52 protein-coding genes (1 of these 52 running past the window's edge) are annotated in these 57,671 nt (G+C 64.9%); 36 read left to right on the top strand and 16 right to left on the bottom strand.

The genetic code is table 11. The annotated features are described in order from the left end of the window. The first annotated feature begins 133 nt into the window (after positions 1-133). The 4 genes from dnaA to recF all read left to right on the top strand — a co-directional run bounded on the left by dnaA (position 134) and on the right by recF (position 4,663). A complete protein-coding gene (gene dnaA / locus QUH67_RS00005) occupies positions 134-1,564 on the top strand; it encodes a chromosomal replication initiator protein DnaA (protein ID WP_300944619.1) in 1,431 nt (476 codons plus the stop codon). A gap of 302 nt (positions 1,565-1,866) precedes the next feature. Continuing rightward, the gene (dnaN, locus tag QUH67_RS00010; protein ID WP_300944620.1) at positions 1,867-2,985 is read left to right on the top strand and encodes a DNA polymerase III subunit beta; all 1,119 of its coding nucleotides are present in this window, start codon (positions 1,867-1,869) and stop codon (positions 2,983-2,985) included. A 128-nt stretch (positions 2,986-3,113) separates the two neighbouring features. Beyond that, the gene (locus QUH67_RS00015; protein ID WP_300948287.1) at positions 3,114-3,440 is read left to right on the top strand and encodes an endonuclease domain-containing protein; all 327 of its coding nucleotides are present in this window, start codon (positions 3,114-3,116) and stop codon (positions 3,438-3,440) included. Between the two features lie 83 nt (positions 3,441-3,523). Next, positions 3,524-4,663, top strand: a complete 1,140-nt coding sequence (gene recF, locus QUH67_RS00020) for a DNA replication/repair protein RecF (protein WP_300944621.1) — start codon at positions 3,524-3,526, stop codon at positions 4,661-4,663. 6 nt (positions 4,664-4,669) lie between these two features. On the opposite strand, the gene QUH67_RS00025 is transcribed toward recF, so the two are convergent. Then, positions 4,670-6,550 carry an acyltransferase family protein gene (locus tag QUH67_RS00025; RefSeq protein WP_300944622.1) on the bottom strand — a complete coding sequence of 627 codons (1,881 nt, stop codon included), beginning with the start codon at positions 6,548-6,550 and terminating at the stop codon, positions 4,670-4,672. 334 nt (positions 6,551-6,884) lie between these two features. On the opposite strand from QUH67_RS00025, the gene gyrB reads away from it, so the two are divergent. The 3 genes from gyrB to QUH67_RS00040 are packed head-to-tail and all read left to right on the top strand — an operon-like array spanning position 6,885 to position 12,089. Then, on the top strand, positions 6,885-9,323 hold the full coding sequence (gene gyrB / locus QUH67_RS00030) for a DNA topoisomerase (ATP-hydrolyzing) subunit B (RefSeq protein ID WP_300944623.1): 2,439 nt from the start codon (positions 6,885-6,887) through the stop codon (positions 9,321-9,323). A 14-nt stretch (positions 9,324-9,337) separates the two neighbouring features. After that, positions 9,338-10,642 carry a UDP-N-acetylglucosamine 1-carboxyvinyltransferase gene (gene murA, locus QUH67_RS00035; protein WP_300944624.1) on the top strand — a complete coding sequence of 435 codons (1,305 nt, stop codon included), beginning with the start codon at positions 9,338-9,340 and terminating at the stop codon, positions 10,640-10,642. A 40-nt stretch (positions 10,643-10,682) separates the two neighbouring features. Next, on the top strand, positions 10,683-12,089 hold the full coding sequence (locus tag QUH67_RS00040; protein WP_300944625.1) for an MATE family efflux transporter: 1,407 nt from the start codon (positions 10,683-10,685) through the stop codon (positions 12,087-12,089). Between the two features lie 109 nt (positions 12,090-12,198). Here QUH67_RS00040 and QUH67_RS00045 read toward each other — a convergent pair whose 3' ends face one another. From QUH67_RS00045 to QUH67_RS00065, 5 genes are all read right to left on the bottom strand, one after another. Beyond that, positions 12,199-12,498, bottom strand: coding sequence for a cysteine rich repeat-containing protein (locus QUH67_RS00045; protein ID WP_300944626.1), 300 nt, complete (start codon positions 12,496-12,498; stop codon positions 12,199-12,201). A gap of 84 nt (positions 12,499-12,582) precedes the next feature. After that, positions 12,583-13,029 (bottom strand): periplasmic heavy metal sensor, encoded by a 447-nt coding sequence (locus tag QUH67_RS00050; RefSeq protein WP_300944627.1) that lies wholly within the window; start codon positions 13,027-13,029, stop codon positions 12,583-12,585. Further along, entirely contained in the window at positions 13,026-13,448 is a 423-nt protein-coding gene (locus tag QUH67_RS00055) for a hypothetical protein (protein WP_300944628.1), read from the bottom strand. Before QUH67_RS00055 ends, QUH67_RS00050 begins: the two co-directional genes overlap by 4 nt. Beyond that, positions 13,445-14,005 carry an RNA polymerase sigma factor gene (locus QUH67_RS00060; protein WP_300944629.1) on the bottom strand — a complete coding sequence of 187 codons (561 nt, stop codon included), beginning with the start codon at positions 14,003-14,005 and terminating at the stop codon, positions 13,445-13,447. The genes QUH67_RS00055 and QUH67_RS00060 overlap by 4 nt, the downstream gene beginning before the upstream one ends. Positions 14,006-14,123: 118 nt before the next feature. Next, positions 14,124-14,843 carry an outer membrane protein gene (locus QUH67_RS00065; RefSeq protein WP_300944630.1) on the bottom strand — a complete coding sequence of 240 codons (720 nt, stop codon included), beginning with the start codon at positions 14,841-14,843 and terminating at the stop codon, positions 14,124-14,126. 197 nt (positions 14,844-15,040) lie between these two features. Here QUH67_RS00065 and QUH67_RS00070 point away from each other — a divergent pair, with 197 nt between their 5' ends. Continuing rightward, a complete protein-coding gene (locus QUH67_RS00070) occupies positions 15,041-15,514 on the top strand; it encodes a DUF2867 domain-containing protein (RefSeq protein ID WP_300944631.1) in 474 nt (157 codons plus the stop codon). A 5-nt stretch (positions 15,515-15,519) separates the two neighbouring features. Here the strand turns inward: QUH67_RS00070 and QUH67_RS00075 are convergent, their stop codons facing one another. Beyond that, entirely contained in the window at positions 15,520-16,635 is a 1,116-nt protein-coding gene (locus QUH67_RS00075; protein ID WP_300948288.1) for an FUSC family protein, read from the bottom strand. A gap of 135 nt (positions 16,636-16,770) precedes the next feature. Here QUH67_RS00075 and QUH67_RS00080 point away from each other — a divergent pair, with 135 nt between their 5' ends. Next, positions 16,771-18,141, top strand: a complete 1,371-nt coding sequence (locus QUH67_RS00080; RefSeq protein WP_300944632.1) for an MmgE/PrpD family protein — start codon at positions 16,771-16,773, stop codon at positions 18,139-18,141. 92 nt (positions 18,142-18,233) lie between these two features. Here the strand turns inward: QUH67_RS00080 and QUH67_RS00085 are convergent, their stop codons facing one another. The 3 genes from QUH67_RS00085 to QUH67_RS00095 form a co-directional block, all read right to left on the bottom strand. Continuing rightward, a complete protein-coding gene (locus tag QUH67_RS00085) occupies positions 18,234-19,664 on the bottom strand; it encodes a serine hydrolase domain-containing protein (RefSeq protein WP_300944633.1) in 1,431 nt (476 codons plus the stop codon). A 149-nt stretch (positions 19,665-19,813) separates the two neighbouring features. Beyond that, positions 19,814-20,872: an AraC family transcriptional regulator gene (locus tag QUH67_RS00090; protein ID WP_300944634.1), complete on the bottom strand. Its 1,059-nt coding sequence runs from the start codon at positions 20,870-20,872 to the stop codon at positions 19,814-19,816. Positions 20,873-20,946: 74 nt separating this feature from the next. Next, positions 20,947-21,513: a GNAT family N-acetyltransferase gene (locus QUH67_RS00095; RefSeq protein WP_300944635.1), complete on the bottom strand. Its 567-nt coding sequence runs from the start codon at positions 21,511-21,513 to the stop codon at positions 20,947-20,949. 196 nt (positions 21,514-21,709) lie between these two features. Here QUH67_RS00095 and QUH67_RS00100 point away from each other — a divergent pair, with 196 nt between their 5' ends. Together QUH67_RS00100 and QUH67_RS00105 are read left to right on the top strand one after the other, a co-directional pair. Further along, entirely contained in the window at positions 21,710-22,627 is a 918-nt protein-coding gene (locus tag QUH67_RS00100) for a pirin family protein (protein WP_300944636.1), read from the top strand. Positions 22,628-22,690: 63 nt separating this feature from the next. After that, the gene (locus tag QUH67_RS00105; RefSeq protein WP_300944637.1) at positions 22,691-23,605 is read left to right on the top strand and encodes a phosphoribosylaminoimidazolesuccinocarboxamide synthase; all 915 of its coding nucleotides are present in this window, start codon (positions 22,691-22,693) and stop codon (positions 23,603-23,605) included. Between the two features lie 151 nt (positions 23,606-23,756). Here the strand turns inward: QUH67_RS00105 and QUH67_RS00110 are convergent, their stop codons facing one another. Then, complete coding sequence (locus QUH67_RS00110; protein WP_300944638.1) at positions 23,757-25,250, bottom strand: NAD-dependent succinate-semialdehyde dehydrogenase; 1,494 nt, start codon at positions 25,248-25,250, stop codon at positions 23,757-23,759. A 236-nt stretch (positions 25,251-25,486) separates the two neighbouring features. Then, positions 25,487-25,807: a hypothetical protein gene (locus QUH67_RS00115; RefSeq protein WP_300944639.1), complete on the bottom strand. Its 321-nt coding sequence runs from the start codon at positions 25,805-25,807 to the stop codon at positions 25,487-25,489. Positions 25,808-26,151: 344 nt separating this feature from the next. Between QUH67_RS00115 and QUH67_RS00120 the strand changes: the two genes are divergently transcribed. Further along, a complete protein-coding gene (locus QUH67_RS00120) occupies positions 26,152-27,345 on the top strand; it encodes a serine hydrolase domain-containing protein (protein ID WP_300944640.1) in 1,194 nt (397 codons plus the stop codon). A gap of 115 nt (positions 27,346-27,460) precedes the next feature. Here the strand turns inward: QUH67_RS00120 and QUH67_RS00125 are convergent, their stop codons facing one another. Next, positions 27,461-28,462, bottom strand: a complete 1,002-nt coding sequence (locus QUH67_RS00125) for an adenosine kinase (protein WP_300944641.1) — start codon at positions 28,460-28,462, stop codon at positions 27,461-27,463. Between the two features lie 92 nt (positions 28,463-28,554). On the opposite strand from QUH67_RS00125, the gene murJ reads away from it, so the two are divergent. From murJ to QUH67_RS00145, 4 genes are all read left to right on the top strand, one after another. Next, the gene (murJ, locus tag QUH67_RS00130; RefSeq protein WP_300944642.1) at positions 28,555-30,099 is read left to right on the top strand and encodes a murein biosynthesis integral membrane protein MurJ; all 1,545 of its coding nucleotides are present in this window, start codon (positions 28,555-28,557) and stop codon (positions 30,097-30,099) included. A gap of 69 nt (positions 30,100-30,168) precedes the next feature. Beyond that, positions 30,169-31,221, top strand: coding sequence for a tryptophan--tRNA ligase (gene trpS / locus QUH67_RS00135; RefSeq protein WP_300944643.1), 1,053 nt, complete (start codon positions 30,169-30,171; stop codon positions 31,219-31,221). Positions 31,222-31,357: 136 nt separating this feature from the next. Next, a complete protein-coding gene (locus QUH67_RS00140; RefSeq protein ID WP_300944644.1) occupies positions 31,358-31,852 on the top strand; it encodes a universal stress protein in 495 nt (164 codons plus the stop codon). A 116-nt stretch (positions 31,853-31,968) separates the two neighbouring features. Beyond that, a complete protein-coding gene (locus QUH67_RS00145) occupies positions 31,969-32,538 on the top strand; it encodes a NifU family protein (protein ID WP_300944645.1) in 570 nt (189 codons plus the stop codon). Between the two features lie 115 nt (positions 32,539-32,653). Here QUH67_RS00145 and QUH67_RS00150 read toward each other — a convergent pair whose 3' ends face one another. After that, entirely contained in the window at positions 32,654-34,339 is a 1,686-nt protein-coding gene (locus tag QUH67_RS00150; RefSeq protein ID WP_300944646.1) for a methyl-accepting chemotaxis protein, read from the bottom strand. Between the two features lie 335 nt (positions 34,340-34,674). Between QUH67_RS00150 and tsaB the strand changes: the two genes are divergently transcribed. The 12 genes from tsaB (at position 34,675) to trmB (ending at position 45,579) form a co-directional block, all read left to right on the top strand. After that, a complete protein-coding gene (gene tsaB / locus QUH67_RS00155; RefSeq protein WP_300944647.1) occupies positions 34,675-35,379 on the top strand; it encodes a tRNA (adenosine(37)-N6)-threonylcarbamoyltransferase complex dimerization subunit type 1 TsaB in 705 nt (234 codons plus the stop codon). After that, a complete protein-coding gene (rimI, locus tag QUH67_RS00160; protein ID WP_300944648.1) occupies positions 35,376-35,858 on the top strand; it encodes a ribosomal protein S18-alanine N-acetyltransferase in 483 nt (160 codons plus the stop codon). Before tsaB ends, rimI begins: the two co-directional genes overlap by 4 nt. Before the next feature lie 51 nt (positions 35,859-35,909). Continuing rightward, positions 35,910-36,359 (top strand): Fur family transcriptional regulator, encoded by a 450-nt coding sequence (locus QUH67_RS00165; protein WP_300944649.1) that lies wholly within the window; start codon positions 35,910-35,912, stop codon positions 36,357-36,359. A 19-nt stretch (positions 36,360-36,378) separates the two neighbouring features. Next, a complete protein-coding gene (locus QUH67_RS00170) occupies positions 36,379-37,053 on the top strand; it encodes an HAD family hydrolase (RefSeq protein ID WP_300944650.1) in 675 nt (224 codons plus the stop codon). 133 nt (positions 37,054-37,186) lie between these two features. Continuing rightward, positions 37,187-38,581 carry a tRNA (N6-isopentenyl adenosine(37)-C2)-methylthiotransferase MiaB gene (gene miaB / locus QUH67_RS00175; protein WP_300944651.1) on the top strand — a complete coding sequence of 465 codons (1,395 nt, stop codon included), beginning with the start codon at positions 37,187-37,189 and terminating at the stop codon, positions 38,579-38,581. Between the two features lie 4 nt (positions 38,582-38,585). After that, positions 38,586-39,641 carry a PhoH family protein gene (locus QUH67_RS00180; RefSeq protein ID WP_300944652.1) on the top strand — a complete coding sequence of 352 codons (1,056 nt, stop codon included), beginning with the start codon at positions 38,586-38,588 and terminating at the stop codon, positions 39,639-39,641. Positions 39,642-39,727: 86 nt separating this feature from the next. After that, entirely contained in the window at positions 39,728-40,231 is a 504-nt protein-coding gene (gene ybeY / locus QUH67_RS00185; RefSeq protein ID WP_407080387.1) for an rRNA maturation RNase YbeY, read from the top strand. A gap of 2 nt (positions 40,232-40,233) precedes the next feature. Further along, positions 40,234-41,358, top strand: a complete 1,125-nt coding sequence (locus QUH67_RS00190; protein WP_300944653.1) for a hemolysin family protein — start codon at positions 40,234-40,236, stop codon at positions 41,356-41,358. Further along, positions 41,355-42,965 (top strand): apolipoprotein N-acyltransferase, encoded by a 1,611-nt coding sequence (gene lnt / locus QUH67_RS00195; protein WP_300944654.1) that lies wholly within the window; start codon positions 41,355-41,357, stop codon positions 42,963-42,965. The genes QUH67_RS00190 and lnt overlap by 4 nt, the downstream gene beginning before the upstream one ends. A 232-nt stretch (positions 42,966-43,197) precedes the next feature. After that, entirely contained in the window at positions 43,198-43,614 is a 417-nt protein-coding gene (locus QUH67_RS00200; protein ID WP_300944655.1) for a helix-turn-helix domain-containing protein, read from the top strand. Positions 43,615-43,711: 97 nt separating this feature from the next. Next, positions 43,712-44,839 carry a M20 family metallopeptidase gene (locus QUH67_RS00205; RefSeq protein WP_300944656.1) on the top strand — a complete coding sequence of 376 codons (1,128 nt, stop codon included), beginning with the start codon at positions 43,712-43,714 and terminating at the stop codon, positions 44,837-44,839. A 2-nt stretch (positions 44,840-44,841) separates the two neighbouring features. Continuing rightward, positions 44,842-45,579 carry a tRNA (guanosine(46)-N7)-methyltransferase TrmB gene (gene trmB, locus QUH67_RS00210; RefSeq protein ID WP_407080501.1) on the top strand — a complete coding sequence of 246 codons (738 nt, stop codon included), beginning with the start codon at positions 44,842-44,844 and terminating at the stop codon, positions 45,577-45,579. Between the two features lie 128 nt (positions 45,580-45,707). Here trmB and QUH67_RS00215 read toward each other — a convergent pair whose 3' ends face one another. Together QUH67_RS00215 and QUH67_RS00220 are read right to left on the bottom strand one after the other, a co-directional pair. Beyond that, entirely contained in the window at positions 45,708-46,547 is an 840-nt protein-coding gene (locus QUH67_RS00215) for a phytanoyl-CoA dioxygenase family protein (protein WP_300944658.1), read from the bottom strand. A gap of 86 nt (positions 46,548-46,633) precedes the next feature. Next, positions 46,634-47,704 (bottom strand): DUF2336 domain-containing protein, encoded by a 1,071-nt coding sequence (locus QUH67_RS00220; protein ID WP_300944659.1) that lies wholly within the window; start codon positions 47,702-47,704, stop codon positions 46,634-46,636. A gap of 339 nt (positions 47,705-48,043) precedes the next feature. Between QUH67_RS00220 and rimP the strand changes: the two genes are divergently transcribed. The 8 genes from rimP to pnp all read left to right on the top strand — a co-directional run. Then, positions 48,044-48,823, top strand: coding sequence for a ribosome maturation factor RimP (gene rimP / locus QUH67_RS00225; protein WP_300944660.1), 780 nt, complete (start codon positions 48,044-48,046; stop codon positions 48,821-48,823). A 3-nt stretch (positions 48,824-48,826) separates the two neighbouring features. After that, positions 48,827-50,437 (top strand): transcription termination factor NusA, encoded by a 1,611-nt coding sequence (nusA, locus tag QUH67_RS00230; protein ID WP_300944661.1) that lies wholly within the window; start codon positions 48,827-48,829, stop codon positions 50,435-50,437. A gap of 75 nt (positions 50,438-50,512) precedes the next feature. Continuing rightward, positions 50,513-51,193 carry an RNA-binding protein gene (locus QUH67_RS00235; RefSeq protein ID WP_300944662.1) on the top strand — a complete coding sequence of 227 codons (681 nt, stop codon included), beginning with the start codon at positions 50,513-50,515 and terminating at the stop codon, positions 51,191-51,193. A gap of 94 nt (positions 51,194-51,287) precedes the next feature. Further along, on the top strand, positions 51,288-53,945 hold the full coding sequence (gene infB / locus QUH67_RS00240; protein ID WP_300944663.1) for a translation initiation factor IF-2: 2,658 nt from the start codon (positions 51,288-51,290) through the stop codon (positions 53,943-53,945). 155 nt (positions 53,946-54,100) lie between these two features. After that, entirely contained in the window at positions 54,101-54,514 is a 414-nt protein-coding gene (gene rbfA / locus QUH67_RS00245) for a 30S ribosome-binding factor RbfA (RefSeq protein ID WP_300948290.1), read from the top strand. Then, positions 54,514-55,653, top strand: coding sequence for a tRNA pseudouridine(55) synthase TruB (truB, locus tag QUH67_RS00250; RefSeq protein WP_300944664.1), 1,140 nt, complete (start codon positions 54,514-54,516; stop codon positions 55,651-55,653). The genes rbfA and truB overlap by 1 nt, the downstream gene beginning before the upstream one ends. Positions 55,654-55,655: 2 nt before the next feature. After that, a complete protein-coding gene (gene rpsO, locus QUH67_RS00255) occupies positions 55,656-55,925 on the top strand; it encodes a 30S ribosomal protein S15 (protein WP_300944665.1) in 270 nt (89 codons plus the stop codon). Between the two features lie 316 nt (positions 55,926-56,241). Continuing rightward, on the top strand, positions 56,242-57,671 hold the 5' portion of the coding sequence (gene pnp, locus QUH67_RS00260) for a polyribonucleotide nucleotidyltransferase (protein WP_300944666.1). It continues 724 nt past the right edge of the window; 1,430 of the gene's 2,154 nt are visible here — the first part of the coding sequence; the start codon lies at positions 56,242-56,244; the stop codon falls past the right edge of the window.

The raw sequence follows: 57,671 nt of genomic DNA on the forward strand, positions 1-57,671 counted from the left end.
CCGCCGAAGGTTAGATTATTGCCTGGTGGTCATTGAAGCGCCGCGCTGAGGTCACGTCTGGCAGGAAACCTGCAGGGCAACATGCCCGGCAGTTCGTTCAATACTATTACTCATTCAGAAAAGTTCTCAGGCAATGACAAATACGGAACAGGATCGCTGGTCACGCGTGAAGGGGCGGTTGCGGACAACGGTGGGCGAGGACGTCTATACGAGCTGGTTTGCGCGCATGGATCTTGAAGGCGTACAGGACGAAAGCGTGCACCTGTCGGTTCCGACCCGGTTCCTCAAGAGCTGGATCCAGGCGCATTATGCCGACCGCGTGCTGACCTGCTGGCAGGCCGAGATGCCCGAAGTGCACCGCATCGACCTGACCGTGCGCACGGCGATGCGCAGCACCGCGCCTGCCAAGGAAGCCACCGCGCCCGCCGATCCGCGCCGCGCCGAGCCGGGCAACGCCCGCCCCGCGCCGGAATTGCGCGCGACGGCCACCGCGCCGGTTTCCGCCAGCCATGATGCGCTCGGCGGCTCGCCGCTCGACCCGCGCCTGACCTTTGCAAGCTTTGTGATCGGCCGCTCCAACACGCTGGCCCATGCGGCCGCGCGCCAGGTTGCCGAAGGACGCCGCGGCGACCCCGTGATGTTCAACCCGCTCTACATTCACGCCGGCGTCGGCCTCGGCAAGACCCACCTGCTGCAGGCGGTGACCTGGGCCGGCAATTCCGGCAGCGAGCGCAAGGTGCTCTACCTCACCGCCGAGAAATTCATGTACGGCTTTGTCGCCGCGCTGAAGAGCCAGACCGCGCTGGCGTTCAAGGAAGCGCTGCGCGGCATCGACGTGCTCGTGATCGACGACCTGCAGTTCCTGCAGGGCAAGTCGACCCAGGCCGAGTTCTGCCATACCTTGAACGCGCTGATCGACGCCGGCCGCCAGGTGGTGATCGCCGCCGACCGTCCGCCGTCGGACCTCGAAAGCCTCGACGACCGCGTTCGCTCGCGGCTGGCGGGCGGCCTCGTCGTGGAGATGGGCTCGCTCGGTGAAGAACTGCGGCTCGGCATCCTGAAATCGCGCGTGGCGGCGGCGCGCGCCCATCACTCGACCTTCGAGGTGCCGGAAGCGGTGCTGGACTATCTGGCGCGCACCATCACCCATAACGGCCGCGACCTCGAAGGCGCCATCAACCGCCTGCTCGCCCACTCCAAGCTAAACAACCAGCCGGTGACGCTGGAGATGGCCGAGCGCGAGGTGCGCGACCTGATCCGCCCGCAGGAACCGAAGCGGATCAAGATCGAGGACATCCAGCGCGTGGTCGCCCGGCAGTATAACGTCAGCCGTTCGGACCTGCTGTCGTCGCGGCGGACCGCCAACGTGGTGCGGCCGCGCCAGGTCGCGATGTATCTGGCGAAGACGCTGACGCTGCGTTCGCTACCGGAGATCGGCCGCCGGTTCGGCGGGCGCGACCACACCACGGTGCTGCACGCCGTGCGCAAGATCGAAGGGTTGGTGGCCCGGGATACCGCGCTGTCCGAAGAAGTCGAGTCGCTGAAGCGGCAGTTGCAGGAATAGGCCTCAGGCGTTTCCCCAACCTCTCCCTCACTGTCGGAGCCGGGTTTACCCGGCTCCGATCGTGATGCTGCCGGCCCGGGCAAGCCTGCCCGGATGGAACGGAGAAATTTCTTCTGCCGCCGTTTTGGGCCGCAAAAGTGGGGAACGAGGGGCTGCCTCCCTTGCACCGGCGGGCCATCCGCGCCACCTTGCGGTCCCCTCGGGGGTTTGATCAAATCCGGTCCTGATCCGGCTTTTCGGGTTTCAATGCCGCGGCGCGCCTTCCGGGTCGCCCGGCTTTTCCATCTCTGGCGGATAATGCAATGAAGGTCACCGTCGAACGCGCGCAACTGCTGAAGTCGCTGGGCCATGTCCATCGCGTGGTCGAGCGCCGCAACACCATCCCGATCCTCGGCAACGTGCTGGTCCGCGCCGAAAACGCAAGACTGTCGCTGAAGGCGACCGACCTCGACCTCGAGGTGACCGAAACGCTGCCGGCGGAAACCGGGACAGCGGGCGCGACCACCGTGCCGGCGCACATGTTCTACGACATCGTCCGCAAACTGCCCGACGGCGCGCAGATCGTGCTGGAGGCCGACGGCGACCGCGCGGTGCTGGCAATCCGCGCCGGCCGCTCGCGCTTCACGCTGCAGACTTTGCCGGAAAGCGATTTCCCGGATCTGGCCGCCGGCGAGATGACGCATTCGTTCGCGCTCGCCGCCTCCGACGTCAAGCGCCTGATCGATCGCACGCAGTTTGCGATCTCGACCGAGGAGACGCGCTACTATCTCAACGGCATCTATCTGCACACCGCCGGCACCGCCAAGGCGGCGACCCTGCGCGGCGTTGCCACAGACGGGCATCGGCTGGCGCAGATCGACCTGGTGCAGCCCGCCGGCGCCGCCGGCATGCCCGGCGTGATCGTGCCGCGCAAGACGGTCGGCGAAGTGCAGCGGCTGATCGAGGACCAGGAAGCCGAGATCAAGATCGAACTGTCGCAGGGCAAGATCCGCTTCGCGCTCGGCAATGTCGTGCTGACCTCGAAACTGATCGACGGAACTTTTCCGGATTACGGTCGCGTCATTCCGCAGAACAACGACAAGGAACTGATCGTCGACAAGAAGGACTTCGAGGCCGCGGTCGACCGCGTCTCGACCATTTCCAGCGAGCGCGGGCGGGCCGTGAAGCTCGCCTTGTCGCCGGGCAAGCTGGTGCTGTCGGTGACCAACCCGGATTCCGGCAGCGCCACCGAGGAACTCGAGGTCGAATACGCCTCCGACGCCCTCGATATCGGCTTCAACTCGCGCTATTTGCTCGACATCGCCGCGCAGATCGAAGGCGAAGTCGCCGTACTCCGCCTCGCCGACCCCGGCTCGCCGACGCTGGTGCAGGACAAGGAAAACAAGGGCGCGCTGTATGTGCTGATGCCGATGCGGGTGTGAGCAAGATTGGCGACACAGACGCGAACCTACCCTCTCCCCTTGTGGGAGAGGGTGGCGCCGAACGAAGTTCGGCGACGGGTGAGGGGTTCGCGCCGCCACCACCAAGCCATCGGCCTGTCGCCAAACGCATCCGCGGCTTCGCAAAAAATATGCGCCGAGAACCTACCGACGCTGAAGCGGCGATGTGGCGATTGCTCCGTGATCGACGCCTCTTACAATATAAGTTCCGACGCCAGGTCCCCCTTCAAAACTACATTCTCGACTTTGTGTGCTTCGAGAAGCGTGTTGTCATCGAAATAGATGGTAGCCAGCACGCCGAGACTTCGCGTGATACAATGAGGGATTCCATCCTGATGGCGGAGGGATTTCGTATCGAGCGGTACTGGAACAACGACGTACTCCAACGGCCATCCGCCGTTCTGGAGGATATTTTTGTAAAGCTTGCCGGGCGGTAAGATACCCCTCACCCGTCGCCTCACTTCGTGATGCGCCACCCTCTCCCACAAGGGGAGAGGGGAAGAGAAGACCGACGCTCCTAATGACCCCCTCCCGCATCCACCGCCTTTCCCTCACGCATTTCCGCAATTATCGCGCGGCGACCGTGCAGGCGCGGGGGGATGTGGTGGCGCTGGTGGGGCCGAACGGCGCGGGCAAGACCAATTGCCTGGAGGCGATCTCGTTTCTGTCGCCGGGGCGCGGGCTGCGGCGTGCGACGCTGGAGGATGTCGCCGACAACCAGGGCGACGGCTCCTGGGCGGTGTCGGCCGAGGTCGAGGGCGCGCTGGGCCTTGCCACGCTCGGCACCGGCATCGATGCGCCCGCCGCGGAAGGCGCCTCGACCAGCCGGCGTTGCCGGATCGATCGCGAGCCTGTCAGCTCGGCAAACGCATTCGGCGATCATCTGCGCATGGTGTGGCTGACGCCGGCCATGGACGGGCTGTTTCTCGGTGCAGCTTCCGAACGGCGGCGCTTCTTCGACCGGCTGGTGCTCGCGATCGACAGCGAGCATTCCAGCCGCGTCTCGGCGCTGGAGCGTTCGCTGCGCTCGCGCAACCGCCTGCTCGAAGTGCGCAATTACGACGACCATTGGTGCGACGCGATCGAGCGCGAAACCGCCGAGCTTGCGGTCGCGGTCGCCGCTACGCGCGGCCAGACGGTGACGCGGCTGGCCGCAATGCTGCGCGAGCGCGGGCAGGCTTCGGCTTTTCCATCGGCGCAGATCATGCTCGACGGCTGGATGGAGAATGCGCTCGTCAACGAATCCGCGACCGCTGTCGAGGATCGCTATCGCGAAATCCTGCGCGCCAGCCGCGCCCGCGACGCGGCGGCCGGCCGGACGCTGGACGGGCCGCATCTGACCGACCTGCAGGTGGTCTACGCGCCAAAAAACATGCCGGCGCGTGATGCCTCGACCGGCGAACAGAAAGCGCTCTTGATCGGACTGGTGCTGGCGCATGCGACGCTGGTCGCAGAGATGACCGGCATCGTGCCGCTGCTGCTGCTCGACGAAGTCGTTGCGCATCTCGATCCCAACCGGCGCAAGGCGCTGTTCGATGAACTCGCCAAGCTCGGCGCGCAGGTCTGGATGACCGGCGCCGACCCCGCGGCATTCGTCGATATCGGGGACGGTGGCGAGATTTTCGATGTTGAAGCCGGCAAGGTATGCCGCCGGGATTAGCACACCTCAGCGCGGTGGCTCGGCAGTCTTCTCGCCGAGCACGCGGTCGATGATCGCATCGATCAGATAAACCGAACCCTTTTCGGTCAGATGCAGCTGATCGCTCGCGGTCAGGTTGGCCGCGGCATCGCCGACGCGGGTCAGGCATCCCTGCGCATTGCAGAGCGCATCCGACGCCGAGATGAATTCGGCGCCGAGCGGCTCGAGCCTCGCGCGCATGACAGCGTCATAGGCCGTGGGCGTGCTGGCGGGCCAACGCTCCGAGATCGGCACACGATGGAGCATGAAATGCCGCATGACTTCCGAGGGTAGACCGCGCCGCCACCACGGCACGCCGCCGAGAACGACGACACGGGCATCGGTCTCCTTCTTCAGCGCCGCCACGGTCTGCGCAACGTTGTCGAGATGTTTCTCCCAGGTGCCGTGCAGCAGAACGATGTCGGGATTGATCTGCCGGACGAGCGCAAAAACCTTGTCGTTGATCTCCCGGCACTTGGGAACGCCTGGAATGTCGGCACCAAGTGCCGGAATGCAGGAGCTGGAGGTCAGCTGCGCGATGGCGAAGTTGCGCGTCTCCTGCGCCTTGCGCAGTCCAGGCAGCAGGGCGCCGGCGGTCGAATCGCCCCAGACCAGAACCAGCGGGCGCCGGTCGCGCTCAACGCAGGTGTCGGCAAAACTGGTTTCCCTGCCAAGATCGAGCAGGCATTCATGAAAGCGCCACTTCAAGCTCTCCGTCGGCACGCTCGCCATGGCGCGGATTTCCGGCGGCAGCCGGAACTCGACCCCGCGCCCGCACACGACGGCAATGCCGGCAAGCGCGACCGTCGCCATGCCGGCACTCAGCGCGAACATCTTGCGCCCGCTCGGGCGGCCGAACCGAAACGGTATTTCGACAAATCGATAAGTCGCCCAGGCCAGCAGCCCACTGGCGAGCAGGATCAGTTCGCGCTCCAGCAGTGTCAACGGCTGGAACTTGATCGTCTCTCCAAACACCAGGAGCGGCCAGTGCCAGAGATAGAGCGGGTAGCTGATCAGGCCGATCCATACCATCGGCCGGCTCGCCAGAACGACTTGATTGACCCACGCCGACGGCGCCGACAGCAGCAGCACGCTGCCGGCGACCGGCAGCACCGCCCACCAGCCCGGAAAGGCGCGGTGGCTATCGAGCAAGGCGACCGACGCGGCGATCAGCCCCATCCCGATCCAGGCTCGCCAGTTGCTCGCCGCGCCGGACTGGCCGACCTTGATCCAGCCGCAGGCCAGTACCGCGCCGGCCAGCAATTCGAACGCACGCGTGAACGGCAGATAGAAGGTCGCGACCGGATTTGAGCCGATCAACGCCACGTTGAGCAGGAAAGACGCGATGCCGAGCACCGCGGCCATCGCGATGATGCTGATGCGTAGCCGCGCCGCGAGCATCAGGAGCAGCGGCCAGAACAGATAGAACTGTTCCTCGATGCCGAGCGACCATAAATGCAGCAACGGCTTTTTGGCGGAGTCGACATCGAAATAGCCGGACTGCAGCAGCAGCGCGATATTGGCCAGGAACGTCGCGCTGGCAAAACTGTCGCTGCCGAGCCGTGCGAAGGCCTCAGGCAGCATCCAGAACCAGCCCAGCGCCAGGGTCGCCGCGAGCGCCACGATCAGCGCCGGGAAGATGCGGCGGATCCGCCGGTTGTAGAAACCGACGAGGTTGAAGCGGCCGGCTTCCAGTTCGCGTGTGATGATGCCGGTGATCAGAAAACCCGAGATCACGAAGAACACGTCGACGCCAACGAAGCCGCCCGGCACAGCGTCAGGGAACGCGTGGAAGTTCAGCACCAGCAGCACGGCGATGGCGCGAAGGCCATCGACATCGGACCGATATTTTGGGGAAGGCTGGAACAAGGGAAGCGCTGACCCGGGACTTGCGGTGGACGGCAGCAGCGTCTGCAGGCGGCCGTGCCATCTCTCTAGCAGGTCCGCGGCAAGCTGCCATTTGCCGCCGCAAGGGAGGCCAAAAACCGGCGGTCGGAAGCGCAGAATCAGCCGTCGAATCGCGCTTTTCGAAGTCTCCGGAATCGACCTTCGGAGGCCTTGAAAAAGGGTAAAAAATCGCTATTTATTCAACGACTTGCCGGCAGATAGATTGCGCTAGGCGCGCCCTCTCTTTCATGGCACAAATAGATCAATCAGCGCCTCATTTTGCGCAGCTGATTCGGGACACCCGCGAAGGCCTCACATGACAGAACCTGCCCGGCAGACACCTGCCGATACTGAGCATCCCATTCCGGTCGAGTATGGCGCGGAATCGATCCGGGTGCTGAAGGGGCTCGATGCCGTGCGCAAGCGGCCGGGCATGTATATCGGTGACACCGACGACGGCTCCGGCCTGCACCACATGGTCTACGAGGTCGTCGACAACGCCATCGACGAAGCGCTCGCGGGCCACGCCACCGCCGTCGAGGTCGTTCTCAACGCCGACAATTCGGTGACGGTGCGTGACGACGGCCGCGGCATTCCGGTCGACATCCACAAGGGCGAAGGCATCTCGGCGGCCGAGGTCATCATGACCCAGCTGCATGCCGGCGGAAAATTCGACCAGAATTCCTACAAGGTTTCCGGCGGCCTGCACGGCGTCGGCGTCTCCGTGGTCAACGCGCTGTCCAGCAAGCTGCAGCTTCGCGTCTGGCGCGACGGCAAGGAACATTACATCGAATTCGCGCATGGCGATGCGGTCGCCCCGCTGAAAGTGGTTGGCGAAGCCAACGGCAAGCGCGGCACCGAGGTGACGTTCCTGGCCTCCTCCGAGACCTTCACCAACGTCGAATATGATTTCCCGACGCTGGAGCATCGCCTGCGCGAGCTCGCGTTCCTGAACTCCGGCGTCAATATCGTGCTGTCCGACATGCGCCACGCGGTCGAAAAGCGCGAGGCGATGCAGTATGCCGGCGGCGTCGAGGAATTCGTCAAATACCTCGACCGCAACAAGAAGGCGATCGTCCCGGCCCCGATCATGGTGCGGGCCGAGATGAACGACATCGGCGTCGAGGCGGCATTGTGGTGGAACGACAGCTACCACGAGAACGTGCTGTGCTTCACCAACAACATCCCGCAGCGTGACGGCGGCACCCATCTGGCCGGTTTCCGCGGCGCGCTGACGCGCCAGGTCAACGGCTATGCCGAGGCCCATGCCAAGAAGGAAAAGATCGCGCTGACCGGCGACGATTGCCGCGAGGGCCTCACCGCCGTGCTCTCGGTGAAGGTGCCGGACCCGAAATTCTCCTCGCAGACCAAGGACAAGCTGGTGTCCTCTGAGGTGCGCCCGGTGGTCGAGAATGTCCTCAACGAGGCGCTGGCCGCATGGTTCGAGGAACATCCGGGCGAGGCAAAAGTCATCGTCGGCAAGGTGATCCAGGCGGCGGCCGCGCGCGAAGCCGCCCGCAAGGCGCGCGAACTGACCCGCAAGAGCCCGCTCAGCGTCTCCTCGCTGCCCGGCAAGCTCGCCGATTGCCAGGAGAAAGACCCGGCCAAGTCGGAATTGTTCATCGTCGAGGGCGACTCGGCCGGCGGCAGCGCCAAGCAGGGCCGCAACCGCGAATTCCAGGCGGTGCTGCCGCTGCGCGGCAAGATCCTCAACGTCGAGCGCGTCCGCACCGACAAGATGCTGTCGAGCGAGCAGATCGGCACGCTGATCACCGCACTCGGCACCGGTATCAGCGACGATTTCTCGTGCGACAAGCTGCGCTACCACAAGATCATCGTGATGACGGACGCCGACGTCGACGGCGCCCATATCCGCACGCTGCTGCTGACCTTCTTCTACCGGCAGATGCGCGAGCTGATCGACCGCGGCCACCTCTACATCGCGCAGCCGCCGCTCTACAAGGTGACACGCGGCAAGTCCGAGCAGTACCTGAAGGACGAGCGCGCGCTGGAAGATTATCTGATCTCGACCGGCCTCGACGACTGCGTGTTCATTCCGTCGACGGGGGCGGAGCGTGCGGGCCGGGACCTGCTGGCGCTTGTGGAAGATGCGCGCCTCATTCGCGGCATCCTGAACAATCTGCACAGCCGCTATAACCGCAAGGTGGTGGAGCAGGCGGCGATCGCGGGCGTGTTAAGCCCGAAGATCACCAGCGACATCGCCACCGCCAATGCCGCTGCCGATTACATCGCCAAGCGTCTCGATGCGCTGGCCGACGAGGTCGAGCGCGGCTGGGTCGGCCGTTTCACCGAGGGCGAAGGATTCAGCTTCGAGCGCACCATCCGGGGCGTCAAGGAAGTGGCCATCATCGACGATGCCCTGCTCGGCTCGGCTGACGCACGCAAGCTCGACGATTACGCCTTGAAGCTCCAGGAGTCCTATCCGAGGATGGGCGGCGTGCTGCGGCGAAAAGATGCCGAAACCGCGATCCACGGGCCGGTCAGCCTGTTCGAGGCCGTGACCGACGCTGGCCGCAAGGGCGTGGCGCTGCAGCGCTACAAAGGCCTTGGCGAGATGAACCCTGAGCAGCTCTGGGAAACCACGCTCGACACCAACGAGCGCTCGCTGCTGCAGGTCAGGATCAAGGAAGTCGACGAGGCGGACGACATCTTCACCAAGCTGATGGGTGACGTGGTCGAGCCGCGCCGCGAATTCATCCAGGACAATTCGCTCAGCGCCAATGTCGACGTGTGAGGCAGGACGCAGCCGTGCCGCCCATCCAGTATATCGTTGAAGGCGGCCACCGGCTTTCGGGAACGATCGAGCCGTCCGGCAACAAGAACGCCGCGCTGCCGATCATCGCCGCCGCCTTGCTTACCGAGCATCCGGTCACGCTGGAAAACGTACCGCGCATCCGCGACACGGAGACGCTGGTCGAATTGATCCGATCGGTCGGCGCATCCGCGGAGTGGAGGGCGCGCAATACGCTTTCGATCCACGCCCGGGACGTCCGCGCCGCCGACCTCGATCCCGAGCTCTGCGCGCGGATCCGCGCCTCGATCCTGCTGGCCGGACCGCTGCTCGCCCGGTGCGGCGAGGTGGCGCTGCCGCCGCCCGGCGGCGACGTCATCGGCCGGCGCCGTCTGGACACGCATTTCCTCGCCTTCGAGCAGTTGGGCGCCACCGTCACGGCAACGCACCGGCTGGAATTCCGCGCGAGCAAGTTGCGGGGCGCGGACGTGTTCCTCGACGAGCCCAGCGTCACCGCCACCGAGAATGCACTGGTTGCGGCCGTCGCCGCCCACGGCACCACCTATCTGCGCAACGCCGCCTCCGAGCCGCATGTGCAGGATCTCGCGCATTTCCTGGTCGCGCTGGGCGCCCAGATCGAAGGCATCGGCACCAACACCATCACGGTGCACGGCCCGGCGACACTCGGTGGCACGAGCTATTCGATCCAGCCCGACCATATCGAGGTCGGCTCGCTGATTGGCCTGGCCGCGGTGACGCGCTCGCCGCTGCGCATCGCCAAAGCCGGCATCGAGCACCTGCGCTCGATCCGGATGGGCTTTGAGCGGCTCGGAATCGTCTGCGGCGTCGAGGGCGACGATCTCATCGTGCCGTCCGGCCAGACCATGAAGATCCACGACGATTTCGGCGGCCACGTGCCGAAGCTGGAGGACCAGCCCTGGCCGGCCTTCCCGGCCGACCTGATGTCGATTGCGATCGTCACGGCCACGCAGTGCGACGGCGTGATCCTGATGTTCGAAAAGATGTTCGAGTCGCGGATGTTCTTCGTCGACAAGCTGATCGCGATGGGCGGCAGGATCGTGCTGTGCGACCCGCACCGCGCGATCGTAGCCGGCCCGAGCCGGCTGCGCGGCTCGACGATGACCTCGCCCGACATCCGCGCCGGCATGGCGATGCTGCTGGCGGCGGTGGCTGCGGAAGGCACGTCCACCATCAACAACGCCGACCAGATCGAGCGCGGCTATGAGCGCATCGAGGAGCGGCTGAACGCGCTGGGCGCGAAGATCACGCGCGTGCCGGCGCGAGACGGGCCAGGCGCGTAAGCCGTCGCCTTTTCGGTCCGTGGCGTGGTAGTCCCCTGCCATGACCTCACTCGACAAGATTGAACGCGCCTCCGCGGCGACGCCTGGCCCTGCAGCGGTGCCCGGCCGTCATCTCGCGATCGAACTCGCCGAGACGCTGAAGCTCGGCGTGCCGATCGCGCTGACGCAACTCGGCCAGATCGCGATGATGACCACCGACCTCGCCATGATCGGCCGCCTCGGCGCCGAGGCGGTGGCCGCCGCCGCGCTGGCGCACACCGTGTTGTTTGTCAGCTTCACCTTCGGCATGGGACTGGTTTCCGCCGTCGCGCCGCTGGCCGCGCAGGCATTCGGCGCGCGCGACCCGCACGTCATCCGCCGCGCGCTGCGCGTCGGCCTGTGGGCTGCGCTGATGGTCTCGATGCCGCTGATGGCGCTTCGCTTCTGGGCCGAGCAGATCCTGCTGACGCTCGGACAGACGCCCGCGACGGCGCATCACGCCCAGGAATATCTCGCCGGCCTGGTCTGGACCATCCTGCCGGCGCTGTGGTTCATGGCGATCCGCGGCTTCATGAGCGCGATCAACCGCCCGGAGCCGGTGCTCTGGATCACGCTGGCTGCGATCCCGGCCAACGCGCTGCTGGTCTATCTGCTGCTGTTCGGCGCGTTCGGCCTGCCGGCGCTCGGCCTGTTCGGCGCGGGGCTCGGGACTTCCATCGTCAATGCCGGCATGTTCCTCGCCGTCGTGTGGTTCGCCATCTATCGCCGGCCGTTCCGGAAGTATCACGTGTTCGGCCATTTCTGGCGCATGGACTGGCCGCTGATGCGGCGGCTGATCGTCATCGGCGCACCGATCTCGTTTTCCTTCCTGCTCGAGTATGGGTTGTTCGGCGCCGCCGGTCTGCTGATGGGCCTGATCAGCACCAGCGCGCTGGCGGCGCACCAGATCGCGCTGCAGGTCGCCGCCATCCTGTACATGGTGCCGTTCGGCATCAGCATGGCCGCCACGGTGCGGGTCGGCCACGCCGTCGGCCGCGGCGACGCCGGCGCGATCCGGCGCGCGGGCCACGTCGCGACCTGGCTCGGCATCGTGCTCGCGGCCGTCCTGACGCTTGCCGTGATCCTTGGCCGCTTCGGCATCGCCGAGCTTTTTCTCGGTGAGCGCACCGATGCGACCGCCGAACTCGCGGCGACGCTGCTGCTGGTCGGGTCGACCTTCTTCATCGCCGACGCGATCCAGACCGTTGCAGCCGGCGCGCTGCGCGGCATGAACGACACCCGCGTGCCGCTGCTGCTGGCGATCCTCAGCTACTGGCTGATCGGCTTCGCCTGCGCGTGCTGGCTCGGCTTCTGGACGGGGTGGGGGGCGACCGGAGTCTGGGTTGGGCTGTCGATCGGCACCGCCGTTTATGCCGCGCTATTGCTGTGGCGCTTCCACCGAATGGCAGGCCGCTTTCGAACGCCATGACGACGCCTCAAGCGCGATGAGACTGGGAAGAGCGATCATCGCGCTTGAGGTCAACTATTCGAGCATGATCCTTTCGGAATCGCTTCACAATGTTCCGGATCGCCTCGGCCTATTTGCCGGCCGTCGCGCTTACAATCCGCTTACAGGGCTCCGACAGGACGTCGAGATTGTCATTGAGGCATTTGCGAATGCGGCCGCCGCCGGGACTGACCCCGGCGCAAAGCCGCGAGTAGTCGGCCTTGCAGGCTTGCCGGGCTTCGCCCCGCGCGTCCTGCGCGGAAACCCGCGACAGCAGCAGCGCCAGCGTGCCGATCAGGCAAGCGGCGGCAAGCGCCGACCGTACGAAGGTGACGCCCGGTCTCGAGAACGCTGGTGGGCGCCTGTCTCCGAAGCCTATTCCCTGCAGCATGGTTCATCTATCTCCTTCAACTCTCCGATGTCGATGTAGATGATACGCTCGAGCGGACGAAATCCTTCGCGCTGCCTGCGGTACTCAGCGAAGAAACCCGCCGACGAGTTGACGTCGTCCTTTCGGAGAAATCTGTTCCAGCATTTCGACGAACGTCTCGATGGTGACGTCACCGATCTTCAACCGCTTGTCACGCGTATCCTTCACCGCCGATCGCAGCGCACCTCGGTCCAGCTCGGGCTGCGCGGCTAATTGCATGGTTTTCAGCAGCGATCGCACATACTCGGCCTGCATTGGCTGGAGTTCCTGCTCCTTGCCGCGATAGATCCGCCACAGGATATCCGCGTCGTCTTTCGGCAGGCGTTCAGCGACCCGCTCGATCATGCGAAGCGGCGCGCCGGCCGCGGCAGGCGGCCAGCCGGGCGACCTCAACCATTGCACCGAAATATAGGTCGCGAGCGCCATATTGCAGCATAGCGAGGCCAGCAAAAGCCAGCGGGTCGTGGAAAGCGACGTTGGCCGGAGCTTCATTGCAGGCCTCCAAGGAAAAGGGTGGAGCTATCGAAGACCATGCTCACCACAGACAGGGCATCGGGCGGCTCGTGACGGTAGGGCAGCGCTCCCGCGAGCCAGAGACCCACCAGCGCGGAGCAAACCAGGCTGGTCGCAGGAAACAGCGAGGACGGGCGCCAGCTCCAGCGAAACCAGCGCCGCTTACCGTCCTTTTCCGCCATCCGCTGCAACACCGCAAAGCCGGCGCGTCCGGCACGGTCTTCGTCCACAACGGGGGCGAACGACAACAGGCGATCCAGGTGTCGGTGTTCATCGAGAATGCGCCCGGCCTGCTTGCCCGCCGCCATCTCGCGGGCCGCGTCTTGCACAGCCGTCGGCCAACGATCGATATCGCCACCCCAGGTCTCGGCCAGCTGCGTGAATTGTTCGGGTGTCATGCGCACCTCCCGGTGTCCTGGATTTTCTTGACGTTTTCCTTCAGCGCGGCGCGGGCCCTGCCAAGCAGGGACTCGAACGCCTTGGCGCTGAGATTCATGGCGTCAGCGGAGTCCTCGCCGCTGAGGCCTTCCATGTGAAACAAGGCAATGGCGCCGCGCTGCCGCTCCGGAAGGCCGGCCATCGCCTGCTCCAGGATTCGACGCTCCTCGTCGGCGATCACGCGCTCGACCGGCCCGGGATCATCGGACCGCACGTCGGCCGCTTCGTCGATCGGCGCGTGTTGCCGGCGCGGCGTCCGGTCGAACGCAAGATTGAGCACGATCCGATACAGCCATGTCGTGAACTTGGCGATCTCGGGATTGAACGAAGCTGCATGGCTCCACACCCGCAAAAATGCTTCCTGACCAATATCGTCGGCTTCGCCGGGATCTCGAACGATGCGCTGCGCGACGCGGATGGCGCGCGGCATGTGGCGCCCCATCAGGATGCGGAAAGCGCGGTGCTGGCGTTCGGAGACCGCCGCCATCAACGCCTCGTCCGATGGGTCTTCCAGCATTCCGGTCCGTATCCCGCCTGCCCGGCCCACGCTGCGGCGCACGCCGGCATTCGACGATCCATACCCTATCAGCGGGAGCCTTCGATGCGACATGACGCATGGCCGCCTGGGTATCGGCTCAGAAATGCCAGTGAACGCCGGCGCGCAAGGTGTGGCTATCCAGCTTCGATTCCCGCGACGGAAAGGTGGTGGCGCCTAAGGTCTGCGTTGCAAGCGTCCGGGTACCGTAATTGTCGTACAGATATTCCAGCCGCACGCTCGCCTGTGGCGCGACGCGGTATTCCACGCCGCCTCCGATCGTCCAGCCGATTCGCGTGTCGTTCCACGTAGCCATCGTACCCGCGCCGTTGTCGAACGCCCTGTTTTCCACGCCCGCGATCGCAAGACCGCCGGCCGCAAAAATCAAGGTGCGATCGAACGCGTAACCGACGCGCGCCCGCCAATGACTATTCCAGTCGATCGTGGACTGCAGCTGTGTGATCGACGGATCCGGGGCAAACCCGGTGTCGATGGTCGCCTTGGCGCCGACGAAATTCAGATCGCCTTCGAGACCGCCGACGAAGCGCCCCCATTGCATCGAATAGCCGGCCGAAAAGCCGGTCGAAAAGCCCTTCGGATCGACAGAGTGGAGTTCGCCCGTTCCGGAAAACGACGTTTCGCTGCGGCCGGATAGATATCCCGCCTGCGCGCCGATATACGGCCCGGCCCAGCTCGGGAACGCCGTCGCGGCTGGCTGCCGCTGTGGCGCCGGTGCCGATGACAACCTGAGATCGGCCGCCCGCCCTTGCGCCATACAGGCCAGACTTGCCGCCAACGCCATCGCAATCCCGCTTTTCATATCGACTTCCCCAAATGACCGGCGGCGCCGAATGCGCCTGATATGGGGAATACGGCCGGGCGGCGCATTTCCTTCGCGGCTCTCATCTCTTTTCTGAATCGCGCGATTGGGCCGCGAACCGGCCACCAGCAGGGCAGCGGTCGAAGCCATTGCCCGGCCCTTGCGCTTTCCCAGGCTCCCGCGCAAGCTGGCTTCCGATGACCGTTCACGAGATTGCTCCCACCGTCGACGCCGAGACGCTGCTGGCCGGCGCGCAGTTCGCCGACGCCTTTTGCGTCGACGTCGCCGACCGCGACCTCAATGCCCGCCGCGCAGCAGAGCGGATGATGGCGCGGCAGCCGCGATGGGCCGAGGCGCTGCTGTCGCTGCGCAATCTGCTGGTCACGCCGCTCGGGCTGAAAACGTCGGGCGCTAGCCCGGGCGCGATGCGCGACATGATCGGTATCTTCCCGGTCGTCAGCGAAACGCCTGAACGCCTCGTCGCCGGCTTCAACGACAGCCATCTCGATTTCCGGATCGTGGTGGATGTAACCGCACCCGGCGGCGTCAGGCAGGTTACCGCGACGACGCTGGTCAAGACCCACAACTGGCTGGGGCGGACCTATCTTGCGACCATCATGCCGTTTCACCGGCTGATCGTGCCGGCCTTGCTGCGGCAGGTGACGGATTGATTTGGCTATACCTTTGCACTAGCCGGCTTCCCGGCCGGCCTCTCACACCACTCGGCGTGGCAACGGTCGAGATCGTTCAGGTTCTGGCGCATCTGCTCCAGCGAAAATCCCAAGGCAAAAAACCGCTCCGCGACATCGACAGGCACACCTCGGATCAAGCCTTCGCTTCGCAATGCGGCGACCTCGGCGGTATAGGCCTGCAAGGCCGCATCGACGGACTGAATATCCGCGTTGCCGCCGCCGTCCCGCAGGGATGCGGCTACCGCCCGCATATAGCCGACGATCGCGTTGCTGACATCGGACAGCGGGCGCGCCAGCCGCGCCTGCACATTGGACGGCAGCGGCACCACGCTGGCGCGCCCGATCATTACGACGTCGTGGCGCAAGCGCTGGATGGTACGCAACAAGGGGCCGGTATCCGGGCCTTTCGACAGGTGCGCCGCGCGCTCGCGCTCCGCTTCCAGGCCAGTCGCATGAAGGTCCGTCATCGCCGTACCGATGCCGTCCTGGATGCGATGCAGGGCATCGTTGTCGAGGCCGCGCGTTAGTCCTGCCAGCAGTTCGGCGAAAGCGGCAGCCTCCAGCTCCAGAAGCTGCGCCGCGTTGATGCGGATCTGGCTGACCGCCCGTGACGGCAGCACCAGGAACGACACCACCAGCCCGGTGAGGCCGCCGACGCTGACCTCGAACAGCCGGTCGATGGTGGAATCCAGCGGATTGGCATGGTTCATCGCCGGCACCAGCAGCACGATCACGGCCGTTACCGTCGCGGCGCTCAGGCTCGGGTTGACGGCGCCGATGAACGCCATTGGCCCCACCGTCAGCACCAGCAGCGCCAGCAATCCGCCCTCCCCGGAATGCGGGATCAGCATGGCGATGGCGCCGCCGTAGGCCGCGCCCCCGACCGTCCCGAGCATGTAATCCCGGGTCGCCTTCAGCGAGCGGCCGACGCTCATCTGGGTGACGATGAGCGATGTCAGCACCGCCCATAAGGGCAGCATCAGATGCAGCGCCCTGGCGATCGCGTAGGCCGCGACCGCCGCAACGGCAAGGCGGACCGCAAGCGACAATTCCGTCTTGTGGCCGTGAAGCGATCCAAGCATGCGTTTTCCGAAGGCCATCATGCGCCGCATTCCCGAATCCGCCTGCCCTGCCTATGATAGACCACGTCAGGCATGGCTGATGCCAGCGACAACGATGCGGCTTGAAAGGTCATGTCCGGCCGCCTAGCCTGCCCGGCAACACGAGGAAACACGATGGCCAACGAAACCGCAACGCTCGCCGCCTACGTCGCCGACCTGAAATTCGAAGACATCCCGCCGGAGGTGCTGGAGCGCGCAAAAGTGCTGACGCTGGATTTCCTCGGCAGCACGATCCGGGCGCGGCGCGACGCGGAATCCACGGCGTCGCTGCTCAAGATGCTGGAAGCGCTGGCACTGGACGGCAAGGGCGACTCCACCGTGTTCGGCGACGTCAAGACCTGGACACCGGCGGTCGCCGCATTGCTCAACGGTGCGCTCGGCCATTCCCTCGATTTCGACGACACCCATGCCGATTCCTCGCTGCATCCAAGTGCGCCCGTGGTGCCGGCGGCGTTCGCGGTCGGCGAAATGGTCGGCGCCTCGGGGCGCGACGTGCTCACTGCGATCGTGGCCGGATATGAGGTGTGCTGCCGGCTTGGCAACGCGCTCGACCCGACCTCGCATTATGCGCGCGGCTTTCACCCGACCGCGACGGCAGGCACCTATGGCGCAGCCGCGGCGGCCGGCAAGCTGTTCGGCCTGTCGAAGGACCAGATCATCTCCGCGTTCGGCGTGTCCGGCAGCCAGGCCGCGGGCTCGCTGCAATTCCTCGTCAACGGCGCCTGGAACAAGCGCTACCAGGTCGGCGCCGCGGCGATGAACGGTGTGATCGCCGCAACGCTGGCGCGCAACGATTTCGTCGGCTCGACTGAATCCGTCGAGGGCAAGCACGGCCTGCTCGTCGGCTACAGCGACGACGCGCACCCCGAAAAGGCCACCGCCGGCCTTGGCAAGACCTATGAGACGCTGAAGATCGGCGTAAAACCGTATCCGAGCTGCCGCTACACCCATGCCGCACTGGATGCGCTGATCGCGATGCGGCGGGAGCACAATCTGACGCCGGACCAGATCAAGCGCGTCGAGATCGGCCTGCATCGCAACGGCATCACGCTGACCGGCGACGCCGCCACCAAGCGGCATCCGACCTCGATCGTCGGCGGGCAGTTCTCGATGTTCTTCACCGGCGCGCTGGCGCTCGACCAGGGCAGTTTCGGCTGGGACGATTACAACCGGCTCGGCGACGCCGCCGTCAATGCGCTCGCCGACAAGTTCGACGTGGTGCAGGACGACCGCCTCGAAATCGGCCGCACCCACCCCTTCGGCGCGCGCGTCTCCATCACCACCGATGACGGCGTGCATGAGCGACTCTACGCCGATCCCTCCGGCGAACCGAACTCGTTCCCCGACGCGCAGGCGATGCAGCAGAAATTCCTGACGCTGGCCCGCCCCGTGCTGAATGGCCGTGCCGATCAGCTCGCGGATGCGATTCTTTCTCTCGAACGATTCGACCGCGTTGCCAAGGCCACGCAGTTGGGGCGGCAGTAGCATAACGGAAACCGCATCGGCGTTCTAAGAGACGGCGGCCATAGGCCGCCTACGCCACCTTCTCCCACAAGGGGAGAAAGGAAGATCGCGCGTCAATTCGCACCCGCCAGCTTCGCCTTGTCGCTGGTGGCCGCAACCACATCGCGCACGAGATCGAACACGCCGTCGGCTTCCGGCGGCCGGTTCGGCGAGCGGCCTAACCTCACAATCACCAGCCGCGCAGACGGCACGATGATCACATACTGCCCGATCGTACCCTTGGCGAAAAACGTGTCGCGCGGCCAGCCGCGTTCGGTGCGGTAGGTCGCGCCAAAACTGTCGCCGTGATTGGTCCAGAAACCAGCGCCCTGCCCGACCCACGCGTTTGGCGTCGGCGACGCGGAATATTTCACCCAGCCTTCCGGCAGGATGCGCTTGCTGCCGGCGACGCCGTCATTGAGGTAGAGCTGGCCGAAGCGCGCCCAGTCGCGCGCGCTGGCCAGCATCTGGCTCGATCCCTCCGCATTGCCGGACGCATCGAATTCGAGCGCGACGTGGCGCATGCCGAGCGGATCGAACAATTCCTGCCGCGCGAAGCGCATCATCCTTGACGCGCTGCCGCCCGAGGCCTGCCGGATCACGTGGCCCAGGATGACGGTGTTGCCGTCGTGATAATTCCACGCGGCGCCCGGCGCCGTCTCCAGCGGCATGCTCTCCGCATAGGCCGCCATGTCCGCTTCCAGAAATTTCATCCGGTTGACCGGCTCGAGCGCGGACGCCAGCGACGCCTGCAGGGAACTGCCGAGCTTGAGGCCTGCGGTGTGCCGGATCAGATGATCGAGGGTGATGGCGCGCCTTGGATCGTCGACGCCTTGCCACGCGGCAATCGGCACCGGCTCGTGCAGTTTCAGCGCGCCTTTGCGCACGAGGACGCCGGCAAGCGCCGACATCACCGATTTGGTCGCGGAGAAGCCGAGCAGCGGCGTATCGATGCCGATGCCATCGGCATAGCGCTCGGCGACGACGCGGCCATCCTTCATGACGACGATCGCCCGCGTGTTGCGCGGCGTCGATTTGTCCGGCTCGGCAAAGGCGCGATCGAGCGCGGCGGCCAGTTGCGGCGTCTGCGGCGCGACGATGGAGGGACCGGCGATCTCGGGCAGCAACGCCGCCTTTGCATCGGGCGACGGCACCGCGATGTCGGCGACCGCCCCACCATGATCGAGACGGCAGCCGAGGCCTTCGCCGCGGTAGACGGCGTGGCTCCGGCCCAGGCCGAACAGCGTCACCGAGACATCCTTGCGCACGCGATCGACACGATAGTCGAGCGCCCAGGCGATCAGTCCGGCGCCGGGCATCGCCGACGTCGTCTCGGCAAATGCGCGCGCGGGATCGAGGCCGGAGACGAAGGTTTCGGTGCAGACGACATTGGCGACGAAGCCGGTCGCGACTTTCGGCACGTCGCGGGCGCGAGCGGCCGTCAGGGTGAGCGCGCAAAGCGCCGTGGCGCCAGCGAGGATGAAGATCAGATTTCGTCGTTTCATGGGGGCTCCGGCATGACGCAGCAGTGCGTTGCCAGACAGGATGGCGCAGGCATTCATCGCCGCTCGCCGGATTTCGAAATCGCCCTGGCCGTAATCCTCAGCCGGCTCGCCGATTCCGGAATTCGCTAGTTTTATGAATATGATACCGGTCAGGCCGCGCTGGCCTTGAGCCGGCGATATTCGGTCGGCGTAACGCCCGTGGTGGCCTTGAAGGCGCGGTTGAAAGGCCCCAGCGACTGGAAGCCGGCGTCCATCGCAATCGTGATGACGGGGACCTCGGCCTGGCTCGGATCGGCCAGCGCCGCCTTGGCCTCCGCGATCCGGTGCTCATTGAGGAACACATTGAAATTGCGGTAGCCGAGCCGCTGGTTGATCAGCCGCCGCAGCCGGTATTCGGGGATCTTGAGTTTTGTGGCGAGCGTCCCGATGGTGACGTTGTCGTGGCGGTAAATGCGTTCGTCGGCCATCAGCCGCATCAGCGCATCGACGAGCTTCTGGTCGGCGGCGGGTTCGACCGCAGCCGCTTCGCTTGTTTCGGTCGTAACCGCTGGCGTTACCGGGAACAGGTCGGCGCCGTCGACGCGCATCATCGCCATCGATATCGATGCCACCACGGCGGCCAGCGCGGCGGAATTGACGGCGTTGGCGAACTCCGCCGGACCGCCGCCGGCCATCGATATCTGCAGCAGCGCATTCAATCCGCCATACAGCGCCGCCGCGCTGACGATGAAGACGCGGACGCGACGCCGGCCCTCGACGAGATCCGAAGACCAGGAGGCGATGGTCTGCACAACCGCCAGCACGATGAAGCCGAGCGCCAGCAGGTTGACGGCAATGATCGAGAGCCGCGCCCCGGAGGCCGGCGCCAGCCACATGCAGTTGACGAAGCTGAAGGCAGCGACCGCCGCCCAAACCAGCGCATGCCACGCGCGGAGCCTGAATGCCTCGTCGAACAGCGCCCGCGTGAACAGCCAGAACACCACGACATTACCGGTCGAGATCGCGATCAGCGGTGCATGGGTCGCGGATATCGGCCCGGTCGCGCCGATCGATGCGGTCACGGCATGCGCCGCCGAACCGACCGCAAAAGCCGCGGCCAATCGCCCGGCAAGCACCGTGCCAAAGCCGCGAAACAGCGATGTCGCCAGCAACAGCAGCAGCGCCACGGTGGCGCCGCGCAGGGCGATATCGATGGTGGAAAGCAGCATTGGACAGATCCGCTGCGCGGTCTTCGCGCTTGGTCAATCTAGTGCGAATTCGCGACTCGTTCAAATTGCGCCGGTCAGCCTTTCCATGTGGCCCGCACGGTAACCCAGCGCTCGTTGGGCTTGCCGTGCATGTCGACCTCGCCGTCATGCTTTGCGCCAAGGCGCCGCGCGACGCGCTTGGAGGGTTCGTTGTCGGCATCGATGCAATGGATGATCTCGTCGATCTGGAAGGTTGCGAATGTCCATGCGATCGACGCCCTCGCCGCTTCCACCGCATAACCCTTGCCGCGACAGGCGCGGTCGATGCCCCAGCCGACCTCGAAGCCCGGCCATCCCGGCGGGCACCACGGCCCGACGCGGCCGATATAGCGGCGGCTCGATTTCTCCTCGACGGCGAACATGCCGAAGCCGTGCAGCGCCCAATGCCCTGATATCACCGCAGCGTTGCGCCAGCCGCCGATTTCGGTGGTGATTGCGACGCCGTCGGACGTGATGTAGCGCGCGGTGCCGGGATCGGACAGCATCGCGGTATTGGCGGCAATGTCGCTCGCGCGCCACGGCCGCAAGATCAGGCGCGCGGTCTCGATGACGGGACCGTCGGCCTTCAGGAGCTTTGCGCCGGGCTTGAGCGGAGGGATCATCGGCTTCCTGCCATTTTTCTGTTCTCATGTGCTTACCGCCGTCATTGCGAGGAGCGCAAGCGACGAAGCAATCCATTTATCGGCACGTGGCGCGATGGATTGCTTCGCTTCGCTCGCAATGACGCGGAGAGGTCATGGCCCATAGTCCATCCCGCATTTGCTGTTATAATCGCCGCAAACATCAAGGAGTCCTTTCATGAGCTGGCAGCCATCCAACGATCCCGTGCTCGGCGATCCCAAGACCTGCGACGCACTCGACCTGATCATCGTGCCGCGCACCCGCGATCTCGGCGACGGCTTTGCCGTGCGCCGCGCACTGCCGCATGGCAAGCGACAGATGGTCGGGCCTTTCATCTTCTTCGATCATTTCGGGCCGGTGCAGTTCATGGCCGGCAAGGGCATGGACGTGCGGCCGCATCCGCATATCGGGCTGGCCACCGTCACCTATCTGTTCGACGGCTCGATCATGCACCGTGACAGCGAGGGCAACATCCAGGAGATCCAGCCCGGCGCGATGAACCTGATGACGGCCGGGCGCGGCATCGCGCATTCCGAACGTACGCCGGACGTGCAACGCCGTGACGGCCAGAAGATGCTCGGACTACAAAGCTGGATCGCGCTGCCGGCCGGATCGGAAGAGATCGCGCCGTCGTTCCAGCACTATGCCGCCGACGCACTGCCGACCGTGAAGGAAAACGGGTTCACCGCGCGCATCATCGCAGGCAGCGGCTTTGGCGTGAAATCGCCGGTCAGCATGGTGTCGCCGTGGTTCTACTCGGAAGTGACGGCGCAGGCCGGCATCAGCGTGCCGCTCGATCCGGATCACGAGGAGCGGGCGATCTACCTGGTCGATGGCGAGGTCGAGATTGCGAATGAACGTCACGAGGGACCGAGCCTGCTGATCTTCCGCCCCGGCGATCGCATCACGGTGAAGACGATCAAGCCGACGCGCATGATGTTTCTGGGCGGCGACGCGCTGGAGGGCCCGCGCCACATCTGGTGGAATTTCGTCTCCTCCAGCAAGGAGCGGATCGAGCAGGCCAAACAGGACTGGAAAACCGGCCGTTTTGCCGCCGTTCCGCAGGAACATGAGTTCATTCCGCTGCCGGAGTGAGCTAATGCTGCGCCTTCTCATTGACGCGCCGGCACCGGCGCGCCGCCTCGAAAGTCTGACCTGATGAACGCGATGCTCGCCAGCGACCTGCCCCTGCCGCGGATCGGCCGCGGCAAGGTGCGCGATATCTATGCCGTCGGCGACGACCGCGTGCTGCTGCTCACCACCGACCGCATCAGTGCGTTCGACGTCGTGATGGCCGAAACCATTCCGATGAAGGGCGCGGTGCTGACCCAGATCAGCGCGTGGTGGTTCCGCCAGCTCGAAGGCGTGGTGCCGCATCACATGATCAGCGCCGACGCCGACGAGATCATCCGCGAGGTGCCCGCGCTCAGAGATCTTCGCGCCGATATTCTCGGCCGCGCGATGCTGTGCCGGCGCACCACGGTCTTCCCGGTCGAATGCGTGATCCGCGGCTATATTTCGGGCTCGGCGTGGAAGGAATATGCCGCGTCCGGCACCCTCGCCGGCGAGCGGCTGAAGGAAGGCCTGGTCGAAAGCGAGAAGCTCGACGCGCCGATCTTCAGCCCGGCCACCAAGGCCGAGACCGGTCACGACGAGAACATCACGATCGCCCGCGTGCGCGAGATCCTGGGCAGCGACGTCGCCGAGAAACTCGAGAGCATGGCGCGCACGGTGTATAATTTCGGCGAACGCATCGCCCGCCACCAGGGCATCATTATCGCCGACACCAAGTTCGAGTTCGGCCGCGCGGCGGACGGCCGCATCATCCTGATCGACGAGGTGATGACGCCGGACAGTTCGCGGTTCTGGGCAGCGGATGTCTACAAGCCCGGCCGGCCGCAGCCCTCCTTCGACAAGCAGCCGCTGCGCGACTATCTCGACGCCGAACGAAAGGCCGGCCGCTGGAACGGCGATGCGCCGCCCCCACCATTGCCCGACAGCGTGGTGGACGCGACGAGCAAGCGCTATCTCGAAGCGTACCGCCGGGTGACGGGAAGCGAGTTGAAGGTCTGACTCCGTCGTCGCGGAGGCCGCTGTCCTCTCCGCGTTTTTGCCTGCGCGGCTGAAACGCGATGGCTGACACCTTGCAAGACAATTGCCGCCACTGCGTATGGGTCCCGGCCCGCCGTGCGCAATTGCGCACTAGGCCGGGACCACGAGAGTGCTACACCCCCGCCATCATCACGTATTTTATCTCGACATATTCTTCCATGCCGTGATGCGAGCCTTCGCGGCCGAGGCCTGACTCCTTGACGCCGCCGAAGGGCGCGACCTCGGTGGTGATCAGTCCGGTGTTGACGCCGACCATCCCCGACTCCAGCGCTTCGGCGACGCGCCAGACGCGGCCGAGATCGCGGGAATAGAAATACGACGCGAGGCCGAACGGCGAGTTGTTGCACATCGCGATCACCTCCGCCTCGTCCTTGAAGCGGAACACCGGCGCCAAGGGACCGAAGGTTTCTTCATGCGCAACGAGTGCGTCCGGCTTCACGTTCGAAAGCACCGTCGGCTCGAAGAAGCTGCCGCCGAGCGCATGACGCTTGCCGCCGGTGACGATTTTCGCGCCGCCCTTCACCGCGTCGGCAATGTGCTTCTCGACCTTGTCGATCGCTTCCATGTTGATCAGCGGACCCTGCACCACGCCTTCCTCGGTACCGTCGCCGATCTTCATCGCCGCGACCTTCTTGGACAGTTTTTCGACGAACTGGTCGTAGATCTTGTCCTGGGCATAGAGACGGTTGGCGCAGACGCAGGTCTGGCCCATGTTGCGATACTTCGAGACCATGGCGCCTTCGACCGCCGCGTCAATGTCGGCGTCGTCGAACACCACGAACGGCGCATTGCCGCCGAGTTCGAGGCCGAGCTTTTTCACGCCGACGGCGGCCTGCTGATAGAGGATCTTTCCAACCTCGGTCGAGCCGGTGAAGCCGACAAAGCGGACGGCCGGATGCTCGCACAGCACCTTGCCGATCGCGGACGAATTGCCGGTAAGGATGTTGAAGACGCCCTTCGGCACGCCGGCCTTTTCGGCCAGCGCGACCAGCGCCAGCGCGGTCAGCGGCGTTTCATTGGCGGGCTTGAGCACGACGGTGCAGCCCGCGGCGAGCGCCGGCGAGACTTTGCGGGTGATCATCGAGCACGGGAAGTTCCACGGCGTGATGGCGCCGCAGACGCCGATCGGCTGCTTGATCGCGAGCAGCCGCGCATCCGGCCGCTGCGTCGGGATGGTCTCGCCATAGACGCGGCGGGCTTCCTCGGCGAAAAATTCGACGTAGGCGCCGCCGATATCGACCTCGCCGAGCGCTTCAGTGAGCGGCTTGCCCTGCTCGGAGGTCAGGATCAGCGCGAGATCCTCGCGGTTGGCGATGATCAGGTCGAACCATTTGCGCAAAATGTTGGAACGCTGTTTGGCGGTGAGCTTGGCCCAGGCCGGGAACGCGCGCTCGGCGGCTTCGACCGCTTGGGTTGCTTCCGCGGTGCCAAGCGCCGGCACCTTGGCCAGTTCCACGCCGTTGACTGGGTTGGTGACGGGGCGCGACGGCGCGCCGACCCAGGCGCCATCGATGTAGCAGCGGTCGCGCAGCAGCGAGGGATCCTTCAGGCGGTCGTGCAGCGAAGGGGTGGAGGCTGAAGCGCGAGCGGCGACGGGCGGGTTCATGGCGTACTCCTCGGACTTTCTGGGATGTTGGTCCGAGTATAGGCCGGTTGCGCCGACAATGCACCGGCGGCAGACGCGGGTCTGCTTCAAGCTATGTTGAGGGGCGAGGCCGTCATTCCGGGGCGCGAAGCGAACCCGGAACCCCATCTTTCAACAACTGCTGTCGTGATCGTGGATGCTTGGATTCCGGGTTCGCGCCAAGGGGCGCGCCCCGGAATGACGAAGGAACCAATCAATCAGGCCGCGCCGCTCATATAGGTCTCGCGGCGGCCGATCATGCCTTCGGCGGCGGCCTTGGCGTCGGCTTTTGAGGAGGTGGCGCAGGTGCGGTATTCGAGGTCGGGCGACTTGGCCGGGTCGCGGCGACCGAACCAGGATTTGGAGCCGACCGACAGCTGCGCCAGCGCCTGGGCGACGTTGTCGACGGCCTCGAAGCAGTACAGCGCGCCGGTTCCGGCGATACGGACTTCATAAATCCCGGGTGTAATCGGCGCCTCGATGTTTTCGCCACGGCCAGGGCGGGGATATCGCTTCCATTCACTCCAGGTCGAAATCATTGCGTGAGCCTCGCCACGTTGGAAATACGGCTATTTCTGGTTAAGGGGTCCAGCCAACGCGCAACGTTTCTGCTGGGATTAGAACGCTTTACTGAAAAAATTCGGTCTCGGGAATCATGGCGAAATCACGATATCGTGGATGGTTAAGCCGGTCACGGGTTGCGCCGGGATCCGCTGCCAATTGTATGGGGGTGTTGCAGTTTTGTGCCGCCGCCCGACCGCGCCGCTCCGCCTTGCCCATCGCGAGCGCGCGACATTGCGCCACCTGCGGCTGCCGCTTGCCGGATCGCAGAAGCGGGAGGAAGATCGCGCCACTCCATAAAAATCAAAACGGGAGGTGACCCATGCAGAGCAAGGCCCAGATCGATCAGAGTCTACGTACGAGATGCGAGGCGAAGGATATTCCGGGCGTGGTCGCGATGGCGGCGACCGGAAGCGAAGTGATTTACGAGGGCGCGTTCGGCAAGCGCGATCTCGGCAAGGACGATCCGATGACCACCGACAGCGTGTTCTGGATCGCCTCGATGACCAAGGCGATCACCTGCGCCGCCGGCATGCAACTGGTCGAGCAGGGCAAGCTCGCGCTGGACGAGCCGATCGGCAAGCTGCTGCCCGATCTCGCGTCACCGCAGGTGCTGGAGGGTTTTGACGCCAGCGGCGAGCCGAAACTGCGGCCGGCGAAAAAGCCGATCACGCTGCGTCATCTGATGACGCACACCGCGGGCTTTGCCTACGACATGTGGAACGGCGACATCGGCAAATATCTGGAGAAGACCGGCACCCCCGGCATCATCTCCTGCCAGAACGCCGCGCTGAAGACGCCGATCATGACCGATCCCGGCACGCGCTGGGAATACGGCACCAATATCGACTTCGTCGGCAAGGCGGTGGAGGCGGCGAGCGGCAAGAAGCTCGATGCGTATCTGCGCGACAACCTGTTCACGCCGCTCGGCATGAACGACACAGGATTCAAGATCACGGATTCGATGCGACAGCGGCTGGTCGGCATGCATGCGCGTGGGCCGGACGGCGCGCTGACGCCGATGCCCTTCGAGCTGGAACAGGCGCCGGAGTTTCACATGGGTGGCGGCGGCCTCTACGGCACGGCGGCGGACTACATCAAGTTCACCCAGATGATCCTCAACAAGGGCCGCGGCAACGGCAACCAGGTGCTGAAGCCGGAAACAATCGCGCTGATGGGCCAGAACAGCATCGGCGATCTCACCATGGGCAAGATGCCCACGATGCTGCCGGCCTACACCAACGATGTCGATCTCTATCCTGATATCGTCAAGAAATGGGGCTTGTCCTTCATGATCAACACCGCCAAGACGCCGGAAGGCCGCAGCGCCGGCAGCCTCGCCTGGGCCGGCCTCGCCAACACCTATTTCTGGATCGACCCCGCGCGCAACGTCAGCGGCGTCATCCTGATGCAGCTGTTGCCGTTCGCGGATGGCAAGGCGCTGGAGACGTTTGCGGGATTCGAGCGCGGGGTCTATGCCGGGCTCGATGCGGGCAGCGGGCAACGCGCGGCGTGAAGCACAGCGAGGGCGGCGCGTGTCGCGTGTGGCGCCGCCCTCGCCCCACCCACACCTGTCATCCTCCGCGCAGGCGGGGGACGACAGCTGGGTATGACGGCGATAAAAATCGCCCCTACACCGCCAACCCGTTCTGCCCTGCCAGTTCCTTCAGCGACACCTGCGGCCGCGCGCCGATATGCTGGATCACTTCCGCCGCCGCGAGTGCGCCGAGTCGGCCGCACATCTCATGGCTGGCATCGCGCACGAGTCCGAACAGGAAGCCGGCGGCAAAGAGATCGCCGGCGCCTGTCGTGTCGACCAGCTTTTCAATCGGGAACGCCGGCGCCGACACCACGCCATCCTTCGCCGCGACAACACAGCCCTTTTCGCTGCGGGTGACGACGCCCAACTTCGTATCCGCGCGCAACTGCTTCAGCGCACCGTCGAAATCCGAGGTCTGGTACAGCGAATGCAGCTCAGCCTCGTTGGCGAACACGAGGTCCACCGTGCCCTTGCGCATCAGGTCGAGAAACTCGTCCCTATAACGATCCACGCAGAACGAATCCGACAGCGTCAGCGCGACCTGGCGGCCGGCCTTGTGCGCGATGGTGGCGGCCTTGACGAAGGCTTGCTTGGCGTTCGCGGGATCCCACAGATAGCCTTCGAGATAGACGATGCGGGCGGCGGCGATCTGGGCTTCGTCGATATCGGCGGGCGACAGATCCTGCGCGGCGCCGAGATAGGTGTTCATGGTGCGCTCGCCGTCCGGCGTCACGAGGATGTAGGAGCAGCCGGTGGCGGGGCCGGCTTCCGCCGCCCTGGTCTCGAAGGCGACGCCGGCGGCGCGGATGTCGTGGGTATAGAGCGTGCCGATCTGGTCGGACTTCACCTTGCCGATGAAGGCGGCGCGCGCGCCGAAGCCGGCGAGGCCGACGATGGTGTTGGCACCGGAGCCGCCGCTCATTTCGGTCGCCGGGCCCATATCCCTGTAGATGGCGGCGGCGCGGGCCTCGTCGATCAGCGCCATGCCGCCCTTGGTCATGCCGTGGTCGGCCAGGAATTTCTCGTCGGTCTGCACCAGCACGTCGAAGATCGCGTTGCCGATCCCGAGAACGTCGTATTTTGCATCGGTCATGTGAGGCGTCCTGTTTACGGCGTTGCGCGAAAGGCAGCGGCCTACCAGATCGGCCCCGCGCCAGCAAGGGAAGCGGCTGCTATAGAGTGCGGATGATCCGCGCTTTCCTCACCGTCTCGACCGGCACGCTGGCCTCGCGCCTGCTCGGCTTCGTGCGCGATTCGGCGCTGGCCGCGCTGCTCGGCGCGGGGCCGGTGGCGGATGCGTTCCTGGCGGCGTTTCAGCTGGTCAATGTCGTCAGACGGCTGTTGACCGAAGGCGGGCTGAACGCCGCGCTGGTGCCGGCGTGGCTGCGCGTGCGCGAGAGCGAGGGGCCCACGGCCGCCGCGGCGTTCGCGGGGCGCGTGCTCGGCACCATCACGCTGGCGCTGATCGCAGCCACGGCGCTGCTCGCGCTGCTGATGCCGCTGGTGATCGCGGCAATCGCGCCGGGGTTTGCCGGGCGTGAGACGCTGCAGCTCGCCACCGACAATGCGCGGCTGATGCTGCCCTACCTCGCCTTCGCCGGGCCGGTGACCGTGATGATGGCGCTGCTGAACGCGCAGGGGCGATTTGCGCTGACGGCGTTTTCGCCGCTGCTGTTCAACATCGCGCTGATCGCGGTGATGGCTGTGCTGATGCTGTTTCCGCAAAGCGCCGCCCGCGCCGCGCAGATCGTCGCCGCTACCGTCGGCATTGCCGGGCTGCTGCAGCTCTCCATTCTGGTTCTGCGCCGTGGCGAACGCATCGCAACTCCATTGCGAATTTCGTTCGACAGGGAAATCCGCGGCTTTCTCGCCAGGGCCGCGCCCGGCATGATGGCGTCGAGCGCGCCGCAATTGCTGATGGTCGCCGGCGCGATCATCGCTTCATCCTCACCGTCGGCGGTGTCGTGGCTCTATTTCGCAGGCCGGCTGGTCGAGCTGCCGCTCGGCATCGTCGGCGTCGCGATGGGCACGGTGCTGATTCCGGAGCTGACGCGCGCGGTGCGCGGTGAGGATCGCGCGGCCATCGCGCATGCGGAATCCCGCGGGCTGGAGCTTGCGGTGGGACTGGCGTTGCCGGCGACGCTCGGGCTGATCGTGCTGGCTGAACCGATCGTGCGGCTGCTGTTCGAGCACGGCGCCTTCACCGCCGACGACGCAAAAGCCACCGCGCGCGCGCTGATGTGGCTGGCGGTGGCGCTGCCGGCGCATGTGCTGGTGAAGGCGCTGTCGCCGGCATTTTTTGCGCGCGAGGATACGATGACGCCGCTGCTGTCCGCACTGAAGGGCGTGGTGCTGGCGGTGGCTTTGGCCTTCCTGCTGAGCCGCTGGTATGGCGCCGACGGTATCGCTGCCGCGATCGCGCTCGGCGCGTGGAGCATGGCGTTCAGCCTGATCCGCCGCGGTGCGGCGACCTTCGGCTTCTCGATCGATGCGGCAGCGAAGCGGCGGCTGCCGCGCATCGCGCTTTCGGCGCTGGCGATGGGCGCGCTGCTGTGGTTCTGCGCGCGGTCACTGCCGGCCGCCGCCTCGGGCGCACACGGGTTGCTGCAGGCCATTCTGCTGCTGGCGGCGATCGCGGCGGCAATGGCGGCTTACGGCCTGCTTTTGCAGGTTTTCGGCGTTGTCGGCTGGCGCGCGACGGTTAACGCGATCAGGCAGACAAAGCGCTAGCGCGCTTGCACTGGGTGCCCCTGCGTGGCAAACGACAGCGCGAAACAGGCATCTTCTGGGAAGCTGACCATGGCTTTTGTTGAAAAGGTTTTTTCCGGCGTCCAGCCGACCGGCAATCTGCATCTCGGCAATTACCTCGGCGCGATCGTCAACTTCGTGAAGATGCAGCAAACCCATGACTGCATCTATTGCGTCGTCGACATGCACGCGATCACGCAAGGGGTGGATGTCTGGGGCGGCCCGGCCGAGCTCGCGCGCAACACCCGCGAAGTGACGGCGGCCTTCATCGCCGCCGGCATCGATCCGAAGAAGCACATCGTGTTCAACCAGAGCCAGGTCTCGGGCCATGCGGAGCTCGCCTGGATTTTCAACTGCGTCGCGCGCGTCGGCTGGCTCAGCCGCATGACCCAGTTCAAGGAGAAGGCCGGCAAGGATCGCGAAAACGCGTCGGTGGGACTGTATGACTATCCCGTGCTGATGGCGGCGGACATCCTGCTGTACCGCGCCACCCATGTGCCGGTCGGTGAGGACCAGAAGCAGCATCTCGAACTGTCGCGCGACATCGCGCAGAAGTTCAACAACGATTTTGCCGACTCGATCCGCAGCCGCGGCGCCAATGACGGGCTGTTCTTTCCGCTGCCGGAACCGTTGATCACGGGGCCGGCGACGCGCGTGATGAGCCTGCGCGACGGCACCAAGAAGATGTCGAAGTCGGACGCCTCGGACAATTCGCGCATCAACCTGACAGACGATGCCGACACCATCGCGCAGAAGGTTCGGAAAGCGAAAACCGATCCGGAGCCGCTGCCGTCGGAGGAAAAGGGGCTGGAGGGCCGGCCCGAGGCCGACAATCTCGTCGGCATCTACGCGGCGCTGTCCGAGCGCACCAAGGCCGACGTGCTGAGCGAATTCGGCGGCGGACAGTTCTCCAGCTTCAAGAACGCGCTGGTGGAACTCTGCGTGACAAAACTCTCGCCGATCGCCTCCGAGATGAAGCGGCTGGTCGCCGATCCAGGCCATGTCGACGCGATCCTGGTCGACGGCGCCGAGCGAGCGCGCGTCATCGCCGACGAAACCATGCGCGCGACCAAGGATATCGTCGGTTTCATCCGGAAGAGCTAGAACGCAACTGAGATTCGCCCTCCCCTGGAGGAGGGTAATATTCCATCGCCGCAACATCGAGGAACCGCGACGCCGCTTGTCGAAAGCGGCTGCGCCGTGGCAGCATGCGGCGGTTTGGCGCAGCACCGGGACATGCATGACCACCCAGCGACGAAGCTACGAGACGGGCCACAAGCCAAAATGCCTTGTCATCGTTGACGAGACCGCGGAATGGGATCGCGCGGTCTACTACGCCAGCCGCTGGGCGATCCGCGTCGGCGGCGGGGTGGTGATGTTGCGCATCATCGAAATCGAGGACCAGAACCAGCAATGGCTGGGGGTCGCCGACATCATGCGCGCCGAGGCCGAGGAGGCCGCCAACGAAGCGCTCGACCGCGCCTCGGGGCGCGCCAACGGCATCGCCGCCATCACGCCGGAACGGGTGATTCGCGAGGGCGAGCCGACCGCCCAGATCCTCGACGTGATCGACAAGGACGTCGATATCTCGATGCTGGTGCTGGCCGCCAATCCGGGCCCCGAAGGTCCCGGCCCGCTGGTCAGCATGATGGCGCAGGTCACCGGTTCGTTCCCGATTCCGGTGGTCATCGTGCCCGGCGATCTCAGCGATCCGGACATCGACGCGCTGTCTTAAGGACTGATTTTGCTGCTGAATTGCAGGGTTGCGCCCCTTGATCGTGCACTGGCGGTCGCCATCTGCTAACGTACAGCCACGCGCCGGCCTTGAACCGGCGACGCCGGAGAAAAAACATGTTCATTCAGACCGAAGCCACGCCCAATCCCGCCACGCTGAAATTCATTCCGGGCCGCACCGTGCTCGACACCGGCACGATGGAATTCGCAAACCGCGATGCCGCCGCGCGCTCGCCGCTGGCCGAGCGCCTGTTCGGCGTGCCCGGCGTTTCCAGCGTATTCTACGGCTATGATTTCGTCACCGTTACCAAGGCGGAGGGCGACTGGCAGCACCTCAAGCCCGCGATCCTCGGCGCCATCATGGAACACTATATGTCCGGCGCGCCGCTGCTCGCCGACGGTTCTGCAGGGAATGACGAGGCCTCCGACGAGGAAGACGAGTTCTTCAACGAGGCCGATGCCGATACGGTCGCGACCATCAAGGATCTGATCGAGACGCGCGTGCGCCCGGCGGTCGCCAATGACGGCGGCGACATCACCTTCCGCGGCTTCAAGGACGGTGTCGTCTACCTCAACATGAAGGGCGCCTGCGCCGGGTGCCCGTCATCGACGGCGACATTGCAGCACGGCATCCAGAACCTGCTGAAGCACTTCGTGCCCGACGTGGTTGAAGTCCGGCCGATGTGAGGTGATGCCGTAGGGTGGGCAAAGGCGCGATTGCGCCGTGCCCACCATCATGCATCCGCACCACCGAATGGTGGGCACGCTTCGCTTTGCCCACCCTACACGATAACGATCTGACCTACGCCGCCATTCCGATGCTGGCCGCTTCCGCCGCAGCCCGCTGCATCCCGTTGGACATCTCGCTGGTGACGGTGCTCTGCTCCTCGACCGCGGCCGCGGTCGACGTGACGTATTCGCTGACTTCCTGGATCGCCTTCTTGATCGAATTCAGCGCTCCGACCACGTCGCCGGAAATGCCGTTGAGGTTGCCGATTTCCTGCTCGATCTTGTCGGTGGCCTGCTTGGCCTGGTTGGCGAGATTCTTGACCTCGGAGGCAACCACGGCAAAGCCGCGGCCGGCTTCGCCGGCTCGGGCGGATTCGATGGTGGCATTGAGCGCCAGCAAGTTGATCTGTCCGGTGATGTCGCCGATCAACTGCACGATGCTGCTCATCGACTCCGCCGCCAGCGCCAGACGCTGCGCCTGCTGATCGGCGGCCTCGACCCGATCGACCGCGGTCAGCGCCGTGTCCCTGGACTTCGACATTGCCGCCGAGATTTCACGGACCGAGGCGTTCAGCTCCTCGGCGCCGGCCGCGACCGACTCCATCATGCCGCGCACCCTTTCGCTCCGCATCCGCGCCAACACCTGCGCGGTGGTGTCGGAGGCGTATTTAACCACCTTGAACGGCTTGCCGTTGAGGTCGCGGATCGGATTGTAGGACGCCTGGATCCAGACCTGCTTGCCGCCCTTGCCGACCCGCTCATATTCTCCCGACTGAAACTCGCCACGGTTCAGGCCGGCCCAGAATGCGCGATAGGCTTCGCCGTCGCGCTGGCCAGCCGGCACGAACATGCTGTGATGCTTGCCCTGGATCTCGGCCAGCGAATAGCCGAGCGCGCCGAGGAAATTCGCGTTGGCCGTCAGCACATGGCCGTCCATCGTGAACTCGATCACCGCCTGCGACTTGCCGATCGCCTCGATCTGGCCGGCGAAATTCGCCGTTTTCAGTTTGTCCGCGGTGATGTCGGAGGCGAATTTCACCACCTTGAACGGCTTGCCGGTATCGTCGAGGATCGGATTGTAGGAGGCGAGGATCCACACCTCTTTGCCGCCCTTGCCGAATCGCTTGTATTCGCCCGACTGCAGTTCACCGCGGCCCAGCCTGGCCCAGAACTCCCGATAGGCGGCGCTTTCGCGCTCCGCCGGCGCCACGAACATCTGGTGATGCTTGCCCTGGATTTCCTCCAGGCTGTAGCCCACCGTGGCGAGGAAGTTCTCGTTGGCGGTGATGATGGTGCCGTCGAGATTGAACTCGATCACCGCCTGCGCGCGGCCGATCGCGGAAATCTTGCCGGCATCCTCCATGTTGCGGATCTTCCTTGCCGTGATGTCGGTGGCGAACTTGATGACCTTCACGGGCTTGCCGGCATTGTCCATGATCGGATTATAGGACGCCTGGACCCAGACCTCGCGACCGCCCTTGCCGAGACGCTTGTATTCGCCGGCCTGGAATTCACCGCGATTGAGGCTGGCCCAGAACGCCTTGTAGGCCTCGCTGCCGCGCAGCTCCGGCGGCGCGAACATCTGATGATGCTGGCCCCGGATTTCATCGAGACGGTAACCCATCGCGTCGAGGAAATTCTGGTTGGCGGTGACGATCGTGCCGTCCATCCTGAACTCGATCACGGCCTGCGAGCGGCTGATCGCAGCGGCCTGCGCCAATGCATCGCGAGCCGACGAACTGCTTTTCCACAAAGGCATAAAAATCCCCTCCCCAATGCTGGCACGGGCGCGGCTTGAAATTCCGAATGCAGCCCCGTCCGGATCCCCCTTGATCCGTATTTCCTCGGGAGTCAGGCTCTCACCGGCTGGTGAAGAAACACTTAATACCTTACAATTTCAATAGCTTAGCATCGTACGGTTGCATGATGATGCACGCGCATCAAAAATGGGGCGCGAGCTTTTTTGCCGCAGATTCCCACAGGTAGCGGTCACCCAAGGTAGAGCGATGGCGCGGCTGCTTCGCCATGGATGCAAACGCGGAAATAACGCGGCAACGCATTCAACCGGAACCAAAAAACCTTTACGCTGGGAGCATGCTCATTCTCGCCATCGATACCGCGCTCGATGCCTGCGCCGCGGCCGTGCTCGACACCAGCGCAGGCGGCGTCGTCGCCCACGAATCTCAGGCGATGAAGCGCGGTCATGCCGAGGCCCTGATGCCGCTGATCGCGCGCGTCATGAAGGCGTCCGGCATTGCGTTTGCCGCGCTCGACCGTATCGCCGCGACCACCGGTCCCGGCAGCTTTACCGGATTGCGCGTCGGCCTTTCCGCCGCGCGCGGCATTGCGCTCGCCGCCGGCAAGCCGGTCGTCGGCGTGACGACACTGACGGCCTTTGCCGCGCCCATCGTCAGTGAAAGTGACGACCTGCACCCCGTGATCGCTGCGATCGATGCGCGGCATGATCATATCTACTTCCAGGCGGTCGGCGGCGACGGCAGTCCGCTGATCAAGCCGCAGGTCGCGCCGATCGCCGAAGCGCTCGGCGCGGCGCGTTTCGGCGCGCCCTATCTGGTCGGAAATGCGGCGCAGATTCTCGCCGAGCGCTGGCCGGCCGACGCCGCGCCGCCATTGCGGATCCACCAGCAACCCGCGCCCGATATCGCGTGGGTGGCGTGGCTGGGCGCCGCCATCGATCCCGAAAGCTCCCCGGCACGCCCCTATTATCTGCGCGCGCCCGACGCCAAGCCGCCGAAGGACCCGTTGTCCGGCGCTGCCGAGAAGCCGGAAGCGCAATGACCTGGCTCTCCGACTGGTGGCGCGGCGGCGCCGCCGTGATCGAGCCGGCAAGTCAGCGCGACGCGGCGCGGCTGGCGCAGCTGCATGGCGCATCGTTTCACCGCGGCTGGGGCGAAGGCGAATTCGAGGTAATGCTGACCGAGCGCAACACGCTCGTTCATCGCCTCCGGCAAGGACGCAGGATCATCGGCTTTGCGGTGTCGCGCATGGCCGCGGACGAGGCGGAATTGCTGTCGATCGCGATCGACGCCGGCCAACGCGGCCGCGGCCTGTCGCGCAACCTGCTGCTGACGCACCTCGGTCATCTCGCCGGCCGCGGCGTGCGCAAGATCTTCCTCGAAGTCGAAGAAAACAATCAGCCGGCGCGGCGCCTGTATGAATGGGCCGGATTTGAGGTAATCGGCCGTCGGGAGCGCTATTATCAGCAGCCGGGCGGCGAACAATTGAATGCGCTTCTGATGCGGCGTGACTTGTCGTAATATGCAGGCGGTGGCAAAAGACCCCCGATCGCGTCCGGAGGCCCCGAGATCATGCCCGCACTGAAATCCCCGTCTGCGCACGAGAACACCGGTATCGAGGCGCGCTGTGCCGCGACCGGCATGCGCATGACCGAGCAGCGCCGGGTGATCGCGCGCGTGCTGGCCGATTCGGTCGATCATCCCGATGTGGAGGAACTCTATCGTCGCTGCGTCGCGGTCGACGACAAGATCTCGATCTCGACGGTGTATCGCACCGTCAAACTGTTCGAGGACGCCGGGATCATCGAGCGCCACGATTTTCGCGAAGGCCGGGCGCGCTATGAGCAGATGCCCGACAGCCACCACGATCACCTGATCAACCTGCGCGACGGCAAGGTGATCGAGTTCACCTCGGAAGAGATCGAGAAGCTGCAGGCCGAAATCGCCCGCAAGCTCGGCTACAAACTGGTCGATCATCGGCTGGAATTGTATTGCGTCCCGCTCGACGAAGACAAAACCTAATTCTCGCGAATCATTCTTCGTGAATTTCGATCTCATCATCTTCGATTGCGACGGCGTGCTGGTCGACAGCGAGGTCATCTCCTGTCGCGCGCATGCCGATGTACTCAGCCGTCACGGCTATCCGATCACCTCCGAGCAGGTATTCAACCGTTTCCTCGGCCGCTCGACGAAGCAGGCGAACGCGGAAGTGGAGTCGGAGCTCGGGCGCGCGCTGCCCGACGATTTTCACGGGCAGTTGCAGGACGAGTTATTCCTCGCATTCGAAACGGATCTGGAAGCCGTTCCGCACATTCACGCGGCGCTCGACGACATCACGCAGGCGGTCTGCGTCGCATCAAGCGGATCGCATCAGCGCATGCGCGTGACGCTCGGACGGACCGGGCTCTACGATCGCCTTTCACCTCACATCTTCTCCGCCTCGCAGGTCGCCAACGGCAAGCCCGCGCCCGACCTGTTCCTGTTTGCCGCAGAACAAATGAACGTCGCGCCCGAGCGTTGCCTCGTGGTCGAGGATAGCATTCCCGGCATTGCCGGCGCCCGCGCCGCCGGGATGGCCGTGCTGGGGTTCTATGGCGCCAGCCATTGCCGCGAAGGATATGGCACGAAATTGCGGGATGCCGGCGCGACGATGATCTTCGACGATATGCGACAGCTTCCCGAGCTGATTGCGCGCGTCGGTGGAAATCCCGGCTAATTCGGCACCGTATGGCCGAGGTCTGCGGAATCGAACCGAATTGATCGGCTCAAGCGCTGGCTTTTTGGCTATTTAGGCTATATTTGAGCCTCAGCCGCCGCCAGGGCGCCATTCCACCAGCACTCAAGGTTCCATGAAGCCGCCGCGCAAGCTGCATATCAAGTCCTATGGCTGCCAGATGAACGTCTACGATGCCCAGCGCATGGCGGACACGCTGGCTGGCGAGGGCTATGTGGAGACTGCGAGCGCCGAGGAAGCCGATCTGGTGATCCTCAACACCTGCCACATCCGCGAGAAGGCGTCCGAAAAGGTCTACTCCGAGCTCGGCCGGCTGCGCGTCGCCAAGGACGAGGCGGCACGGAATGGGCGCGACATGCGGATCGCGGTGGCGGGCTGCGTCGCGCAGGCCGAGGGCGCCGAGATCATCCGCCGCGCGCCCACCGTCGATGTCGTGGTGGGACCGCAGAGCTATCATCATCTGCCGCAGCTATTGGCGCGTGCGAAGAGCGAAGGCCGCGCGCTGGAGACCGAATTCCCGGTCGAGGACAAGTTCGGCTTCCTCCCCGCCCCCCGACCGGATGCGATCCGCGCGCGCGGCATTTCGGCGTTCGTCACCGTTCAGGAAGGTTGCGACAAGTTCTGCACCTTCTGCGTGGTGCCCTATACGCGCGGCGCGGAGGTGTCGCGCCCGGTCGCGAAAATCGTCGATGACGTGAAGCGGCTGGCCGACAATGGCGTGCGCGAGATCACGCTGATCGGCCAGAACGTCAACGCCTATCACGGCGAGGGCCCGGACGGAAAAAACTGGCCGCTCGGCAGGCTGCTGCACCGGCTGGCCGACATCGACGGCATCGTGCGGCTGCGCTACTCCACCAGCCACCCCCGCGACGTCGATGATTCGCTGATCGCGGCGCATCGCGATCTCGCCGCGCTGATGCCGTTCGTGCATCTTCCGGTGCAGTCCGGCTCCGACCGGATTCTCGCGGCCATGAACCGCAAGCATACCGCCGATGATTACCGCAGGGTTATCGACCGTTTCCGCGACGTCCGCCAAGACATTGCTTTTTCATCGGATTTTATCGTCGGCTTCCCCGGCGAAACCGAGGGAGAATTCGCCGCGACCCTCGCGCTGGTCGCGCAAATCGGATACGCTGGCGCCTATTCGTTCAAGTACTCGCCGCGGCCGGGCACGCCGGCGGCGGACCTGCAGGAGACGGTGTCAGCGGCTGAAATGGACGAGCGATTGGTGCGGCTTCAGGAATTGATCGACAGCCAGCAATCGGCCTTCAACAGGGCGATGATTGGCAGCACCGTCGATGTGCTGTTCGAACGTGCTGCCCGCAATCCCGGCCAGATCGTCGGCCGCACCGCATATCTTCAGCCGGCGCACGTCTTTGCCTCGCCCGACATCATCGGACGGGTGCTGCCGGTGTCGATCGGCAGCCTGGAGCGCTACAGCCTGCTCGGCGAACTCGCCGGCGCGGACGCTACGCCGGCGCCGCCTTCATCCATGATGACGGGAGCCTGAACCCTTGCCAAAAAGTGCATCGGATTCGCCTTCACTCGCTCCCAGCCGCAAACTTGACCGCGACATGCAAATTCCGCCCGAGACCCAGGTCGTCATCGATTTCGACGACAACCGCGCCGCTTCCGCGCTGGTCGGCCCGTACGGTCAAAACCTGGCGCTGATCGAACGGCGACTCAATATCGTCGTCGATTCCCGCGGCAACCACATCACCATCGCCGGCTCGCGCGACGGCTGCGATGCCGCGCGGCGCGTGCTGGAGACGCTATATTCACAGGCGGTGCAGGGCCACGACCTTTCGCAAGGTGAAGTCGAGGGCGCAATCCGCGCCGTGCTGGCGCAGGGCTCGCTGTTCGAATTCGACGCCAAGACGGCAAAGTCCCAGTTCGAGACCATCAATTTGCGCAAGCGTCCGGTGCGCGCCCGCACGGCGGCGCAGGATTCCTACATCCGCGCGCTGAAACGCCATGAGCTGGTGTTTGGCGTCGGTCCCGCCGGCACCGGCAAGACATGGCTTGCCGTGGCGCATGCCGCGCAACTGTTCGAGCGCAAGGAAGTCGACCGCATCATCCTGTCGCGGCCGGCGGTCGAGGCTGGCGAACGGCTCGGCTTCCTGCCCGGCGATCTGCGCGAAAAGGTCGATCCTTATTTGAGGCCGATCTACGACGCGCTGTACGATCTGATGGATTCGCGGATCGTCGAGCGCGCGCTGCAGGCCGGCGAGATCGAGATCGCGCCGCTCGCCTTCATGCGCGGCCGTACGCTGACCAATGCCGCCATCATCCTGGATGAAGCGCAGAACACCACTTCAATGCAGATGAAGATGTTTTTGACCCGGCTCGGCGAGAACAGCCGCATGATCATCACCGGCGATCCGTCGCAGGTCGACCTGCCGAACGGCCAGGCCTCCGGGCTTGCCGAAGCCGTCAAGCTGCTCGACGGCGTCGAGGGCATCGCGCAGGTGAAATTTACCGCGGAAGACGTCATCCGCCATGAACTGGTGGCGCGGATCGTCGCCGCCTATGAGGGATTGCCGCAAAAACCGGCGACCAAGAAATCTTGACCCAGGAAACGTCGGTGCCGGACTTGCCGCGGGCGGCAGGCCCGGCCCGCAACCCGAACATGGCAATACAAGGCGCTGGAACGCTCGTGTCGTCCGTCCTTCCCCTCACCGAAGTCCTCGTCGTCGCCGATTGCTGGCAGAGCGAGCCCGAGGCCGAGGCCGTGATCCATCGCGCCATCCATGCGGCGGCCGAAATCGCTGACGCCGACGTCGGCGAGGCCGAACTCGCGGTCATGCTGACCGACGATGCCGGAATCCGCACGCTCAACAACAACTGGCGCGGCATCGACAAGCCGACCAACGTGCTGTCGTTCCCGGCGCTGCAGCCGACCGCGGGCGCACCCGCCGACGCGCCGCGCATGCTCGGCGATATCGCCATCGCCTACGAGACCACGCGCAAGGAGGCTGACGACGAGGAAAAGCCGTTCGATCATCACCTCAGCCATCTGGCGGTGCACGGGTTCCTGCATCTGATCGGGTACGATCACGAAAAGGACGACGACGCCGAAGCCATGGAGAATCTCGAACGGGAGATCCTCGCCCAGCTCGGCATTCCAGATCCGTATGCAGACCGGGAGCGGATGGACTGAAAATGCCGGACTCCGACCCTGTCCAGGATAATCCACGCGACACGCCCAACCTGCCGGCGGTGGTGAAAGAGGGCGAGGTGTTGCGCCCGGCCGCCGACAACTGGCTGCTGCGCGCGATCCGCACACTGTTCGGCTGGAAGGCAGGCTCGGTCCGCGCCGACCTTCAGGTCGTGCTCGATACCTCGACCCCCGATGACGTCGGCTTTTCCGCCATCGAGCGCACCATGCTGCGCAACATCCTCAGCCTCAACGAGCGGCGGATCGCCGACGTCATGGTGCATCGCGCCGACATCGTCGCGGTCAAGCAGGATATCCAGCTCGGCGAACTCATGGGCCTGTTCGAAAGCGCAGCGCATTCGCGGCTGGTGGTCTATGACGAGACGCTCGACGACCCCGTCGGCATCGTCCACATCCGCGACCTCCTGGCATTCATGACCGCGAAGGCGCGAGTCGGCGATACCGCCAAACCCAAGCGCAAAAAGCCGTTCCCGGCCGGACTCGACCTGCGTGCGGTCGATCTCGCCTTGCCGCTGACGGAAGCCAACATCATCCGCAAGCTGTTGTATGTGCCGCCATCGATGCGGGCGATCGACCTGCTGGCGCAGATGCAGGCCTCGCGCATCCATCTGGCGCTGGTGGTGGACGAATATGGCGGCACCGACGGGCTGGTGTCGATCGAGGACATCGTCGAGCAGATCGTCGGCGAGATCGACGACGAGCACGACAGCGACGAGCCGCCGGCCATTGTCCGCCAGGCGGACGGCTCCTTCTTCGCGGACGCCCGCGCCAGCCTCGAGGACGCCCGCACCGTCATCGGCGAGGAATTCGTCACCGGTGAAGCCGGCGAGGAGGTGGCCACCCTGGGCGGCTATCTGGTGGCGCAGGTCGGCCGGTTGCCGGTGCGCGGCGAGGTCATTGCGGGCCCGGGCAATTTCGAGATCGAGGTGCTCGACGCCGATCCGCGCCGCGTCAAGCGGCTGCGAATCGGAATCCGGAAGGAACGCCCGGCGGCACGTCCGCCGCGCGAGCGAACCCGCCGCGATTCGGCACAAGAGACAAATGTGCCGCCAACCAACGACAATACCCCGCCGGGTCCGACGTCGGGCGATGGAGCCGGCACGCCGTGATCTCATCCAGCAAACTACGCTTGGCCGGGCTTTCGATCATTCTGGCCTGGGGCTGGAAGCGTGCGGCCATCGCACTGGCCGCAGGCGCCCTTTCGGCGCTGGCGATGGCGCCGTTCAATGCCTGGCCGATATTGTTTGTGACGTTTCCGGTCACAGTCTGGTTGATCGACGGCGCCGCCGCCGGGAAATGGCGCGGCGTACCGGCGGCGGCGATGTCGGGCTTCTGGTTCGGGCTCGGCTATTTCGTGCCCGGGCTATACTGGACCGGCAACGCCTTCCTGGTCGATGCGCAGACGTTTGCCTGGCTGATGCCGTTCGCGGTGCTCGGCCTGCCGACCTACCTTGCCCTGTTCCCGGCGCTCGGCTTCGCCCTGGCGCGCCTGATCTGGACGCGGGATGCGTCGCGGGTGCTGGCGCTGGCGGTCGCGCTCACCGCCAGCGAATGGCTGCGCGGCCATGTGCTGACAGGATTCCCTTGGAACGCCTTCGGCTACGCGCTGTCGGAACCGCTGGTGCTGGCGCAGACCGCCTCCCTGATCGGGCTCTGGGGCATGACCTTGCTCAGCATCGCGATCTTCGCGAGTCCGGCCGTGCTGATCGACGGGTCTTCGCGCGGCCGGAAGCCCTGGATCGCGCCCGTGATGGCGCTCACACTGCTGGTCGCGATGGGCATTTATGGGGCCGTGCGGCTGTCGCTGCAGCCCACCGTGCTGACCGGCGTCAAGCTGCGTATCATGCAGCCGAACCTTCAACAGGACGTCAAATTCAACTACGCCGCCAAGGCGGAGGTGATGCAGAAATATCTGGCGCTTTCGGACCGCGCCTCGGGACCGCAATCCACCGGCGTGCGCGATACGCAGATCCTGATCTGGCCGGAATCCGCATTCCCGTTCTTTCTGACCCGCGAAGCCGACGCGATGGCGCAGATCGCCGAGCTGTTGCCCAAGGGCACGGTGCTGATGACCGGCTCGGTGCGCGCCCCGGACGGCCCGCCCGGCGCCCGCGTCAGTCGCGCCTTCAATTCGATATATCTGATCGACCATGACGGCGGCGTGCTGTCGGTCTACGACAAGCTGCACCTGGTGCCGTTCGGCGAATATCTGCCGTTCCAGGCGTGGATGGAAAAGCTCGGATTCGTGCAGCTGACCAGGGTACATGGCGGCTTCATTCCCGGAACGCGGCGCCGCGCCATGGAAGTCCCGCAGGCGCCCCCCGCGCTGCCCCTGATCTGCTATGAGGCGATTTTTCCCGGCGATATCGCGGCCTCCGGCGAGCGCCCGGGCTGGATCATCAACCTGACCAATGACGGCTGGTTTGGAAATTCGACGGGTCCCTACCAGCATCTGCAACAGGCGCGGCTGCGTGCCATCGAAGAAGGCCTGCCGATGGTCCGCGCCGCCAACACCGGCATCTCGGCGGTCATCGATCCCTCCGGGCGGATCGTCGCACGCCTCGGACTTGGTATTGAAGGCGTACTGGATTCCGCTTTGCCCAGCCCCCTGCCGCCGACCCTTTATGCTCGACTTAGAGATATTCCAGTTGTCATCCTCGTGGCCGCTGCGCTTTTGTTCATCTTCAGACGCCGCTTGATGAAGCGCGCTGCCTGAGATTTGCACATCACGACAGACACGGTCCGTCAAAAAACGCACCATGGGTAGTTCCACCAGTTGACAGACAGCTCGCGATTCGCTTTCTGCGGTTGCAACCAAAAACAAACAACCAGTTAGTTGTTTGCGCAGAATGTCTGTAAATCCGTTCGGCCTGCCGATCGGGTTTGCGGTACCGGCGCCTGAGGTTCTTCGATGCCTCATTCCCGGCGCGCAACCAGGAGCGATGCAGATGTCTACCAAAGCGCCCAATCCGGTTGACAAATATGTCGGCAGCCGCGTCCGGATGCGCCGTATCATGCTGGGAATGAGCCAAGAAAAACTTGGCGAAGCGCTCGGCCTCACATTCCAGCAGGTTCAGAAATACGAAAAAGGCACCAATCGGGTCGGCGCCAGCCGCCTTCAGCAAATTTCAGAAATATTGCAGGTCCCGGTGTCGTTCCTGTTCGATGGCGGCCCGAGCGGCGCGGTGAACGGCAGCGCCTTTGCCGAAGGCGCCTCGCCGGCATATGTGTCCGATTTCCTCGCCACATCGGAAGGTCTTGCGCTGACGCGCGCGTTCACGCGCATCCCCGATTCCAAGATGCGGCGCTCGATCGTCGAACTGGTCGAGCAGATCGCCGCGCGTGACGGTCCGGACCAGCGCTGATTCTCCAAACTCGGCTTGAGAATTTCGTATACTGGAATATGCCATCATGCCCGGTGCGAAATTGCGCATCGGGACTTGAAGCCGTATCAGATACGACATGACGACAACCAATCCTTTTGATGACCGAACGATCCTCGAGGGCATCCGCCGCTGGGTCGAGATCGAGACCCCGACCGACGTCCCCGCGCAGGTCAACGCGCTCGCCGACCTCGTCGCCGAGGGTTATCTTGGCCTGCCTGCGACCGTCGAGCGGATCGCCGGGCATTCCGGCTGCGGCGATCATCTGGTGGCGCGCTCGGCATGGGGACAGGACGCGCCGGGAATTCTGGTACTGAGCCATCTCGATACGGTGCACCCTCTTGGGTTCATCGAGCGCCTGCCGTTTCGGATCGACGGCGACAGCGTGTTCGGCCCCGGCATCTACGACATGAAGGGCGGCGCCTATCTCGCCTATCATGCGTTCCGGCAGGTTTGCACCGATGCCGCATCGCCGCCGCTCGGTATCACCCAGCTCTATGTCTCGGACGAGGAGATCGGCAGCCCGACCTCGCGGGCGCTGATTGAGAGCGAGGGACGGAAGGCGAAATATGTGTTGGTCACCGAGCCGGCGCGCGACGGCGGCAAGATCGTAACCGGGCGCAAGGGCGTCGGCCGCTTCGAGGTGTTCATCAAGGGCGTGCCCTCGCATGCCGGCACCCGGCCCGAGGACGGCCGCAGCGCCATCCACGAACTCGGCAACGTCATCCAGACGCTGGCTGCGATGAACGATTCGTCGCGCGGCATCAGCGTCAATGTCGGCGTGATCAGAGGCGGCACGCGGCCGAACGTGATTGCCGAAGAGGCCTATGCGGAGGTCGATCTACGCGTGCCGACAATGTCGGACTCCGAAGAGCTCACGGCAAAAATCCTCGGTCTCAAATCGCGCACCGAGGGCGTCACCGTCAAGGTGGTCGGCGAGCTGAACCGGCCGCCCTATGAAAAGAGCAACGCCGGCGCCGCGCTCTACGAGCATGCCAGGACGATCGCGGCCGAAATCGGCTTCGATCTGGTCGATACCTCGACCGGCGGCGGCTCCGACGGCAATTTCACCGCGCCGCATACCGCCACGCTGGACGGGCTCGGCGTCGATGGTCAGGGCGCGCATACCCATTACGAGCAGATGTACATCTCCTCGATCGAGCCGCGGGCGCGGCTGTTGTACCGGCTGTACCAGACGCTGCGATGATGATGGCCCCCAGCGATGCCGGCGACCGCGACGCGCCGCCGGATGACGGCGCGTCGGCGCATGCGCGCGGCTCGTTCTTCGGTCGCCGCAAGGGCCACAAGCTCCGCATCCATCAGGCCGATCTGATCGACAATCTGCTGCCGCATCTGGCGCTCGACATTGCAACGCCTGCGCCGGAGCGGCTGGCCGAGCTGTTCGATGGCGACATCGCCGATGTCAGGCTCGAAATCGGCTTCGGCGGCGGCGAGCATCTGATCGCGGAGGCACAGGCCTTTCCCGACACCGGGTTCATCGGCTGCGAGCCCTATGTCAACGGCATGGCGAAAATCCTGACCCAGATCGAGGCCAACAATATCGGCAACATCCGGCTCTATGCCGGCGATGCCGCGGAATTGCTGGCCTGGGCGCCGGCGCGATCGCTTTCGCGGATCGACCTGATCCATCCCGATCCCTGGCCGAAGCGGCGGCACTGGAAGCGGCGCTTCGTGCAGGACGCAACGATTGCCGCGATGGCGCGGATTCTCAAGGACGGCGGCGAATTTCGCTTCGTCAGCGACATCGACGATTACTGCGCCTGGACACTGGCGCATCTGATGCGCAGTCCCGACTTCGCCTGGACCGCGGAGCGCGCCGTCGACTGGCACCAGCCATGGGCCGGCTACACCATGACGCGCTACGGCAGGAAGGCCGAACGCGAGGGGCGGGCGGCAGCATATTTGCGGTTTCGGCGGGTGGGGTAACTCTCTCCGTCGTCATTCCGGGGCGTGCGCAGCACCCGGAATCCATCGTGCCGCACCACAAGCCGATAGTTGGATTCCGGGTTCGCCGCTTCGCGTCGCCCCGGAATGACGAGAAAGAGAGAGAGAGATCAACGCTCCGCCATCCGCGCTTTGCGTACATCCGTCGCTTCCCACACCATCCGTTTACCGCGTTCGCGGCCGAGCAGTTCAATCGGATCGTGGTTGTCGATGTGGCCGAATTGTCCCTTGTAGACGCTATAGCCGCACAGCTCCTGCAGCCGCCGCGGAAAACGCTTTGCGGTTTCCTGCGGAATGCCGAGCTGCAAATTCTCCTGTTGCCGCATCCAGCCCCAGCAATAGGCGCAGGAAAACGCGAAACGCCGCTCATCGGAATGGTTGGCGCCGCCGCCATGCCATAGCGCGCTGTCGAACAGCATCACGCTCCCGGCCTTCATCGTCGCGGTGACCGCGTCGTAGTCGCGGCCATATTCCGGCGAGGAATCAAATTTGTGGCTGCCCGGTATGATCCGCGTCGCGCCATTGTCCGCGCGAAAGTCCGACAGCGCCCAGATCGCGTTGAGCGTGATCGGAATGTGCGGACGCGGCAGCGGAATCAGCTGCGTGTCCTCGTGGATCGGCTGCGCCTCCTGCCCCGGTCCCAGCACCAGCGAGCAGAACGACGACAGCAGGCATTCCCTGTCCAGCACCCGCTCCACCACCGGCAGCACATTCTCGTGCAGCGGCACTTCCCAGAACAGATCGTCATAGGTGAGCAGGTTGTTGATGCGAACGGTCTTGAAGCCTTCGAACGAGGTCTTGGCCGGACCGAGCCGATGCTCGCACTCGACGCGCTGCAGTGCTGCGATCAGACCTTCGACCAGGCGAGAGTCCGCCGCGCCTTCGATCACGACATATCCGTCGTCGCGGATCCTGTCGGCATGGGCCTGAACTTCCGATTCCGTCAGCATGGCGTGCTCCCCAGTATGACGCTGTATCGCGTCTTGGTCGGGAGGATAGCCCGCGGGTCCGCTGTTGGGGAAGCGCTTTGGAGAAGTTACCGCGTCTTCCAGAACGCGACGACGCGCTGGGCGGTAGCGGGCATCAGGCGCGCAAAATTCACCCGCGCGGTTTCGATGTCGGCGGGGGATGCCGACCGGTTCGGGCCTGCTCGAAGCAGGATCAGCGCGCGCACGGTCGCCCATTCGGCATCGATGGCTTTCCCGGCGATCAGGAGCGGATCGTCGCGGTCACCGCTGATCAGACGGTCGAGGGTTTCGATCTTGACACCGGTCATTGCCGACAATGCGGCGACCGCCTCCTCATATTTGAAAGCGCGCGCGAAATTGAGCAAGGCGCCTTCACCGAGCATGCCTTCGCGATGAAGCTTCATCACGGTGCGCTGCGCCGGCAGGAAGTCGCGCCGTTCCTCGCGTTCCGACGCGCCGTTCATGACGGCCATCACCTGCTTGATGGCGGCCTGCCGTTCGGGCTTGACGACCGTGACCAGGCGGCGGCGGACGATGTCGATGGAGCCGGAGAGCAGGTCCTTCAAATGCGCAGGCGACAGGTCGTCGCGCTGGCCGAGCCGGATCGTCAGAACGCCATCCTGGCTGGCGCGCTCGACCAGTGTCGAGTAGCCGGTCTCCGAAAAGGCTGCGCCGGCGTTGCCGGCAGCGCGCCGGACGACGGCGCGGTCGCCGCGGGCGATCATGACGTCGGTGAGATCGGTCGAAAGCGTGGGCCGTTCCGCCATTGCCAGCAGATGATCCTGGCCCTTCATCGACGCGATCTCGAGCAGCATCTTTTCGTCGATGACCGGGGATTGTCGCAGCAGCGGGCCCGCGATGGCAATTTCATCGTCATGGGCAAGCTGGCCGATCAGGCCGCGCGGCGCATTTGAAAGCGACGACAGCCGCTCGGCCAGTTCGGCGCGCTCGGCGATCTCGGCATGCGGCACAAGACTGGTCAGGACGCCGTCGAACAGATCGACATGATCGGGGCGGAAGCTCGCCGCCCCCTGCAAAAAAAGCTGGCTGACGCGGCGCGCGGCATCGGCCCGGCGCTTCGGGTCGCCGCGGCTGACAATGTCGTCGAGTTCCGGAATCAACGATGGTGAAACGATCATAAACCCATCCAAACCGGGGAGTTTGCCGGCTTTCGGGAAATCTAGGCAGCCTTGATGAATGAAGGGTTAGATTGTCTCCGTAGTCGCAGGCTTGGCAAAATCAGACTTAACGGGGCCCTCGGGCCTTGTCGAATTGCGCAAAAACCGCTATATCCGCGCCAACTTATGGTTCTCATACGATCGCGTATTGAGAGTGGGCCCCCCGGGACCCGCTCTTTTTTATTACCTGAACGCGCCCGGCCCAGAAGGGCATGCAAAGGCGCGGTTCGGGGAACCGGCCGGACCGCCGGTTAAGGCCCGGCCTAAACCCATGCAAGTAAGACGCTTTTGACCCTGGACATGACCGATCCGATCGCTGGTTCCGTGGATGCCGACCTCTTGGCCGAGCCCCGTCTCGTCGTCGAGCCGGGTGCGGCCGCGCGGGTCTCGGCGGTCGCCGGACCCGTGCTGCAGGGAATGGGCTACCGGCTGGTCCGGATCAAGATTTCCGGCGAAGCCGGCTGCACCGTGCAAATCATGGCCGAACGGCCCGACGGGTCGATGCAGATCGAGGATTGCGAGGCGATCTCGCGGGCGCTGTCGCCGGTTCTCGATGTCGCCGATCCGATCGACCGCGCCTACCGGCTCGAAATATCCTCGCCGGGCATCGACCGCCCGCTGGTGCGCCGCTCCGATTTCGAGCGCTTCGCCGGCCATCTGGTAAAGGTCGAAATGGCGGTCGCCCATCAGGGCCGCAAGCGTTTCCGGGGGCACCTGGCCGGCGTCGAAGGCGACGCCGTGCGGCTACATCGGGATGACATACGCGCAGGCGAAGATGTCGACGTGCTGCTGGTGATGGAAGACATCGCCGATGCACGGCTGGTTTTGACGGACGAATTGATTGCGGAATCGATGCGGCGCGGCAAGCAGGCCGAGCGCGAATTGAAGCAAAATCTCGGATTGGCGTCCCCCCCTCCGCCGCATGCCAAGAAGAGCGATCCGGCCAGGAGCAACAAACCGAAGCCGAAGCCCGGCAAGATGCCCGAGCCCAAAAAGCCGGAGCCGACCAATACGAAGAAACACCGCCTCGCCGCAGAAAGACTGCGCAGGGGCGACCTCGATCCTACTGAAGGAGACTAGGCCATGGCCGTCAGCGCCAACAAACTCGAACTGCTGCAGATCGCAGACGCGGTTGCCCGCGAAAAGTCGATCGACCGCGGCATCGTGATCGCCGCGATGGAAGACGCCATCGCGAAAGCGGCCCGCGCCCGTTACGGCAGCGAGACCGACGTTCACGCCGAGATCGACGCCAAGAAGGGCGAGCTGCGGCTGTCGCGCCACATGCTGGTGGTCGAGCAGGTGGAAAACTCTTCGAACCAGATTTCGCTGGCCGACGCGCAGCGCGCCAACCCGGGCGCCCAGGTCGGCGACACCATCGCCGATACCCTGCCGCCGCTGGAATATGGCCGCATCGCCGCCCAATCCGCCAAGCAGGTGATCGTGCAGAAGGTGCGCGAGGCCGAGCGCGACCGGCAGTACCAGGAATTCAAGGACCGCATCGGCGATATCGTCAACGGCGTCGTCAAGCGCGTCGAATATGGCAGCGTGATCGTCGATCTCGGCCGCGGTGAGGCCATCATCCGCCGCGACGAAATGCTGCCGCGCGAGGTGTTCCGCAACGGCGACCGCGTCCGCGCCTACATCTTCGACGTCCGCCGCGAAACCCGCGGCCCGCAGATCTTCCTGTCCCGCACCCATCCGCAATTCATGGCAAAACTGTTCGCGCAGGAAGTACCTGAAATCTATGACGGAATCGTCGAAATCAAGGCGGTGGCCCGCGATCCCGGCTCGCGCGCGAAAATCGGCGTGATTTCGCGGGATTCCTCGGTCGATCCGGTCGGCGCCTGCGTCGGCATGCGCGGCTCGCGCGTGCAGGCCGTGGTGAACGAACTGCAGGGCGAGAAGATCGACATCATTCCGTGGTCGCCCGATATCGCGACCTTCGTGGTCAACGCGCTGGCGCCGGCCGAAGTCGCCAAGGTCGTGATCGACGAGGACCGCGAGCGCATCGAGGTCGTGGTGCCCGACACCAACAACCAGCTCTCGCTGGCGATCGGCCGCCGCGGCCAGAACGTCCGCCTCGCCTCGCAGCTGACCGGCTGGGACATCGACATCCTGACCGAACAGGAAGAATCCGAGCGCCGCCAAGCCGATTTCGAGAACTCGACCCGCGTCTTCATGGAAGCGCTGAACGTCGACGAAGTCGTCGGGCAGTTGCTGGCCTCGGAAGGCTTTACCTCGGTCGAGGAGCTGGCACTGGTCGACGCCAAGGAACTGGCCGGGATCGAGGGGTTTGACGAGGAGACCGCCAACGAGCTGCAGAGCCGGGCGAAAGAATATCTGGAACAGCTCGAGACCGAGCTGGAAAACAAGCGCAAGGAACTCGGTGTGGATGATGCTTTGAAGACGGTGCCGGGCGTGACCTCGAAGATGCTGGTCAAGTTCGGCGAGAACGACATCAAGTCCGTCGAGGACCTGGCGGGCTGTGCGACCGACGATCTGGTCGGCTGGACCGAGCGCAAGGAAGGCGGCGAGCCGACCAAATTTCCTGGCATCCTCGATGCCAACGAGATCTCGCGCGACGATGCGGAACGCATGATCATGCAGGCCCGCGTCATTGCCGGCTGGATCACCGAGGAAGACCTCGCCAAGCAGACGGCGGCGGCCGAAGCCGCCGAAGACCAGACGGCGTAGTGCGGGTGTTCCGCAGTACCGAAAAGCCTTTCTGCGCGCAGACCGTGCGCAGATGAACGGAGCTACACAACAGGCATGCTCGCTTTGGCTGACCCCGATCTTGACCATGGGCCGCGGACCGACAGGTCCGCGACCATGCGGATGTGCGCGGTCAGCCGCGAGGTGCGCCCGATCGACGAACTGATCCGGTTCGTGGTCGCCCCGTCGGGCGACGTCATCCCCGATTTGAAGCGCAAACTGCCCGGCCGCGGCCTGTGGGTCGAGGCTTCGCGCCGGACCGTTGCAGAAGCGGTGCGCCGTAACCAATTTAGCAGGGGGTTCAAGCGCAACGTCCGCGCCGCTGCGACCCTCCCCGCCGACACCGAGGCCTTGCTGGAACGAAGCTGCACCGAGGCATTGGCCATGGCGGCCAAGGCCGGCCAGGTCGTTTCAGGCTTTGCCAAGGTCGAGGGCCTGCTCGACCAGGGCAGGGCCGGAGCTCTGATTCACGCTTCCGACGGCGCGGCCGACGGAATCCGCAAATTGGACGCTATCGCCGGGCAAAGGACCGGAAATGTCGGTGAATCGCGCGGTTTGCCGATTGTCACGGCTTTAACCTCGGCACAATTGGATTTGGCACTGGGCCGGTCAAATGTGATACATGCTGCCCTGCTTGCGGGCCCGGCGAGCAAAACGTTCCTGTCGCGCTGCCATATCCTGGTTCGATACCGGATGGACGACGACGACAAGACCGGGGATGGCGGCCAGAAATTCTGACGGACGACGATTGGTTCCGAAGCTTTGCTTCAGTGCAAGAACTGCTTCAATGAATGTGCGAACGCGCACGATGTAACGAGATTAGGACTGCTGAATGGTTGATACCAAATCGCCTGGCGACAAGACTCTGAGTGTTCCGACCAAGACCTTGACGCTGAAGCCGCGGGTCGAGACGGGCACCGTGCGCCAGAGCTTCAGCCACGGCCGGACCAAGCAGGTCGTGGTCGAGAAACGCGGCAAGCGCCGCGTCGGCGGCGACGCGCCCGGCGAAACGCAAGCGCCCGAGCCGGTCGCCGCCAAGCCGGCGCCGGTCGCAAAGGCTCCCCTCTCTCGCCCGGCATCGCCGGCCGCGTCACGCGGCGGCTCGGGCGTGGTGTTGCGCACGCTGACGGAAGACGAGCGCTCCGCGCGCGCCAGCGCGCTGGCCGACGCCAAGGTGCGTGAAGTCGAGGAACGGCGGCTGGCCGAGGAAGAAGCCAAGCGCCGCGCCAGCCGCGAAGGCATCGAACAGGCCGAACGCGAGGCCGCCGAAGCCCGCCGCAAGGCCGAGGAAGAACGGCACCGGGTCGAAGAGGAAGCCAAGCGCAAGGCCGAGGTCGAGGCCAAGAAGCGGTTTGGCGAGACGGAGGCCAAACCCGCCGCGACGACGGCAACGGCGACGCCCGCTGCGACGCGGCCCGCAGCGGCCCGCCCGGCGACCGGAGCCCGTACCGCCGTCGTTCCGCCTGCGCGCGCCCCCGGCGTTGCCGCCGACGCTTCCGATGAGGACGAAGGTCCGCGCCAGATTCGCCGCGGCCCCGGCGGCGCCATGCGCCCCGTCACGCCCCCCAAGACCACGCACAAGCCGGCTCCGGCGAAGGAACGCGGCCGCCTGACGCTGGTCACCGCGCTCAATGCCGACGACGTGCGCGAGCGTTCGATCGCCTCGTTCCGCCGCCGCACCCAGCGCCTGAAGGGCCACGCCGCGAACGAGCCGAAGGAGAAGCTGATCCGCGAGGTGACGATCCCGGAAGCGATCACGATCCAGGAACTCGCCAACCGCATGTCGGAACGCGCGGTCGATGTCATCCGCATGCTGATGAAGCAGGGCGCGATGCACAAGATCACCGACGTGATCGACGCCGACACCGCGCAGCTGATCGCCGAAGAGTTGGGCCACTCCGTCAAGCGCGTCGCCGCGTCCGACGTCGAAGAAGGCCTGTTCGACGTCGTCGACGATTCCAGCGATACCGAGCCGCGTTCGCCCGTGGTGACCGTGATGGGTCACGTCGACCACGGCAAGACCTCGCTGCTCGACGCGCTTCGCCACGCCAACGTGGTGTCCGGCGAAGCCGGCGGCATCACCCAGCATATCGGCGCCTATCAGGTAACCTCGCCCGAAAGCGGCAAGAAGATCACCTTCATCGATACGCCCGGCCACGCCGCGTTCACCGCGATGCGCGCCCGCGGCGCCAAGGTCACCGATATCGTGATCCTGGTGGTGGCGGCCGATGACGGCGTCATGCCGCAGACGATCGAGGCGATCAACCACGCCAAGGCGGCGAAGGTGCCGATGATCGTGGCGATCAACAAGATCGACAAGCCCGACGCCAAGCCGGAGCGCGTGCGCACCGAGCTGCTGCAGCACGAGGTCCAGGTCGAATCGTTCGGCGGCGAAGTCGTCGACGTCGAGGTCTCCGCCAAGAACAAGACCAATCTCGACAAGCTCTTGGAGATGATCGCGCTGCAGGCCGAACTGCTCGACCTCAAGACCAATTCGGAACGCCCGGCAGAAGGCACCGTGATCGAAGCCAAGCTCGATCGCGGCCGCGGTCCGGTCGCCACCGTGCTGGTGCAGCGGGGCACGCTCAAGGTCGGCGACATCATCGTGGCCGGCGCCGAAATGGGCCGCGTCCGCGCGCTGATTTCGGACCAGGGCGAGAACCTCGACGAGGCCGGTCCCTCGGTGCCGGTCGAAGTGCTCGGCTTCAACGGCCCGCCGGAAGCCGGCGATCGCCTTGCCGTGGTCGAGAACGAAGCCCGCGCCCGCCAGGTCACGAGCTACCGCGCCCACCAGAAGCGCGAGAACGCCGCCGCCTCGATCTCCGGCATGCGCGGCTCGCTCGAGCAGATGATGTCGCAACTCAAGACCGCGGGCCGCAAGGAATTCCCGCTGATCGTGAAGGCCGACGTGCAGGGCTCGCTCGAAGCGATTCTGGGATCGCTGGAGAAGCTCGGCACCGACGAAGTCGCAGCCCGCATCCTGCATGCGGGTGTCGGTGGCATCTCGGAATCCGACGTGACGCTGGCGGAAGGCTTCAATGCGGCAATCATCGGCTTCTCGGTGCGCGCCAACAAGGAAGCCGCCGCCGCCGCCAAGCGCAACGGCATCGAGATCCGCTACTACAACATCATCTACGATCTCGTCGACGACATCAAAAAGGCGATGTCCGGCCTGCTCGCGCCGACGCTGCGCGAAACCATGCTGGGCAATGCGCAGATCCTGGAAGTGTTCAACATCTCCAAGGTCGGCAAGGTCGCCGGCTGCCGCGTCACGGACGGCACCGTCGAACGCGGCGCCAATGTGCGCCTGATCCGCGACAACGTCGTGGTGCACGAAGGCAAGCTCTCAACGCTGAAGCGCTTCAAGGACGAAGTGAAGGAAGTGCAGTCCGGCCAGGAATGCGGCATGGCGTTCGAGAACTACGGCGACATGCGCCCCGGCGACGTCATCGAGTGTTATCGCGTGGAGACCATCCAGCGCAGCCTGTAAGTCGGAACCTTACGGCTTCGTCAGGAGGATATTGAAGCAGTTCGACGTCATGCTCGGAGTTAGCCGGGCATCCGCGTCTTGAGAATTCAGCAGCAAGTAGGGCGTTGATGGCCGGCATGAAGCCGGCCATCACGGCTTATTTCCGAAGGACCACAATGCCTCGCCATCATACCAAGGGTTCCGCCCCCGGCGGATCGCAACGGCAATTGCGCGTCGGCGAGACCGTGCGCCATGCCGTCGCCGATATTCTGTCGCAGGGTAACGTGCACGACCCCGACCTCGAGGGCCACATCATCACCGTTCCCGAGGTGAGGATGTCGCCTGACCTGAAGCTTGCGACGATTTACGTGATGCCGCTCGGCGGCCGCGATACCGATGTCGTGCTCGCGGCGCTCGCGCGCAACAAGAAATTTCTGCGCGGCGAGATCGCTCACCGCGTTAACCTGAAATTTGCTCCTGACCTTCGCTTTCGCATCGACGAACGATTCGATGAGGCGGAACGGATCGAGAAATTACTGAGAACACCTGCGGTGCAAAAAGACCTCGCACCCGATTCGGACGACAAGTGATGATCACGCCCACCGCCAACAGCGGAATTGCGCCGCAAGCGGCCGATTCGCACGACGCCGAAAAAAATATTTTTTCAGGTGAATCGCGTAACGAGGATCAACGCCGCGCGGACGACAGCAGTCGCCGCGGCAACAACGATCCACGCCACACCAAGCAGCCGCGCCAGAACAACCAGCCACGGCGCGACAAGCGCGACGTCCACGGCTGGGTCGTCCTCGACAAACCAATCGGCATGACCTCGACGCATGCAGTGGCCGTGCTCAAGCGCCTGTTCCAGGCCAAGCGCGCCGGCCATGCCGGCACGCTCGATCCGCTGGCGTCCGGCGGCCTGCCGATCGCGCTCGGCGAGGCCACCAAGACCGTCCCCTTCGTGATGGACGGCCGCAAGCGCTACCGCTTCACGGTCGCCTGGGGCGAAGAGCGCGACACCGACGATACCGAGGGCCGGGTAACCCAAACGAGCGAGCTCAGACCCACGGCCGACGCAGTCCGGGCGCTGCTGCCGCGCTTCACCGGCGTGATCGAGCAGATCCCGCCGCAATATTCCGCGATCAAGGTCCAGGGCGAGCGCGCCTATGATCTGGCGCGGGACGGCGAAACCGTCGAATTGAAGCCCCGCCCGGTCGAGATCCACGAATTAACCCTGGTGGAACATGGCGATAACGGTCAGTCCGTATTCGAGGCCGAGTGTGGCAAGGGGACCTATGTCCGGGCCTTGGCCCGCGATATCGGCCGGATTCTGGGCTGTTTCGGCCATATCTGCGCGCTGCGGCGGACCTTGGTCGGCCCGTTCCGCGAGGCGGACATGATTCCGCTGGAACAGTTGGAGGCTTTATGCAATAGAGCCGCGTCGGGCGAGGGAAGCCTCGCCGACGCGCTTTTGCCCGTTGAGACCGCGCTGGACGACATCCCGGCACTGGCCGTCACACGGGCTGATGCGGCAAGGCTCCATCGGGGTCAGGCCGTTTTGTTGCGCGGACGGGATGCGCCCAATAGTAGCGGCACAGTCTATGTCACGGTGGCAGGCCGGCTTCTGGCCCTCGCCGAAATTGGCAATGGCGAACTCATCCCCAAGCGCGTTTTCAACCTGACCGGGCTGACTGCCAGCTCCGGTCGCAACAATGATGAGAGAGTTTGACGATGTCGATTACCGCCGAACGCAAAGCGGAAGTCATCAAGACGAATGCCAACAAGGCCGGCGACACCGGCTCGCCCGAGGTTCAGGTTGCAATCCTGTCGGAACGCATCACCAATCTCACGGGCCACTTCAAGACCCACGTGAAGGACCATCATTCGCGCCGCGGCCTCCTGAAGCTCGTGCAGACCCGCCGCTCCCTCCTCGACTACATCAAGAGGAAGGACGAGGCGCGGTACAAGGCGTTGCTCGAAAAGCATAACATTCGTCGTTGATTTGAGAGAGTACGCGCGCTGTTTGCGCGCGTTTTCGCATGATCTTCCGAACAAGCGGACTCCGGATTTTCGGAGACGATCATGCGCAAGGGCATCGTCCGACAAGGATCGTGCCCGACAACGTCCAGCAGCAATCCGGCCGCTGGACAGGGCAAGGTGCCCGTGACTGCCGAGAGGATGGACGCCATCCGAAAGATGAAGACCATGGCAGGATCGCCGGACGCTGATCTCGCAGAAGCGATCAGCGTCCCGCAATCTTGGCATGGTCTTTGTGTTTTGGGGCCCCGCTCTCTCGTGAACCATGAAAGAGACCACTATGTTCAATAAGCATTCCGTCGAGATCGACTGGGGTGGACGTCCCCTCAAGCTGGAAACCGGCAAGATCGCCCGTCAGGCCGACGGCGCCGTGCTCGCCACCTATGGCGAGACCATCGTGCTCGCCACCGTCGTCGCCGCCAAGTCCCCGCGCGAAGGCGTCGATTTCCTGCCGCTGACCGTCGACTATCAGGAAAAGACCTATGCTGCGGGCCGCATCCCCGGCGGCTATTTCAAGCGCGAAGGTCGCCCGACCGAAAAGGAGACGCTGGTCTCCCGCCTGATCGACCGTCCGATCCGCCCGCTGTTCGTGGACGGCTGGCGCAACGAAACCCAGGTCATCGTCACCGTGCTGTCGCATGACATGGAGAACGATCCCGACATCGTGGCGCTGGTCGCCGCCTCCGCCGCGCTGACGATATCAGGCGCCCCCTTCAAGGGCCCGATCGGCGCCGCCCGCGTCGGCTTCAGCAACGACGAATACATCCTCAATCCGACGCTCGACGAAATGCTCGAGACCCAGCTCGACCTGGTCGTCGCCGGCACCGCCGACGCCGTCCTGATGGTGGAATCGGAAGCCAAGGAACTCAACGAAGACATCATGCTCGGCGCCGTGATGTTCGGCCATCGCCACTTCCAGCCGGTGATCAAGGCGATCATCGAACTGGCCGAGAAGGCCGCCAAGGAGCCGCGCGACGTCAAGGTCATCGACGAAAGCGCGCTGGAAAAGGAAATGCTCGGCATGATCGAGCAGGACCTGCGCGCCGCCTACGCCATTCCGGTCAAGCAGGATCGCTACGCCGCGGTCGGCAAGGCCAAGGAAAAAGTGATGGCGCACTACTTCCCGGAAGGGCAGGAGCCGAAATACGACAAGCTGCGCGTCGCCGCCGTGTTCAAGGAACTCGAATCCAAGATCGTTCGCTGGAACATTCTCGACACCGGCAAGCGCATCGACGGCCGCGACGCCAAAACGGTGCGCAACATCATCGCCGAAGTCGGCGTGTTGCCGCGCGCGCACGGTTCGGCGCTGTTCACCCGCGGCGAGACCCAGGCGATGGTCGTGACCACGCTCGGCACCGGCGAGGACGAGCAGTACATCGACGCGCTGTCGGGAACGTACAAAGAGACGTTCCTGCTGCACTACAACTTCCCTCCCTACTCGGTCGGTGAAACCGGACGCCTCGGCGGCACCAAGCGCCGCGAGATCGGCCACGGCAAGCTGGCCTGGCGCGCGATCCACCCGGTCCTGCCGCCGCACCACGAATTCCCCTACACGGTGCGCGTCGTCTCAGAGATCACCGAATCCAACGGCTCGTCGTCGATGGCGTCGGTGTGCGGCGCCTCGCTGGCGCTGATGGATGCGGGCGTTCCGTTGAAGCGGCCGACCGCGGGCATCGCGATGGGCCTGATCCTGGAAGGCTCGCGCTTTGC

Source organism: Bradyrhizobium roseum, assembly GCF_030413175.1.
Classification (GTDB): Bacteria; Pseudomonadota; Alphaproteobacteria; order Rhizobiales; family Xanthobacteraceae; genus Bradyrhizobium; species Bradyrhizobium roseum.

Bases quoted from the DNA above. Each gene is read 5' to 3' on its own strand.
- QUH67_RS00205 (WP_300944656.1), top strand. From the start codon at position 43,712: ATGACGACAACCAATCCTTTTGATGACCGAACGATCCTCGAGGGCATC.
- QUH67_RS00055 (WP_300944628.1), bottom strand. From the start codon at position 13,448: ATGACACCCGAACAATTCACGCAGCTGGCCGAGACCTGGGGTGGCGAT.
- QUH67_RS00115 (WP_300944639.1), bottom strand. From the start codon at position 25,807: ATGATTTCGACCTGGAGTGAATGGAAGCGATATCCCCGCCCTGGCCGT.
- QUH67_RS00215 (WP_300944658.1), bottom strand. From the start codon at position 46,547: ATGCTGACGGAATCGGAAGTTCAGGCCCATGCCGACAGGATCCGCGAC.
- QUH67_RS00145 (WP_300944645.1), top strand. From the start codon at position 31,969: ATGTTCATTCAGACCGAAGCCACGCCCAATCCCGCCACGCTGAAATTC.
- rbfA (WP_300948290.1), top strand. From the start codon at position 54,101: ATGCCTCGCCATCATACCAAGGGTTCCGCCCCCGGCGGATCGCAACGG.
- QUH67_RS00090 (WP_300944634.1), bottom strand. From the start codon at position 20,872: ATGCTGCTTTCCACCATCGATATCGCCCTGCGCGGCGCCACCGTGGCG.
- QUH67_RS00040 (WP_300944625.1), top strand. From the start codon at position 10,683: ATGACCTCACTCGACAAGATTGAACGCGCCTCCGCGGCGACGCCTGGC.
- recF (WP_300944621.1), top strand. From the start codon at position 3,524: ATGACCCCCTCCCGCATCCACCGCCTTTCCCTCACGCATTTCCGCAAT.
- QUH67_RS00150 (WP_300944646.1), bottom strand. From the start codon at position 34,339: ATGCCTTTGTGGAAAAGCAGTTCGTCGGCTCGCGATGCATTGGCGCAG.
- tsaB (WP_300944647.1), top strand. From the start codon at position 34,675: ATGCTCATTCTCGCCATCGATACCGCGCTCGATGCCTGCGCCGCGGCC.
- QUH67_RS00070 (WP_300944631.1), top strand. From the start codon at position 15,041: ATGACCGTTCACGAGATTGCTCCCACCGTCGACGCCGAGACGCTGCTG.
- QUH67_RS00075 (WP_300948288.1), bottom strand. From the start codon at position 16,635: ATGGCCTTCGGAAAACGCATGCTTGGATCGCTTCACGGCCACAAGACG.
- QUH67_RS00110 (WP_300944638.1), bottom strand. From the start codon at position 25,250: ATGAACCCGCCCGTCGCCGCTCGCGCTTCAGCCTCCACCCCTTCGCTG.
- QUH67_RS00095 (WP_300944635.1), bottom strand. From the start codon at position 21,513: ATGATCCCTCCGCTCAAGCCCGGCGCAAAGCTCCTGAAGGCCGACGGT.
- murJ (WP_300944642.1), top strand. From the start codon at position 28,555: ATGATCCGCGCTTTCCTCACCGTCTCGACCGGCACGCTGGCCTCGCGC.
- QUH67_RS00140 (WP_300944644.1), top strand. From the start codon at position 31,358: ATGACCACCCAGCGACGAAGCTACGAGACGGGCCACAAGCCAAAATGC.
- QUH67_RS00105 (WP_300944637.1), top strand. From the start codon at position 22,691: ATGAACGCGATGCTCGCCAGCGACCTGCCCCTGCCGCGGATCGGCCGC.
- QUH67_RS00080 (WP_300944632.1), top strand. From the start codon at position 16,771: ATGGCCAACGAAACCGCAACGCTCGCCGCCTACGTCGCCGACCTGAAA.
- QUH67_RS00060 (WP_300944629.1), bottom strand. From the start codon at position 14,005: ATGCTGGAAGACCCATCGGACGAGGCGTTGATGGCGGCGGTCTCCGAA.
- truB (WP_300944664.1), top strand. From the start codon at position 54,514: ATGATCACGCCCACCGCCAACAGCGGAATTGCGCCGCAAGCGGCCGAT.
- QUH67_RS00165 (WP_300944649.1), top strand. From the start codon at position 35,910: ATGCCCGCACTGAAATCCCCGTCTGCGCACGAGAACACCGGTATCGAG.
- trmB (WP_407080501.1), top strand. From the start codon at position 44,842: ATGGCCCCCAGCGATGCCGGCGACCGCGACGCGCCGCCGGATGACGGC.
- nusA (WP_300944661.1), top strand. From the start codon at position 48,827: ATGGCCGTCAGCGCCAACAAACTCGAACTGCTGCAGATCGCAGACGCG.
- trpS (WP_300944643.1), top strand. From the start codon at position 30,169: ATGGCTTTTGTTGAAAAGGTTTTTTCCGGCGTCCAGCCGACCGGCAAT.
- QUH67_RS00120 (WP_300944640.1), top strand. From the start codon at position 26,152: ATGCAGAGCAAGGCCCAGATCGATCAGAGTCTACGTACGAGATGCGAG.
- QUH67_RS00235 (WP_300944662.1), top strand. From the start codon at position 50,513: ATGCTCGCTTTGGCTGACCCCGATCTTGACCATGGGCCGCGGACCGAC.
- dnaN (WP_300944620.1), top strand. From the start codon at position 1,867: ATGAAGGTCACCGTCGAACGCGCGCAACTGCTGAAGTCGCTGGGCCAT.
- rimI (WP_300944648.1), top strand. From the start codon at position 35,376: ATGACCTGGCTCTCCGACTGGTGGCGCGGCGGCGCCGCCGTGATCGAG.
- QUH67_RS00220 (WP_300944659.1), bottom strand. From the start codon at position 47,704: ATGATCGTTTCACCATCGTTGATTCCGGAACTCGACGACATTGTCAGC.
- QUH67_RS00125 (WP_300944641.1), bottom strand. From the start codon at position 28,462: ATGACCGATGCAAAATACGACGTTCTCGGGATCGGCAACGCGATCTTC.
- QUH67_RS00065 (WP_300944630.1), bottom strand. From the start codon at position 14,843: ATGAAAAGCGGGATTGCGATGGCGTTGGCGGCAAGTCTGGCCTGTATG.
- infB (WP_300944663.1), top strand. From the start codon at position 51,288: ATGGTTGATACCAAATCGCCTGGCGACAAGACTCTGAGTGTTCCGACC.
- rimP (WP_300944660.1), top strand. From the start codon at position 48,044: ATGACCGATCCGATCGCTGGTTCCGTGGATGCCGACCTCTTGGCCGAG.
- QUH67_RS00085 (WP_300944633.1), bottom strand. From the start codon at position 19,664: ATGAAACGACGAAATCTGATCTTCATCCTCGCTGGCGCCACGGCGCTT.
- QUH67_RS00045 (WP_300944626.1), bottom strand. From the start codon at position 12,498: ATGCTGCAGGGAATAGGCTTCGGAGACAGGCGCCCACCAGCGTTCTCG.
- rpsO (WP_300944665.1), top strand. From the start codon at position 55,656: ATGTCGATTACCGCCGAACGCAAAGCGGAAGTCATCAAGACGAATGCC.
- QUH67_RS00050 (WP_300944627.1), bottom strand. From the start codon at position 13,029: ATGAAGCTCCGGCCAACGTCGCTTTCCACGACCCGCTGGCTTTTGCTG.
- QUH67_RS00190 (WP_300944653.1), top strand. From the start codon at position 40,234: ATGCCGGACTCCGACCCTGTCCAGGATAATCCACGCGACACGCCCAAC.
- gyrB (WP_300944623.1), top strand. From the start codon at position 6,885: ATGACAGAACCTGCCCGGCAGACACCTGCCGATACTGAGCATCCCATT.
- dnaA (WP_300944619.1), top strand. From the start codon at position 134: ATGACAAATACGGAACAGGATCGCTGGTCACGCGTGAAGGGGCGGTTG.
- QUH67_RS00100 (WP_300944636.1), top strand. From the start codon at position 21,710: ATGAGCTGGCAGCCATCCAACGATCCCGTGCTCGGCGATCCCAAGACC.
- miaB (WP_300944651.1), top strand. From the start codon at position 37,187: ATGAAGCCGCCGCGCAAGCTGCATATCAAGTCCTATGGCTGCCAGATG.
- QUH67_RS00200 (WP_300944655.1), top strand. From the start codon at position 43,198: ATGTCTACCAAAGCGCCCAATCCGGTTGACAAATATGTCGGCAGCCGC.